Source organism: Bacteroides reticulotermitis JCM 10512, from assembly GCF_000517545.1.
Classification (GTDB): Bacteria; Bacteroidota; Bacteroidia; order Bacteroidales; family Bacteroidaceae; genus Bacteroides; species Bacteroides reticulotermitis.
Genome location: NZ_BAIV01000022.1, coordinates 1 through 57,671, shown reverse-complemented (window position 1 = coordinate 57,671; position 57,671 = coordinate 1). Strand labels below are relative to the sequence as shown.

The following is a 57,671-nucleotide window of genomic DNA, read 5'->3' as shown; positions in this document are numbered from 1 at the left end:
TTGTCTGCTTGAAGCGTAGAAAAATAACCATTAAACAATGTACCATGAGAAAACATTTTTTTGACAAATGTGCTTCGGCGCATTTATGCAGTATTGTGCTGGCTATCCTCCTAATCCTGCCGGCAATCAATCTTCGGGCAAACCCTTCTCAAAGTAAATCGCTATCAGCCTTGTGACCTCTGCCGCCGACAATGAACCGTTGGTGGGAGTTAGCATTAAGGTCAGAGGAACTACCAACGGAACCATCACCGATTTCGACGGGCGGTATACGCTGAACGTTTCCGGTGATGCGACCCTCGTATTCTCCTATATAGGATATGTAACCAAGGAAGTTAGGTACACCGGACAATCCACATTGAATGTCACCTTGTCAGAAGACGCCCAGTCGTTGGATGAGGTCGTTGTAGTGGGTTACGGCGTGCAGAAGAAGAAACTGAATACGGGCGCTACCGTGCAAGTGAAAGGCGATCAGCTGGCGAAGATGAATACCACCAGTGCGATGCAAGCTCTGCAAGGACAAACACCGGGCGTTAACATAACCACTACCTCCGGGCAACCGGGTAAGGGATTGAAGGTTACCGTCCGTGGGTTGGGTACTGTGAACAACGCTTCACCTCTTTATATTGTAGACGGTATTCAGACGGGCGACATTCAATACCTCAATAATGCCGATATCGAGAGTATCGACGTGTTGAAAGATGCAGCCTCAGCCGCTATTTACGGTGCTCAGGCAGCCAATGGCGTTGTACTGATTACCACGAAGACCGGTAAGGTTGGTAAGGCGCAAGTCTCTTTCGATGCCTACTACGGTGTGCAGCAGGCCTCCCATAAGATACGGACATTGAATGCCAAAGAGTACAGACTCATTATGGACGAACAAGCTCTGAATGAGAAGAAGAGCGTTTTCGACTGGGAATCGTTCAATCTGGGCAGTGTAGATACCAACTGGATCGATCAGATGCTGGTCAACGACGCCGTGACGCAAAACTATGCGTTGGGTGTGCAGGGTGGAACAGAAACCTCGATCTATTCGCTTTCTCTGTCGTATACAGGTCAAGAAGGTATTGTGGGTGGTTCGGATGTTTCCGACTACGAGCGTTACGGCTTCCGGGTTAACACGGAACATAAATTATATAAGGACGTGCTGAAAGTGGGGCAACACCTGACCTTCTCGTTTGTAAATAGTCACGGAGTAGCCGACGGCAACCAGTACGGTAACAGCTTACGAGGTGCTTATGGCATGAGTCCCTTTGTACCTGTGTACGATGAAAAAGGGAACTATTGGGATAACTCCAACTCTTTGTGGAACAATACGGAAGGTAATCCCTACGGAACCATGATGCTGAACAATATCAACCGCACCTCAACCCAAAAGTTGATTGCCGATATCTATGCCGAAGTGAATATCTGGAAAGGATTGAAGTTCAAGACCACCTTCGGACTCGACTTCTTCTCCACCGATTGGCGGGAGTACAAACCCATCTTCAAGTTCCATGTATCCGACAACAGTCACAATGTGACCGAAGCCAAACAGAACATGAGCAAAGGGTACGCGTATAGCATCGACAATATCCTGAGCTATCATACCGACATTCAGGAACATTCGATCGATGTCATGCTCGGCCAGTCGGCACGTAAATACCAGGGGTCAAGAATCTGGGGGAACAATACCAACCTTCGTACACCGGGATGGAAGTACGCCTGGCTGGACAATGCGGAGAATACCACGACCACCAACTCTATGTATGGAGGTAGTCCGGATGTCGATACCGCACTCGCTTCTTACTTCGGACGTATAGGCTACAACTATCGCGAAACCTATATGTTGAACGCTACACTGCGTGCCGACGGATCTTCCAAGTTCGCCAAAGGCAACCGTTGGGGATACTTCCCTTCAGTGTCCGCCGGATGGACGATCAGCAACGAAGCCTTTATGCAGCAAACACACAACTGGCTCGACTTCTTGAAACTTCGTCTCAGCTGGGGACAGGTAGGTAATCAGAATATCGGTGATTTCAGGTACCTCTCTCTGATCTCTTCGGGAGCGATCTATAACTTTGGAACAACCGAGGGCAATGAAGCTAACCAGATTGGCTATTACCCCAGTTCGCTGGCAAATCCGGACATCAAATGGGAGACCTCCGAACAGCTGAACTTCGGTTTCGACGCTCGCTTCTTCGACAGTCGCCTGGGTGTGAATTTCGACTGGTATAAGAAAACAACCAAAGACTGGTTGGTATCTATTCCGGTGCTGGCTACGTCGGGTATCACCACCAAAACCATTAACGGAGGTGACGTGAAAAATACCGGTGTGGAGTTGGCACTGAACTGGAATGATCAGGTACGCGACTTTACGTATGGCGTAGGGTTTAATATGGCTTACAATAAGAATGAGGTAGGCAACATCCCGACCGAAGACGGAATTATTCACGGGAAGACTAACATCCTCTACAACAACGCGCTTGAGTTCTACCGGGCGGAGAATGGACATCCGATCGGTTACTTCTGGGGATATAAAACAGCCGGAATCTTTCAGAACGAACAGGAAATAGCCGCTTGGAAAGCTGCCGGTAACGGTATTCTGCAAAGTGATGTGAAGCCGGGCGACGTGCGCTATGTCGATGTAGACCATAGCGGGACGATCGACGAGAAAGATAAAGTCGACTTGGGGCATCCCACGCCCGATTTTACATTCGGCTTCAATATCAACCTGGCGTATAAGAACTTCGACCTCTCGGTCAACGCGAATGGCGTGATAGGCAATAAGATCGTGCAATCTTACCGCAACCAGACCGATGCCAAACAGAACTATACCACTGCTATTCTGAGCAGATGGCACGGTGAAGGAACGTCCAACCGCATACCGCGTGTGACGGAAACCAACATCAACTGGCAGTTCTCCGATCTCTATATGCAGGACGGCGACTTCCTACGCATCACCAACATCACGTTGGGGTACGATTTCTCGAAACTGATCCGTTGCAAATACATCAGTCAGCTGAGGCTTTACGCACAAGTGCAGAATGCCTTCACTTTCACCAAATACGACGGTATGGACCCCGAAGTAGGATGGGGTGATAATGATTTCGGCTCGGGTATCGACCTGGGTATGTACCGCGTGCCCGAACTTTCTTGATGGGTGTTAACATTAAATTCTGATACGGTTATGAAAAGAAATATAGTTAAGAGGGCAGTTGTTGCCATGGGATTCTGCGGATTGCTTGCTTGCTCAGACAGCTTTCTGGATGTAAACCCAGTCACAGATTTGACAGAAGATAGTTTCTATTTGAATGCGAAAGATGCCGAACGGGCCTTGGTAGGATGCTATGACGGTTTCCGGACACTTTGGACGATGGCATTGCCTTCCCCACAGCTGCGGAGATCATGTCGGACAACTGTTTCGGAGGCACCGGTAAAGGTGATGGAAGCAGTTACAAGATGCTCAACAATTTAGATAAGGCCACTGATCCCGGGAACGATGATCAGTTCAACCAGACGTGGATCAATTACTATGAAGCGATCTACCGCTTGAATAAGTTCCTGAGTAAACTGGCCGGTACCGAGTTGACCGATGCCGACCGGACGCGTATTGAAGGAGAGGTTCGTTTCCTACGTGCCTACTGCTATTTCGATATGGTACGGTTGTGGGGTAATGTTCCGTTGAAACTGGAACCCACCGACACCAACGATAAGCAGGCTACTCCGCAAGAAGTGTTCCGTGCCATTGGAGATGATCTGAAATGGGCGTCCGACCACATGAACAGCGTTGCGTGGACCGCCCAATGGGCTGCAACCAATGACGGTCATGCCACCAGTTGGTCGGCAAAGGCACTCTTGGCCCGCGTGTTCCTATTCTATACCGGATATTACGAAACGGGTACGTTGCCGCTCACCGAAGGCGAGCTGACTAAAGAGCAAACTTTGGCTTATCTCGAAGATGTGATCGCGCATGGCGGATTCGAGCTGGTAGGTGAGTATAAGAACCTCTGGTTGTCTACCTCCCATAAGAGTGGCAAGGACGGCGAGAAGCCTATCCTGATACCCGACACCTATGCAGGCGAAGGCAATTCGGAAATCGTGTTTGCCATCAAGTACAACAACACAGCCAACTGGGATAATCAGGTAGGTACCAACAAATGGTTGGTCATGCTGGGTGTACGCGGTAGTGCTGCCGGTTATCCGTATGGTCAGGGATGGGGAGCTGCAACAGTCAACCCGAAGCTGGTTACAGCCTTCGGAGCCGATCCGCGTGGCGTCAACTCCATTATCAATGTAGAAACCGAACTTCCCGGTACAGGGGTCTTTAAGCTGAAAGACCACATCGCTGAGATGCAGGAATACACCGGCTATATGAATAAGAAATATACTCCGCTTAGCAATCCCGACGGATCGAGCTACGCCGAATATGTATGTCCGAACACCAATACCAGCTTCATGATCTGCCAGTTTCAGGACTATTTCGCCATCCGTTATGCCGATGTGCTGTTGATGGCTGCCGAGTTGGGTAGTCCGCAGGCACAGGCATATTTCAACAAGGTGCGCAACCGGGCGTATGCCCCCAACGCGGCTCCTGTTATCCAAGTGTCGAAAGACAATATTCTGGCGGAGCGTCGTTTGGAGTTTGCGTTTGAAGGTCTGCGCTACTGGGATTTACTCCGTCAGGGCGTGCAGAAAGCAGCTACCACGTTGGAGACAGCAGAGAACGGTACAACTACGTTGACAGCCGGTAGTGCCGACGTAGTCAAGCTATCTGCTGCGAAGATTATAGCCACGAAGGGCTTGCAGCAAATACCTAATACGCAAATAACACTCAGCAACGGTGTTTTGAAGCAGAACACCGGTTGGTAATGGTTAACCAGTAAACAATAAGAAGAATGAAAAAGAATCTATATACAATAGCAGTCCTGCTGATAGGCTTTATCGTAGGGCTAACCGCTTGCTCGCCCGATGATTATTCGTTAGGAGGAAGCATCTCGAAAGACGAACTGATATTCTCCGTAAAGCAGGATGCGCAAGATCCGAATACGGTCTACCTCGAAGCATTGAATAAAGGGGCTTCCGTTGCGTGGGTTACCCCACAGGGACGTTCGCTGCGTGCCAAAGATACGTTGCGCATCGCTTTCCCGGGCGATTATGAGTTTACCTACGGAGTAATGACGGATGCCGGTTATGTGAAAGCCGATCCGTACATCCTCAAGATTACCACCACCAACCTGAACTATGTGCAGGACGAGATGTGGAAACTGTTGACCGGTGGTGTCGGCAATGAGAAGGTATGGGTGCCCGATACGGGTAAGTACGGCATGAAGCAAGGCTTCTATTCCTGCTTCGATCCCACGTCGACGTATAAGGATATGGTGGCGGAAGCCAACACCCCTTACAACTGGTATGCCCGGGATAAAACTTGGTGGGAACCCGGTAATGCCGATGTCGGTATCACGGACGACGATCTGAACTCTACGATGATATTCTCTCTGAAAGGCAAGGCGGGCCTGACTGTACATCGCTTCACCGATGGTGTAGAAGCGGTATTGAATGGCGTGTTCGATATGAACACCACCGCGCATACTATCTCTGCCGTAGATGTCGACTTCCTGCACGGTGCCTGGACCAATGGCAAGGCGGTTGATTTCCGTAACGGATTTCAGGTATTAGTCTTGACCGAGAACCAGTTGATGATTGGGAATTACCGCGACGAAGCGCTTTCCGGTGAAGGGAAATGTGTGTATAGCTGGAACTTCGTGTCGAAGGAATGGGCGGATAGCTATGTGCCCGAACCGGAAGCACCCGAACCGACCGAACCTACTCTGCCTGATGGTTGGAAAGAGGATGTTTCGGAAAATGAAACGACCATCACGTCTACGACCATTCAATGGACCCTATCGACCAAAAGTCCCGTGAACTGGGCTTCGCAAAGCGGTAAACTGCTTAATACGTGGAATAGTCCCGCCGACTATCCCGAATGGCTCGGAACACCCAATCCGGCTACATACAGCGACTTCGCCATGACGCTCGATAGCAAGACACTGAAAGCTACATTCACCATCCCCGGCGGTTCTGCTGTGGAAACTAACTATACGCTCGACGAGAAAGGTATCTACACATTCGATGTCGAAATACCCGCCGTTACCATTGTGAATTGGCTGACATTCCGTCTGAGCAGTACGCATACATTGCGCATTCTCCAGATCATCAAAGACGCTACGGGCGCTGTGTCCGATATGTGGGTCGGCATCCCGAATCCCGACAATCCGGATAAAGAGTATATCGCCTATCGCATGAATCCGAAAGCAATCGGATTGGGTGGAGGCGAAACTGCCGAAGAGAAAGTAATGAAGACGTTGGCAACGCAGGCCTGGATGCTCGATATGGATGGAAAGGTATCGTATGCTCATCCCACCGAAGGAACGTTCGTCGGTCCGACAGCTTGTTATGGTTGGGGAGGTAACTGGGCACCGGGCAAAGGAACTCATTACACAACCGGACTCATAAGCGATGGCAAGACCGAGAACATGAACTACGGTACGATGAAGTTCACCAAAGACGGTAAGGTGACTGTCAATCAGCGCAGATTCAAATACGAGGCCGATGGCGAGGGCGGAGTACCCTACGAGCTCACCACGCAAATACCTGCAATGACGACCAATGCCCGGGTGACTTCCGAAGAGGTGGTGACGCTGCAAGGTACCTATACAGTGGATCTTAGCAATAACAAAATCCGGATGTCGGTGCCGATGCTTCATCCGTATTCAGCCACGAACATGTGTAACGATTGGGGCGATTTGGAGATTATCCATATCTCTTCCACCTCGCTGCTTCTGACGGTTTACCGAAAAGCGGAAGTGGAAAGCGTAGCTCCGTGGGTATATGTATTTACTCCTGAAAAAATAAACTGAACGTATGAGCTATATTCATAGACTTTTAGTAGTCTTATCAATCATATTCATTTCTTGCTCCGATGACTCGGAGCAAGAAACGGATTTGCTGCTTTCCACGACCGACTTAACATTCCCGCAGGTGGGGGCAGTCAGGTATTGTTAATTCAGGGAGGTACGGACTGGAGTCTGACCGGAGTGACGGATTGGTGCACGGCCTCGGAGGTGTCCGGAGTGGGTGGAAAGACATTCCGTGTCACCATCACAGCGACGGAGAACCAGACACCCGACCAACGCGCGGCAACGCTGACTGTCATATCGGGAACCGTTACCAAAACGGTGAAGGTGACACAGGCGTTGACTTTACTGGCTGCGAAGTCTTCCTATACAGCGTTACCGGCAGGTGGAACTATTACTGTGGAATTAAAATCTAAAGGCGAACCAAGTGTTCGAATTGGTGAAGGGTGGATTTCTCGTTCGGTTACTGACCAGACAAGGGCGGTCAGTAGCCGAGCGGAAGTCTTTAGCGTGGAGGCCAATTATACCGGTGTGAAACGTACGGGGACTCTCATCTTTACGTTGGATGATGTGGAGGAAGCTGTTACCATCGACCAAGAACCGATTGCCGTACCTGCCCCCGATCGTACAGGTGTAGAGAGCGATGCAACCGCACTGGCCGCTAAGATCAAGCTCGGCTGGAACCTCGGCAACTCGCTCGAAGCCGTAGGAGGTGAAACAGCTTGGGGCAATCCGCTCACGACACAGGCGATAATCAACCTGGTCAAAGATGCCGGTTTCGATGCCATACGCATTCCTTGTAATTGGAGTAGCGGCTATCTGTGGGATGATGTGAGTCATACCATCAAGGCGAGTTGGCTCAACCGGGTGAAAACGGTGGTGGACTATTGCGTAAACAACGGTATGGTTGCCATCCTCAATATCCATTACGATGGTGGTTGGTTGGAGGTGAACCCAACGTACGCCAAACAGAAAGAGGTGAACGAGAAGCAGCATGCGCTGTGGACGCAGATTGCAGCTTTCTTCCGTGATTACGACGAACATCTGCTGTTTGCCGGAACCAATGAGGTGCACGTTGAAGGTATCTACGATAATAAATTAGTGACGGAAGAGAACCACACGGTGCAGCAATCGTTCAACCAGACGTTTGTTAATGCGGTACGCGCCACAGGCGGGCGGAATGCTTACCGGAACCTGATTGTGCAGGCGTACAATACGAACATCGAGCTGACTGCCAAACTGAAGATGCCGACCGATCAACTCCCCAATCGGCTGATGATTGAGGTACACTATTATGATCCCTGGGAGTTTGCCGGGAGTACGACAAACGCTTATTGGGGCGAACCGTATAAAAACTTCGGTGTGACGGCATGGGGTGGACAGGAAAGTTATGCGGATGCTAAATTTGCTTCGTTGAAGAGCAATTTCGTAGACAAAGGCATTCCCGTCATCTTGGGCGAATATGGTGCGAACCGTCATTCTATGACTAACGAGAACATGATCAACTCACGGGCGTACTATTTGGAGTATATAACTCGCGTGGCGAAGAACAACGGTGCTGTTCCGTTCTATTGGGACAATGGCGGCATGGGCAATGGAGACACGGCCGATCAGTTTGGTATCTTCGACCGCAAGAATTTACGAATATTCGACCAACCGGCTGTGGATGCTTTAGTGAGAGGGGCTACTAAGGGTGCTTATCCGTTTATCAGATAAGATACAGTTTTCAATTAGGTAATGGGCGCATCCGGCTTCCGGGAGATTTGTCGAGCGACATATCAGCAGGGAGCGGATGCGCTTTTCTTTTCCAGTATTTGAACGCTAAAAGCTAGTACTAGGTTGGGGTGAACCTAGTACTAACTTGGGGTAAACCTAGTACTAACATGGGTCGAACCTAGTACTAGCTTTGGGTCAATGTAGTACTAGCTTTTGTCGATCTTAGTACTCCAACCATCTCTCATTTGCCGAATAATTGGTGTCGGTTTGTACACTTTTTGCACCGTTTTCAGTGAGCCGGGATGACTGCCAGCTGCCAACTGCCACCCTTTATGCCTATATTTTTGTGATTTATCGTATTTGAAATAAGTAAGTTGTTGTTTAATAGTGTTTTAGATTTAATTGGCTCTTGAAATGTTGTCGGGGACTTCTTTCGAATATTCCTGCTTTAAACACATCTTTTACGCCTTGGTTGTAAACTATATTCTTAGGTTGAGAGTTTGTAGAAAAGCGTATCTGAACCTAGGATTCCAGTCTCTTGCATCTTTGCTTCGTTTTTCCAATCTTCGACTCTCGGGATAGTTGTTACCGAATGTTTCGGTAGGTCTGGTAGATATATACCGGAAAAGGATTGTTTTCGGATATTCTATTTGTTTGGGAGGTCTTGATGTTCAGTATCAAATAGCTATTGATTTTCACGAACTGATTAGCTGTTTCTTCGGTTTGTTTGGAGTATTGCCAATAGGAGTCGAAAGAAATGGTGGGTATATATTGCTTTGAATGGGTACAAACTTCATCGAAGATGCAAGGTAGAACAGACTGTTTTCTTTCATTATATCTTAACAAATGCTTCCTGCATTTGGTAGAAATGCACAGAAATATAGGCATAAAGGGTGGCAGTTGGCAGTCGCGTCAGTAAATGGTCTCTAAAATAAAAACAAAAGTGAGTTAATGTGTTGTTTATCAGTGAATAGTGCCTTTTTTGCTTTTGCATTTTAAAAATGTCTTTGGCGGTGATTGCTGCCGAAATAGATGCATATATTTGAAGTTCTAATATTGAAAATACGTTACTAAACAGGGGTTATCCGACTTCTTGGATAGCCCCTGTTTATTTCTTTGTTTCGACTCAAAAAGTGAAACCGATAACTCGATCAAGTTGTAAAGAGACGGATTATTCTTTAGCGGAAATCACTTTGTCGATCAACTCAAACCCAACCTTTCCTTTGATGTCGGCCGAAGAAGCACCGATCAGCACTTCAAAGTCGCCCGGTTCCGCTACCCATGTTGCCGCCTTATCATCGTAAAACTTCAGATCTTCGGGAGTAAGCGTGAAGCTAACCGTCTGTTCTTCACCCGGAGCCAGGGAAATCTTTTGGAAATGTTTCAATTCCTTAGCCGGACGGAGAACGCTACATTTCACATCGCTCACGTAAAGCTGAACAACCTCTTTGCCGGCACGGTTGCCTGTATTGCGCACGGCAACGCTAACCGAAACCGTACCGTCAGCACGCATTGTTTGGGCAGATATCGAGGGCTTTCCGTAGGCGAAAGTCGTATAGCTCAATCCGTATCCGAAGGGGAAGAGGGCAGGGATCTTCTTGGTGTCGTGCCAGCGATAACCGACCAACACATCTTCTTTATAAACCTGTTTGATGCTGTCGCCCGGATAGCTCAACGCGTCGAATGCATGCGCACCGCAGTCGGTCAGCTTAGCGGGGAACGAGAACGGTAGCTTGCCGCTCGGATTCACTTCGCCACTCAGTACATCGGCCAACGAACGTCCGCCCATACTGCCCAGATACCATCCTTGCAGAATGGCTGGAACCTGTCCGACCCAAGGCATTTCAACCGCATTGCCGCTTAGTAAAACCAGTACCATGTTTTTATTAACACCCAGAATGCCTTCGATCAACTCGTCCTGTCCGAAAGGAAGGCCGTATTCCAGGCGGTCGCTCGCTTCGCAATCCTGACCGTGGTTCTTGTTCAGTCCACCGAATAGAATAACCAGATCCGCTTCTTTGGCCATCTTCACCGCTTCTGTGCGCAGCGAGTCGATAACCGCTTTCCGAATAGCTTCCGCTCGTCCATAGAACGGTCTGCCGGCCGCATAGCCTTTCGTATAGCTCACTTTGTCGCCGTACGCTTCACGCATACCGTCTAAGGGCGAAACCATGTCCTTCACTTTGAGTTCGGACGACCCGCCGCCCTGATTCAACAGGCGCACGGCATTGTCGCCTACCACCAGAATGCGGTTGTATTTCGTTGCATCAATCGGCAGCAGAGGAGCCGCCTTTTTACGGATCGGATCATTTTTCAATAGCACGATTCCTTCGTTGCCGATCTCCCGGGCAGCGGCATAATGCGCATCGTTGGTCAAAGCTCCGTAAGGTTTCTCCCGATTCATCGCTGTGCGGAAGATCAACCGGAGAATGCGGGATGCTTTATCGTCTATGGTGCTAAGAGGAACTTCACCATCTTTCAACATTTTCAGATACGGATTGGCCAGATAATAGGCGTCGTACGTGAAAGCCGACTCCGTGGTCAGCCCGTTGGTGTATGTTCCCATCTCGATGTCCAGTCCGTTGAGAGCGGCTTCGCGTGTGTCGTGTGCGCCTCCCCAGTCGGTCACCACAACCCCGTCGAACTTCCAGTCGTTCTTGAGTATCTTCTGCAAGATCAGTTCGTTGTGGCAGGCATGCTGACCGCGAATCTTGTTGTAAGCACCCATCACTGTCCAGGCACCCCCTTGTTGCACAGCCGCTTTGAAGGCAGGCAGGTAGATCTCGTGCAAGGCGCGGTCGGAGAGTTGCACGTCGATGTGTCCGCGCCACTTCTCTTGGTTGTTCAGTGCGTAATGTTTCACGCTCACAGCCACTCCGTTCTTCTGCACCTCCTGAATGTAAGGCACCGACAACGCACCCGCCAGATAAGGGTCTTCGCCCATATATTCAAAGTTACGTCCGTTCAGTGGCGTGCGGTAGATGTTGACACCGGGGCCTAGCAGCACATCCTTTTCCCGGTAGCGGGCCTCTTCGCCGATGGCTTTCCCGTATTTGGCCGACATCTCCGGATTCCATGTCGCAGCCAGGCAAGTTAGTGCGGGAAAGGCGGTGATGCTATCGTTTGTCCATTTAGCATATCCCCAATCGTTCCAGTTGATTTCGGCGCGTACTCCGTGCGGGCCATCGCTCATCCAGATTTCCGGTATGCCCAGACGGGGAACTCCGTGACTGGAGAATTTGCTTTGCGCATAGCAGAGTTTGACTTTCTCTTCCAGCGTCATTCGGCTGAGCGCATCCTGCACCCGCGACTCAATGGGTTGCGAGTCGTCCAGATAGACGGGTGTTTGTGCCGATATGAAAGCAGCCGGACAAAGGGATAGTAAACTGATAATAAGTCTTTTCTTCATGTGGTTTTTTGATATAGATGTGTTAATTGTTTCCGTTGATGGTAATGCTCTCTTTGAGGTTGTCCGATGTGGCAGTCAGACGGGCACTGCCTTTTGTTCCGTTGTTTTGCAGCACAACCAGACACTTCCCGTTGAAGGCTTGACGTTGCGGTGCTTTGAAACTCTCCATCGAGGTTTGGCAGCCGTTGTCTACTCCGGCAATGAAAGCGGAGCCTTCCACGGCAAACTGTATCAGGTTATCGGCATGCGGACATAAATTTCCGTTGGCATCGGTCACCTCTACGGTGATAAAGCTCAGGTCGAGTCCGTCAGCCTTCACCTCCTTGCGGTCGGCAGTCAGGCGGATGTGTGCCGGAACTCCGGCGGTGTGAATCTCTTTGGTAAGCACCTCTTTCCCTGCGTTGCGGGAAACGATGCGGACTGTGCCCGGCTCAAAACGAACACGCCAAGAGACGTGTAACTCTTTGTCTCCTTTCCGACGGATACCCTGCGACGTCCCGTTGATGTACAGTTCGACCTCGTCCGCCTGATTGTAGTATGCCCACATATCCAACGTCTGCCCCGGCTCCCAGTTCCAATGCGGAAAGAGGTGGAGCACGGGTTTCTCCGTCCATTCACTTTGATACATATAGTAAACATCCTTCGGGAAACCTGCCAGATCGATGATGCCGAAGTACGAACTACGAGCCGGGAAACCATAAGGAGTCGGTTCGCCCAAGTAGTCGAAGCCTGTCCATACGTACAGCCCGGAGACGAACGGATTCTGCTTAGTCAGCAACCAAGCCACCTCGTGCGTACTTCCCCAAGGGACGTGGCAATTGTCGTATGACGAACAACTGAAAGAGGGATCGGTAAAAGGCTTGTCCCACCGTTCGGGCCAGATGTACATCGAGTCGCTCGGCATCCGGTAATAGCCACGTGTCATCAGTCCCGAAGTGCTTTCGGCAAAGATGAAAGGCTTACCGGGGAAGTTCCGGGGAACATCTTTGATGTATTTCTCATGGTAGTTGTAACCGATGATATCCAATGCGTTGGCACGGAAGAGGTGGTTCGATGCACGCGGTTCGTTGCATCCGGCTGTGATGGGGCGCGTTGGGTCTAGCCCTCTGGCGATGTTTGCCAACTTCTGGGTAAGCAGTTCGTTGATGCTGCGACTGTCGCTAACAGCTGCAAGCGTGTGCTGCTCGTGTCCGAAGTTCAGCACCAGATTGGCTTCTTCCAAGCTGAGGGTATCGGCATCCGCCTGATCCCATTGCTCCAACACCTCGTTGCCGATGCTCCACATGAAGACGGACGGATGGTTCCGGTCGCGTAAGATGTGGTCGGTAAGGTCTCGTTCATGCCATTCGTTGAAGTAACGGGCATAGTCGTGCGCTGTTTTCTTCTTGCGCCACATATCGAAGGTCTCGTCCATGACGATGAAGCCCATGCGGTCGCAGAGGTCGAGCAGTTCCGGAGCCGGTGGATTGTGCGAGCAGCGAATGCCGTTGCAACCCATCTCACGGAGAATCTCCAGTTGCCGTTCGATGGCACGGGTGTTGACAGCAGCACCCAGACAACCGAGGTCGTGATGCTGACAGACTCCCTTGATCTTTACCTCGCGTCCGTTGAGGATGAATCCACGTTCGGCATCAAAGCGGAAACTGCGTACTCCCAGCGGGGTGTCGTAGGTATCGACCAACTGTCCATCCAGTCTTATTTCCGTGCGTACCGTATAGAGATAAGGAGACTCTACATCCCAAAGATGCGGTTTGTCCAAGATCATTTGCTGTTGCACACGGGCAGTGTCTCCGGCCGCCATACGGACTGTGGACGAGTTGCTTTGCGCCACTTTCTTTCCTTCGGCATTGTAGATAAGCGTTTGTACTTCCGCCTCTTCGATAGCCGAATGATCGTTTTTGACGATGGTCGTAGCGGCAACAGTCGCCTGTTTCGCCGATACTTCGGGCGTTGTGAGATACGTGCCCCACTGATCAATGTGCACCGGATGCGTTACCGTGAGCCACGTATTGCGATAGATCCCACATCCCGAATACCAACGTGAGTTGGGTTGGTCGGAATTGTCTACGCGTACCGCCATAACGTTCGGTTCTCCGTACTTCAAATACGGAGTCAGGTCGTAGCGGAAGGAGATATAGCCAAAGGGACGTATGCCCAGCGACTGTCCGTTGATGAAGACTTCGGAGTTCATATAGACCCCGTCGAAGTCGATAAATACCCGTTTGCCGTCGATCTCTTTGCCGGGCGTGAATACCTTCCGGTACCAGCCGATACCTCCGGGCAAGGCTCCTCCACCTGCACCGGAGGGGTTCTCAGCACTGAATGCGCCTTCAATAGCCCAGTCGTGCGGGAGGTTTAGCTTCCGCCAGCCGGAATCATCGTAATCCGGCCGGATAGCTTCGGCAACATCTCCTAAGTGGAACGTCCAATCGTTGTTGAAAGACGTGTGTTGCCGTACTGATTCTTTTTGCGTGCCGCAAGCCATACAGAAGATGCTTGTCAGGCAACAAATAAGTATGCGGTTTATGTTCATGCGATTTGTTTATGATAGTTTCACGATCAGGCTTTTACCCGCATATTTCACCGTTTGTCCCGTAGCGTTGAGGTCGAACGGTTGGGCTTTGGTCTTGTCTACCGTTACAATGCGGAACGTGCGTTCTTTCAACATACCGTCGAACTCACCTGTACGATCGCCTATCACAAGTGAGCGCGTGGCTTCGTTGTAGGTGAAAGGTATTTGCGCATACTTTCCTTGTTCGTAGTCGTAGTTCGTTCCATCGTCCTCGTAGAGAGTGAACGCACCGTTTTGTCCCGTATAGACATAGAGTATAATCTCCGAAGCGGGCTTCTCATCTGTGTACTGTATGGCAGGGCCGTACGGAATGATCGCACCTTCGCGTACATAAAGCGGCATACGTTCGTACGGAGCGTCTACGGTCAGCTGTTGTCCGCCAATCCGATACTTACCGGTATAGAAGTCATACCAGCCGGTCGTTTCCGGGAAGTAGACATCCCGTTTGGTTGCTCCGTATTCGTAAACCGGACACGCCATGAGTGACGGGCCGAACATAAACTGATCGCCGATGTCCTGCGTCTTGGTATCTGCTCCGAAGTCCATAACCAAAGCGCGCATGATGGTATAATCGTTGAAGTAGGTCATGCCCGCCAACGAGTAGATATAAGGCATCAGGCGATAGCGCAGGTCGGTGTAATAGGCAATGCTTTGGTAAGCCGGATGCTTCGGGAGCGATGTGCCAGATTTCCCGGTAGGGGAATTGTCCGTGCGAACGGAAGAGCGGACAGAATGCCCCGAACTGATACCAACGGGTGTTCAACTCACGCCATTCTTTGGAGTCGGCACTCTCACGGCCACTGCGTGTCCATTCGCGGAACGCTTTCTCGTATCGACGTTCTACGCAGAATCCACCGATGTCCATCGTCCAATACGGTATTCCGCTCATGGCAAAGTTCAGTCCGGCGGATATTTGCGCCTTCATGTCTTCCCATCGGCTGGCAATGTCGCCACTCCAGGTAGCGGTGCTGTATCGTTGAAGTCCCGCAAATCCGGAACGGGTCAGTTGGAAAACACGCTGGTTCGGGTTCGCTTCACGCAAACCATCGTATATCGTTCCTGCATTCATCAAGGCGTACGCGTTGAAGTATTGTGTGGAAGGGCCGAGAGCCGTTGGACCGCAGAGCGCTTTGCGATAATCCATATCGGTGCAATCGCGCACGTTCGGTTCGCTGGCATCCATCCACCAGGCATCGATACCGAGCGGGTACAGATGATCTTTCAGTTGTTGCCAGAAGAGACGGCGTGCTCCCGCATCATACGCATCGTAGAACGAATAGGTGTAACCTTGAGCGATCCAGTCACGCAGACTGTCTTTGACGGCTTGTTGGTACATCCATCCTTTGCGGTCGAACTCTTTGAAATGTTCGGTTTCGGTATAGAACTTCGGCCATACACTGATCATCATTCGGGCGTGAAGGGCATGTATCGAGTCGAGCATACCTTTCGGATTGGGGAAGCGTGCCGTATCGAACTCGTGGCTACCCCAAGCGTTTTCCGGCCAGTAGTTCCAGTCGAGTACCATGTTGTCGATCGGTATACGGCGTTGGCGGAACTCGCGCAAGGTGTTCAGCAGTTCATCCTGCGTTTTGTACCGTTCGCGACTCTGCCAGAAACCCATAGCCCACTTCGGCATGACCTGTGCTTTTCCGGTCAGGGTACGATAGCCACTGATGATCTCGTCCATCGTGTCGCCATAGATAAAGTAATAATCTATTTCGTTCCCCATCTCGCTGAATAGGGAGAGTTTGCTTTGTTCTTCTTCGTTTACCGGACTGAGCACGCGGAGCCCGCAATAGGATTCGCCACCGTCCGGACGCCATTCAATGCGGATAGGGACCCGTTTGCCTGCTTCAAGGTTGGCAGTGAACTTATAGCTGTTTGGGTTCCAGGCGGTGCGCCAGCGTTCGGGAACCAGCAGTTCGTTATTGAGGTACACTTTGGTATAACCTGCGTAATAGAGGAGGAAGCGGTATAATCCGTCGGCGGGGACTTCTATCTCGCCTTCAAAGGTGACGTTGGCACCCATCAGCGGGAAACCTTTCGGCAGGAGTTCACGGTTGGCTTTTAAGTTCTCGAAATAGAGGAAAGGTTCTGTGCGGGTTAGGGTTTCCAGTCCGCTTTTCGGATCGGGTATATAGGTTCCGGTCAATCCTCCCTCTATACCGTCTTTGTTGTACAGGCGGAACACCTCATTCAGTTGGGCATAGTCGCGTGGATCTCCGAAACGGCTTAGGGAATAGTTGTCCCACAGAATACCGTAGTTCTTATTGGAAATAAAGAAAGGAACCGATACTTTGGTGTTGTATTGAAAGAGCTCTTCGTTGCGTCCTTTATAGTTAAACTCATCGGCCTGATGTTGTCCCAGTCCGTAGATTGCTTCATCCACCGGGCTTTCCCATACTTGTCTCATCTCATAGCCTTTGGTTCCTTCCACCTCGATGGCACGGAATGTTTTACCTCCTCCGGCATTCTCTCGTAGAATGGAGTTGCCTTGCAGATCGGTGAAGTAGACTTCACCGGTGGTCAGGTCGACATGGGCTTTGAGTGCGGCTGTGGTAACCAGAACGGTTCCTTCTTTCTCCTGCACCGTGAATTTGTTCTTCTTTTTACCGATGTCGGGTAGGATAATGAGGCTGGGATTGGATTTCAACGCTTTCTCGGGAGTTGCGGATACATGGATAATTTTGTCGTTAATAACTTGCAGACGGACTACGCGGGTGTCTTCCGGTGTCTTCTGCGCAAGACGTACGATAATGTCGTTGTTCGTTTCCTTGAAACCGGTGGATGCTGTACAGGAGGTAGACAGAATGGCTACTACCACGGCAAGGTATGTGCTTTTCATCTTCATTGCACTTTCTAGTTTTACGGGTTAATATTCAATGTCGTAAAAATACAGCTTTTAGGTGACGAGCGTAGCATAGATATGTATCTTAAACCGGTCTTTTTTGTTTGTACGGGGTTATGGTATGTTTCCTTGTACGGTATCATTTGTTATTTACCATGCTCTGTCTTATAGTCTGAGGGCAAAACACCGAACTCTTCCTTGAAATACTTGCTGAAGTATTTGGGGTTGTTGAAGCCCACCTCATAAGCTATCTCGGAGATATTCAATTGGCTTTCGCGTAAGAGTTGCGCAGCCCGTTTCAGGCGGATAACCCGGATAAACTCGACCGGTGATTTGCCGGTGATAGCCGTTAGCTTCTTATACAGATGCACCCGGCTCATGCCCAGTTCGCGGCTCAGCTCTTCAACGGATAGTTCACTGCGGTCGATATTCTTTTCGATGTATTCGATAGCCCGGGTGATAAGCTTTTCGTCGAGCGACGTGATGGTAATATCAGTCGGGCTGGGGTCAATCTGTTTGTTGAACGCCTCTTGTTTCTGATTACGCCTTTCAATCAGTTTGCTGATGCGCAGTTGCAGGATTTCCAGATTAAAGGGTTTGGTGATGTAATCATCGGCTCCGGTCTCCAACCCTTCGATCTTCTGTTCTTCGGTGGTATGTGCCGTGAGCAATATGAGTGGGATGTGGGAGGTGCGAAGGTCATTCTTAACTGCCCGGCAAAGCTCGTAACCATCCATTTGCGGCATCATGACATCACTGATGATGATGTCCGGCTGCAAGGTTGGAATCATTTGCCAGGCTTCCGCCCCGTCCCGGGCTTCTTCGAGCTGATACTTACTACGCAAACACTCTCGCATGAAGTGATGAAGTCCTCGTTATCATCTACCAGCAGAATCAGTGGAGCGTTGGCGGGAGGAGAGAGCCTTTGCCCACCGTCTTCTTCGCTTCGGTCAGCAGTTGTAAGAGCCGTGTCGATCTCTCTCCGTTGAAGTTCTTCGGTGTACGGGCTTTCCGTCTCTTCGCGAAGTGTCGGGGTGGCTGTGGGTAGTGTAAGTATAAACACGCTACCACCTCCCGGACGATCTTCAACATGTACTTGTCCTTGGTGAAGGGCGACGAACTCTTTCACAATATGTAGCCCGATACCACTTCCGCTGCTATGGTCGGGGTTGTCGGTCGTAGCCTCCACCTGATAGAAGCGTTCGAATATGAGCTTTTTATCCGCGTCGGCAATTCCGATGCCCGTATCGGCTACCCGGATCTCGATCTCCGCCGGATGTCCCTCTCGGGGAGGAAGTTCGCCGATCTGCACTTCTACAGAACCTCCTTCTTCGGTGAACTTGAAAGCGTTGGACAATAAGTTCATCAGAATCTTATCTAGCTTATCTTTGTCGAAAGAGTAGAAGAACTCGTGCAGATTGGTCGTGAAGCTGAGCCGGATGTTTCGGCGACTGGTTAGCTCCATGAACGACTGGCATACATTCCGCAGGCAGGCGATGAGGTCTTGATTGGTTAGGTTCAGCTTATGCCGGCTAACGTCCGAACGACGGAAGTCGAGTAGCTGGTTGACCAGTTGTAGCAACCGGATGGCATTGCGGTGAATCAAGACCAACCGTTGGCGGTTGCCTTCTTCGCCCGTCTGTTTGATGAGATTCTCTAAGGGAGAGATTATCAGTGTGAGCGGCGTTCGGAATTCATGGCTGATGTTGGTGAAGAAACGTAGCTTCATATCGTCCAACTCATGTTTCCGTTGAGCTTCCAGTTCTATTTGTTTCAACTTGAACTTCTCACGTTCATCTCGCAGCACAAGCCAATGGGCAAATAACAACGCGGTTGCCAACAAGAAAGCATAGAGTACATACGCCCATGTCGAACGCCAGAATGGTGGATTAATCACAATGGTGAGCGAGGCGGAGTTTTCACTCCAATAGCCATCGTTGTTCGCAGCCTTCACCCGGAATATATAGGTACCCGGGGGCAGACTGGTGTAGGTCACCCGGTGCGTCTGACCGTCAACTTCGATCCATTTCGAATTGAACCCCTCCAGTTGATAGGCATACCGGTTCTTCTCGGGCAGAATGTAATTCGTTCCTGAGAACGTAATGGAGAATATGTTTTGCCGGTAGTTCAATTCAATGTGATCGGTCCGGTCGAACGAGCTGGTTAATATCCGGTTGCCGTTGTACACCGAATCCACTTCTACCTCCTCATTGAACAAGAACAGCTTGGTGAAGACAACTTGCGGAGGAGTCTTGTTGTACTTGATCTCTTCGGGGCGGAAACTGTTGAATCCATTCACACCGCCCATCACGATTTCCCTTGCGGGGTCTTGGTGGTAGAACGCATGTTAAACTCTCGGCTTTGCAGTCCGTCGGTTTCGTCGTAGTTATAATAGGTAAACTGATATTCGCCCGTGCGGGGATGCGTACCGATAACGATATTTGTAACTCCGTTCAAGGTGGTTGCCCAGATGTTTTTGTCGTTATCTTCGATCACCGAGCATATGATGTCGTCGGCCAGCCCGTCGGCTTTGCGTAGAACCGTTAGTTGGTCATTCTTCAGATTCAGGATATTAAGCCCGTCGCGGGTAGCGATCCAGAGTAGTCCGCGGCTATCCTCCATAACCTGATTGATGTTCAGGTTGGAGAAGGTCGCTGTCTTGCGACGGTTGCCGAATATGCTCTCAAATTGTTTGGTTTTGGGATCGTAGAGAGTCAGCCCATAGGCGGTTCCGATTAGCAGCGTCCCATCTTTGCCAAAGGCTAGAGCCGAGACAAAAGGCGAAGAGAGTTGGGTGGTGTAAGTCGTGAACTTTTGGGTCTGCGGATCAAAACTCTGCAAGCCCGCCCCCAACGTACCGATCCAAAGCAAACCGTTCTTATCCTCCTGTATGGACCATACATCGTTGCTGACAAGCGAGTTCGCGTTGTCGGGCTGATGTCGGTAATGAATAAATTGTCGGCCGTCGAAGCAGTCCATTCCACCTAAGTAAGTCCCTATCCAGACACGTCCGTCGCGAGCGGCGCAGATGCTGACAATCACATTACCCGCCAGTGATGCCGGATTGTTGGGTTGGTGTTCATAGAGTTTCTGCTCGCCGGTGGTACGGTTTATGCTGATAAGGCCGCTTCCGTTAGTGCCTATCCACAAGCGGTTTTGGGAATCCGATTTGAGGAAAGTGACATCGCCGTCGAAGTTCTTAATGTGTTTGAATTGGGTCAAGTGTTCAACGCCAAACTTGAAGATGCTCTCGCTATAATACGAGACTCCTTTCTTATACGTACCAATCCATAAGATCCCCTGACCATCGCAATAGATGCAGTTACTGCTGTTGTTTGCCAGGCTACGCTCATCCAAGGGGTTGTTTTGCAAGTTTGTGAGTAGGCCGGTCTCTTTATCGATAATATCGATTCCTCCATGATCGGTGGCTATCCAGATGTTCTTATTCCGATCTTCGGTAACGGACAAGATCACGTTGCTCGACAACCGGTACGGATGACTGCTTGTGCTGTTGCTGAGCCAACTCCATGTTTGGGCTTTGTGATTGTAGTACCATAGTCCTGTGGCGCTTTTCGTGTAAACCCAATGATTGCCTTTGTGATCGATAAACAGCGAGTACTTCTCGGAGATTAGCGGTTGCTGGGTTGTCAGTTGGGTATCTGTGGCGATTACTTTCGAACTGTTCCGGTCCACTCGTTGCAGCGTACCGTCGGTAAACAGCAAGGTGGCTTCGGACCCGAAGGCACGGATGTCGGCAATTCTTTTGGTTTGCGGATAGTCGATGAGTTTACCGGTCTTAATCTGATACTGAACTGTTCCGACGCCGGTGGTATATATCCAGAAGTTCTTATCCGGATCGATGTAGATCAGCGCAGGTTGTCTGTCGATACCGAACTTCTGTTTCAGAATCGTTGCGAGTTGACAATTGAAGTTTCCTTTGATCGGGTCGTATACGGCATAGCCCGATGCTGTTTCGACCCATAGATTCCCTTCGGCATCTTCCTGTATGTTTTCGATAAAGTCGTCGGGAAGAGAGTGTGCGTTATTATCGTTGTGACGGAATACCTTGAAGTTGCATCCATCGAACCGGTTCAACCTCCGGCTGTGGCAATCCACATGAAACCTCTGCTGTCTTTAAAGATACAGTTTACCTGATTGTGCGATAGTCCGTCTTTGGTGGATAGATGCTTGAACATATATTGTTCGTGCACCTGAGCCATGCTGCCAACGAGAGGCATACAACTGAAGATGCAAAGCACAAGATAATGATAGAAACGTATTTTCATAAGGTTAGCATGCTAATGGTAACTGGGGTATAATGCCTACAAATTTACAAAATAAGTATTTGTATTGCATCTTTTGTTGCTATTAATTGCGAAATTACTAACTTTATGCGGACTTTTAAAACAAGATAACTATGGATATGATTAGTTTTCAGCTGTTTCTGGCCATCATGAGCCTGATCGCTTTTATTGTTTTTATCGCTCTTTATTTTGTAAAAGCCGGCTACGGTATCTTTCGAACCGCATCTTGGGGGATCTCTATCCCCAACAGGCTGGCATGGGTACTCATGGAAGCTCCGGTGTTTCTCGTCATGTGCTGGATGTGGATGCATTCGGAGCGACGTCTCGATCCGGTGATAGTTACCTTCTTTCTCTTTTTCCAGATTCACTATTTTCAGCGAGCCTTTGTCTTCCCCTTGTTGATAAGCGGGAAGAGTAAGATGCCGTTGGCTATTATGTCGATGGGCATCGTCTTTAATCTGCTGAATGGCTATATGCAGGGAAAATGGATATTCTATCTGGCTCCCGAAGAGATGTATCAGCCGTCTTGGTTTGCATCACCTTGGTTTTTAGTGGGCACCCTTCTTTTCTTTGGCGGAATGATAACGAACTGGCACTCCGATTATGTGATCCGTCACTTGCGCAAACCCGGAGATACCCGACACTACTTACCTGAAAAAGGCCTGTACCGTTATGTTACCTCGGCCAATTATTTCGGAGAGATAGTCGAATGGGCCGGATGGGCGTTGCTCACCTGTTCGCTTTCGGGATTGGTGTTCTTGTGGTGGACCTTGGCGAACCTTGTTCCGCGGGCCGATGCCATCTGGCGTCGTTACCGTGAGGAATTCGGTGAAGCTGTAGGCGACCGGAAAAGAGTATTCCCGTTCCTTTACTAATCATACGTTGCCAGTTTATGGAGCAGAAGTATGCCATTATAACCGGAGCCAGTGGCGGAATGGGCGTTGAGATTACCCGTGCCGTCGCTAAGGCCGGGTATTCGGTTATCATGGTATGCTATCGAGCGGAAAAAGCCGAAGCGGTGCGGAAACGTCTACTGGAGGAGGAAGGTGCGCTTTCGCTTGAGATTATGCTGGCCGACTTGTCATCCATGGAGTCAGTCCATGCTTTTGTCGGGAAGGTAGCCGAGCGTGGCATTACCGTCTCCTTATTGATGAACAACGCGGCGACCATGGAAACCGGATTACATCTGACTTCCGAAGGGTGGGAGCGTACGGTGGCGGTCAACTACCTGGCACCTTATTTGCTTACCCGAGAGCTTCTTCCGTTGATGAGGCCGGGAAGCCGGATCGTGAATATGGTCTCGTGCACCTATGTTGCGGGGCGCTTGGATTACCCTTCTTTCTTCTCTCGGGGAAGGAAAGGAAGCTTTCGGCGCCTTTCGGTTTACAGCAATACGAAATTGGCCTTACTCTTGTTCACGCTTCGGTTGGCGGATGAGTTGCAACCCCAAGGGATCACTGTCAATGCTGCCGATCCCGGGGTGGTTTCTACCGATATGATAACGATGCGTCGGTGGTTCGATCCGTTGACCGATCTTTTCTTCCGTCCCTTTATACGTACTCCCAAGCAAGGAGCAGCTACAGCGGTAGGCTTGTTGCTGGATGAAGACGTTAAGTCTGTTACCGGAAAACTGTATGCCGACTGTCGGCAGAAAGCGTTAGCTGCGAAGTATGGCGATCGTACCCGGCAAGACCGTCTCTGGGAGAAAACGGAACGCTTGTTGAAACGATGGCTTTCCTGAAAGGAGCTCTCTTATATTAATAAGGTGTAGCGGGTGGTTGTCTCTTGACTCAAGTTACACCGAAAGGTCGGCTTCTGTTATCAATCCTTTGCTACGTGTGACTATTCGATTTAATACTTCATTTCACGATTGATTTAAGATTGTATTAATGTTAATTATGTAACATTTACCCAGATGTAGGTATTGTATACCTCCTAGTTCTTCAGTCTTACCTATGCTTTTACCAATTGATTGCGATTGTGTCGCAGTATTTTTTGTGTGTACTTTGCACACGGTTTAAAAGCCAAAGACAATTAAAATTAAATTTAGGTAAGGGATGACATACAAATACTTTTTTGTTCTTCTTGCATTACTGTTTTCTGTATCAGCATTCTCTCAGCGGGGAGGGCGCCCTCAAACAATGATTTCGGGCCGAGTGATCTCCACCGAAAAAGAAGTGGTCGATTTTGCCACAGTCTATTTGAAAGGAACGAGTTACGGATGCTCTACCAATGAAAAAGGGCTTTATCACATTCAGGCTCCAGCCGGCGAATACACATTAGTTGTTACGGCTGTGGGATATAAGACTGTAGAAAGGAAAGTTCGGCTCATCGCCGACGACAGAGTGAAAGAAAATCTGGTCATTGCTCCTCTGGTTACCGAACTGGGGGAAGTAACTGTTACGACTTCAGGCGTTAGCGAGTCAATCAATCCGCATTCAATGCCGTAGCTATCGATGCGAAGAGTCTGCACAATAGTACGCAGAACCTATCGGATGCCCTGACGAAAGTACCGGGTATCAAGTTGCGTGAGTCGGGAGCGTCGGTTCGGATATGAATATCTCGATCGATGGTTTCACGGGTAAGCATGTTAAGTTATTCATCGACGGCGTACCTCAGGAAGGTGTCGGCAGTTCGTTCGGACTGAATAATATTCCGATTAATTTTGCCGATCGCATCGAGGTATACCGGGGTGTAGTTCCCGTGGGCTTTGGTACCGACGCGCTAGGTGGGGTAATCAACATTGTAACCAATAAAACTCCCCGGAAATGGTTCCTGGACGCTTCTTATTCGTACGGTTCGTTCAATACTCATAAATCGTATATCAACTTCGGACAGACTTTCGACAACGGACTGACATACGAAATCAATGCTTTCCAGAACTACTCGGACAACAGCTATCACATCGATACCTATGTGGAGCACTTCAACGAAGACGGAACTTCGCAAACAATTAAAGATAAGATCGAGCATGTAAAACGTTTCAACGATACCTATCACAATGAAGCGATCATAGGAAAAGTAGGCTTGGTGAATAAATCGTTTGCCGATCGTTTGATATTGGGCTTCACCTATTCCAAATCGTACAAAGAGATACAGAATGGAGTTATTCAAAGTATTGTTTTTGGTGAGAAGCATCGCAAGGGACACTCCCTGATGCCCTCGTTGGAATACCGCAAGCGTAACTTATTCGTAAGAGGATTGGATGTGACGCTGACCGGAAACTACAACGATAACCTGACGCAAAACATAGATACCGCTACGTACCGTTTCAACTGGAGAGGCGAGAGCAGATACAATGGCGGAACGGTAGGTGAACAATCCTACCAGATGTCGGAGTTTAAGAATATCAACTGGAATGGAACGTTTACAGCCGTTTACCACATTGGCGAGACACACTCGTTTATCCTCAATCATGTGTTAAGCTCACTTGAGCGGAAAAGCCGTTCGGACATCACGTCGAACATATCGGACTATACCATGCCGAAGGAGACTCGCAAGAATATCACCGGTTTGTCTTACCGCTATATGCCGTCCGACCGATGGAATGTGTCGGTGTTCGGTAAGTATTACAACCAATTTAACGCCGGTGCGGTGTCGACCAACTCAAGTGGTGTCGGAGATTATAAACGCAGCGAAACACGGGTGAGCACCATGGGTTATGGAGCTGCCGGAACGTACTTCATTCTGAAAGACCTGCAAGTGAAACTTTCGTATGAGAAGGCCTATCGCCTACCTACTACTGATGAGCTTTTCGGTGATGACGACTTGGAGTTGGGCGCTATCAACCTTAAACCGGAGAATAGCGATAACCTGAATTTGAATCTGAGCTATAGCCGTACATTCAACAAACACGGGATCTACGTAGAAGGAGGCTTGGTGTATCGTCATACGAAAGATTATATCCGCCGCATGGCCGGAGATAAGTACAGCGGCAACACATACTACGCCTCTTACGTGAATCACGGTAAGGTTGAAACGAAAGGATTCAATGTCTCTGCCCGTTACAACTATTCACACTGGGTGAGCCTGGGTGGTACGTTCAACTATATGGATGCTCGTAACAAAGAGAAGTACGCCACGGTAGGAAGTACGAACGAAAGTATGTATTACGATGTGCGGTTGCCCAATCAGCCTTATACGTACGCCAACTCTGATCTCACATTCTTCTGGCGTGATTTTCTGGTCAAAGGGAATGTGCTCAGCATGATGTACGATAACTTCTACGTACGTACATTCCCGCTTTATTGGGAAAATATGGGAGCTTCTTCTACGAAGAAACGTGTACCTACACAATTCTCTCACAACATCGGGCTGACCTACAGCATCAAGAAGGGGCAATATAATTTCTCATTCGAGTGCAAGAATCTGACCGATGAGAAGCTGTACGATAACTTCAGCTTGCAAAAAGCGGGAAGAGCCTTTTACGGCAAGGTGAGAGTATGTTTTGGTAAATAAGACAGAATCATTCTTTTATAAATAACAAATAAACAAAATAATCAAATTTAAGGTATGAAGAGAAAATCTTTATTGTGGGTATCAGCTTTTGCAGTTTCCATGGGGAGCTTCTTGGCTTCGTGTAGTGATGATGAGAACGGTACTGATGGGATAAAAACAGTCAACGGGTATGTACTGTCGGTTACAGCCAGTGAAGATAACGGTACTAGCGGCGCAACCTATTTGTTGGCTGCCGAGTCATTGGATGAGGGTAGCATTACGGCACTTAAGTCGGGTGTTGAAACAGCAGCAGGTACTGCATGGATCTATTTCAAAGATAAATATTTGTACAACTTGCAATACAATCAGGGCAGTGCAGGTGAAACCGAATCGTATATGTTGAATGCCAACGGAGAGATTACCACTCGTCCGGGTGTGTATTCTATCACACGCTTTGTGACCTACGGAATATGCGGTGACAACGTGGTTACTGTATCAGCTGTAGATACCAATGAAGAAGACGCCAACGGTAATAAGAAAAAAGGTTTGGGATTCAACTTCATGCATGCAGCGAATGAGGCTCTTTCCACTAAGACGATTACTGCTGAGAACTACCTGAACAACGGGGAGTTTGTAACTTTTGCCGGTTTCGTAGAAGCTAATGGCAAGGTTTATACATCTGTTGTACCGATGGGTATGAGCAAATGGGGTGTACAAAACTATACAGGTTCTTTTGATCAGACTAAAGTGGCACAGGAAGCTGGCGGATCGAGCAGCTCGGCTTATGAAGCAGGCGTTATTCCAATCACTCAGTATCCTGACAAGGCATTCATCGCTATCTATAACGACGGAACCTTCTCCGGAACACCTACTATTGTTCAAACAGATCAGATGGGTTTTGCCAGCGGACGTATGCGCTCGCAATATTATCAGACTATTTGGGCGGATGACAATGGCAACATTTACGCATTCTCTCCCGGTTATGGTAGAACGCACACGGCTAAGTACTATACGCCGGGCGTTAAGAAGGCAAGCGTAATGCGTATCGCCAAAGGAGCTACCACATTTGATTCCTCTTATGGAGTGGTTGATATTGAAGCGTTGGCCGATGGAAAATCATTCCTTCGTTGCTGGCACATCACAGGCGATTACTTCTTGTTGCAGATGTTTACAGGCAACGATGCTAATCCCGGCGGTTTGGAATCAAAAGGTTTAGGCGCAACTCGTCTTGCTATCTATAAAGGAAGCACCAAGAGCTTCAATTATGTAACCGGCTTACCGGCAGCAGACAAAATCACATCTTTCGGAAGTACACCGTATTGCGAGAATGGCGTGGCTTATATACCGGTATCGACCAGTGATGGAGGCGAATATCAGGCACTCTATAAGATCAATCCGACTACAAACTCGGCTACCAAGGGGCTGACTGTTAAGACAGCATCTATCAGCTCGGTTGGTAAACTGACCGCTCAGTAGTAGTACGATATACAAGAAAATTGCTTGATAATGAAAAGAGAAAGTCTGCATCGCATTCGTAGGTGCGGACTTTTTCCATCAAATAGAAATTGAATGAAGAAGTTATTTCGAAACATCCATCTATGGTTGTCTGTCCCTTTTGGACTCATCATCTCCATCATTTGTTTGTCGGGAGCGGCATTAGTGTTTGAAGATGAGATCACGGAACTTTGTTACCCGTCGCGTTATCGTGTAGAGAATGTGGGGGAGAAGCCTCTCTCAGTGGAGCAGCTGATGAATAAAGTGGCTGCGTCACTTCCCGATAGTGTGTCCGTGACGGGTGTGAGCATCTCTTCCGATCCGGAACGTGCTTATCAGGTTAGTCTTTCCAAACCTCGCCGTGCATCGGTTTTTGTCGATCAATATACCGGGGAAATTAAGGGAAAGAACGAACGAGCCTCTTTCTTTGGTTTTATGTTCAGAACGCACCGTTGGTTGCTCGATAGTATGAAGCCGGATGGCGGCATCTTCTGGGGCAAGATGATTGTAGGAACGAGTACGTTGCTGATGGTTATTGTGTTGATATCGGGCATTGTAATCTGGTGGCCCCGTACCCGCAAGGCTTTGAAGAACGGATTGAAGATAACGGTCAACAAGGGCTTGAAACGGTTCTGGTTCGACCTCCACGTTGCAGGCGGAATGTATGCGCTGATCTTTCTGCTGGCCATGGCACTGACGGGACTTACCTGGTCTTTCTCGTGGTATCGGACTGCTTTCTATAAGGTGTTCGGAGTGGAAATGCAACAGCAGGCTTCGCATGGTCCCGGAGGTGGAAACGCTCCGCAAGGAGGGGGACGCAAGGAAATAGCTAAAGCCGCAGGCTCTCGTGAAGGAACTGGCCGGGGGGAAAGATCGCACGGTCATGGCGGACGTGGTGAAGCTTCCGGTGAAGGTGGTAGTGCTCGTGAAGGTCACGGTGAAAGACCAACTGCTCCTTCTCAGGCAACTTTCGCTTATTGGCAAGCGGTATACGATCAGTTGAGCAGTCGGAATGCTAACTATGAACAAATAGGGGTTACAGACGGCAGTGCTACGGTCTCTTTCAACCGTTTGGGCAACCGTCGCGCAGCCGACCGCTATGCGTTTGATCCGGCAAATGGTCAGATAACCGAGACTAATCTTTATGATAATCAGGATAAATCCGGTAAGATACGTGGATGGATTTATTCCGTCCATGTGGGTAGTTGGGGAGGTTTGCCGACTCGCATACTGAGTTTCTTAGCTGCATTGATCGGTGCGTCTTTGCCGTTGACCGGGTATTATCTATGGATCAAGAAATTAGTGGGAAAAAGGAAGCGAGCTAAGAAGGCTGCTTCGTCTCCCGTCTGATAACCGCTTACTCGACTGACAGCAAACCGTATGGTTCAACAAACAAACAGCTGTACCAAGTCGGGCAGCATATAAGAGTTTACAGCAGTGTCATACCAATGGCACTGCTGTGTTTATATAATGTCGCTACACCGGCAACGCTCTGGCACAGCTAAGCGTGCGTGGAGCTTGCTTTTTACTCGAAGAAGCCTTCCAAAGCTCGCCGGAAGTTCGTTCAAATAAAAGGTTTATCTTAACTATCAGCCGCCTGTTTTTCTCTCTTTAGAATCTCTTCGATGGCATACTTTGCCGATGCCTTTACATCTCTCTTTCTGCTATTGGCATGCTTCTCCAAAGATGGAATAGCCTTCAATGTTCCTATTTTGTTTAATACCGAATTCGAATAAGTGATGTCATGCGAATCGCCGGACGTGTCGATCAGCTCAATCAAGGTTGATTCGGCAACAGCATCCGACGAGTTATTCAAGGCTTGAATGGCACTGTGACGTATGAGCACTTATCACTTTTCAGGGCTTGTAGCAAGGGGTGTAAGTCCGTTCCAGCGGGCTTGTTCAACGCGGCTATTCGATCCAGCAGGGATGAGATGATATATTTGTCCTTCTCTTTCTCCACCTGCTTGATCAGGAAGTTTAATGCCGCTACATCATTCGTGTTTTTAGCGAGATGCCCCAATGCGAAATAGGCTTTATCCCGTTTCTTCTTATCCTTCTCTTTATCAAGAAAGGAAATTAGCAGCGGTATAAAGGCTGCGTCTTTCAGGCTTTCCGCTTCCCGATGTGCTTTCCATGAAATTGTATCCGAACTTTGATAGCCTGCCTCCATGTTGCGGTCGTCAGTATAGTTCATCCGGTCAAGTAAATCCGTTACATAGTTTTCCATATAGTTCATTCAATAAAGACGTAAACGCTAAAGATACAAATCTTTTCTATCTCAGCGGTATCGGCCTGCTTTAAAACCGGTGAAACACGGTTCAAGTGAAAGGTGGAGCGTTTGTCTGCCATAAAAGAAAGACTATCTCTATGGCTGCAATGGATGGATAAAAGAGGTCTTTTGTCACTTTAGGTGGAATCAGCTTTTGCATTGTCTTATAGTTGTCTGTTCTCCAAATGATTGCAGGATGAAAATGTCTTTTCCTATTGAATCAGGACTCAGCCTGTTGTTGCTAACTTTCCAGGTCTTAATAGTTTGGGTTTGAAATGTTAATAGTCTATAGATCACGTATTAATAGATTGGAGATCGAGTAACCTGAAACAAGTTCTTTGGTTACTAAGACCAAGTATTCAAGCTACCTCAATTTACTTCTCGGCTGACCTCACTTAACTACTCAGCTTACTCAGAATGAGCACACAGCTTACTTCTAACGAGTGAATCATGTACTTGGTTTGCCCCAAAAGAATACTTGTTTTCAGGCAAAAGAGTAATTGTTTTAGATGAAAAGAATATTTGTTTCGGAAAGCTCGAGCGATTCGAATAATTCAGGAATGCCTGCCAAAGTATGGGGACTTATACCTAAATCTCTGTTAATCTACGAAAGCATAAGAGGCCGTTCATCGTTTCCCTGAACTGAAATCAGCCTGAAATTAAAGGATATAGCCTCCATCTATAAACTAACTAACCGATAAAGCACGCTATTGAAGCAGGTAATAGCATGTAAACAGATCTTTAGTCATAGTCACTTTTTACTGTAAACGATTGATTGATAGTTTGATATATTGCGTCTGCTTTTCTGGTACTGATCGATCCAATAGATAATACTGATCTCCAAAGGCTGTGTACTTGGCTAAAATCTCCCGACATATCGTAGTAAACAGCTTGTAAAAGACGTCTTTACTCATTCTATTTCCTGTTCCACATCTGTGGAACAGCTGACTCATATATTGTGGGACAAGCGTCGCACATGCTGTGAAGCACCTGTCCCACATTATGTGAAACAGGAAATGAAAGGAAATAAATATAGGAAAAGACTGCTTAAATCTACTACTAGTTGTGCACAATACGGTACAAAAAAGAGTTGTTTGGTGAATTGAAAGCGCTGTTTTTTGGAGAAGCAAACAATAGCTGTTGCCCATCGGAAAGAAGTGATGTGAAAAAGAAGACGCAATGCAAGCGGTTGATATGCTGAGTGATACGCATAAATGTGACTATGACATGAAAGCTATATATCATGGTGCACAGTGCTTCTGTCAAGCCCGGAAGATGGGAATATAGGCGCAGGCCGGATATTTACGCAAGACTAATCTCAATGAAGAAGATTGCAGAAACAAAAGGATAATGAGTCAAAAAAAGGAGCTGAATTCTAAGACTCAGCTCCTTTGATATACTTATAACTCCTAGCTAGGATTATATTAGATTGATAGCTCTTTCAGCACGTTAACCAACTCTTTCTTGATTGGTTTGTCGTTCTTGATCGCTTTGCTGAACGGAACATAAACAATTTCGTCATTCTCGATACCGATCATAACGTTGCGTTGATCCTCCATAATGGCGTCGATAGCTGCGGCTCCCAGTCGGCTGGCAAGAATACGGTCGTTGGCTGTTGGGCTTCCGCCACGTTGCAAGTGTCCCAGAATAGTTACACGCACATCATATTGCGGATACTCATTCTTCACACGTTCGGCATAATGCATGGCACCTCCTGTCAGTTCACTTTCCGCTACCAGTACGATGCTACTGTTTTTCGACTTGCGGAAACCGTTCTTGATAAACTCTTCCAGTTGGTCGACTTCGGTGCTGAACTCAGGGATAATTGCTGCTTCAGCTCCTGATGCGATAGCGCCGTTCAGAGCTAGGAAACCTGCGTCACGTCCCATCACTTCTACAAAGAAGAGACGTTCGTGCGAAGTAGCTGTATCGCGAATCTTATCCACAGCACCCAGAATTGTATTTAGTGCCGTATCGTATCCGATGGTTGTATCGGTACCGAAAAGGTCGTTGTCGATCGTACCCGGAAGTCCGATGCAAGGAATGTCGAATTCCTGAGCGAAGATGCGTGCGCCGGTTAACGAACCGTCACCGCCGATGATGACCAATGCGTCGATGCCTTCTCTCTTCATGTTGTCATACGCCATCTGGCGTCCTTCCGGAGTTGTGAACTCCTTGCAACGAGCCGTTTTCAGGATCGTACCACCCAATTGAATGATGTTGCTGACGTTCTGGCTTTTGAATTCTTTTATTTCACCAGTAACAAGTCCTTTGTAGCCTCTATATATACCTTTTACTTGTAATCCGTTGTAAATAGCCGAACGCGTCACAGCACGGATTGCTGCGTTCATGCCCGGAGCATCTCCTCCGGAAGTTAGAATACCTATACACTTAACTGTTCCCATAAACAATCTTAATTTGGTTTGACGGAACAAAAATACAATAAAAAAGCTAACAGTAGTCCTCGACTTCTGCTTTTTCCTGTGACATAATCATTAAAAATGCTCAAATACCCTTTCTTTCAGACAGAAAGGTGAGTTAGTGGGAGAGATGGAACAGCTATTTGTCAACGTGCGACCGGATGAAGTGAACGATTTGCTCCATCAACCATTTGGGCGTAGAAGTTGCTCCACAGACTCCGATCGATTCTACCCCTTCGAGCAACGAGGGATCTATCTCCTCTTCGCTGTCTATTAAGTGCGAATTGGCGTTCACCTTCAGACACTCTTCGAATAAGATCTTACCATTGGAGCTTTTTTTACCACTGACGAAGAAAACCAAGTCATGCGAAGCGGCAAACTCCCGAAGTTTAGGCATTCGGTTAGCTACCTGCCGACAGATCGTATCGTAATACTCGAAAGTAGCGTCCGGTGAGATCTGTTGTTTAATCTGCCCCACAATCTCTTGAAACCCATCGAGCGACTTCGTCGTTTGCGAAAAGAGACGGATACTTTTGCTAAAGTCGAGCTTTTGAGCCTCCTCAGCTCTCTCGATAACGATTGCTTTGCCGTCAGTTTGTCCCACCAGGCCCAGCACTTCGGCATGGCCCGGCTTCCCGTAAATAACTATTTGCTTCTCGGCAGTGCCTTCCGGCCGCGACTCTTGCTTGATGCGTTTCTGCAATTGCAGTACAACGGGGCAAGTGGCATCGATAATTTCGATGTTATTCTCACGAGCTATCTGATACGTTTCGGGTGGCTCGCCATGTGCCCGTAGGAGGACTTTGGCATTGTGTAGCTGTTTGAACTCTTCCCGGTTGATGGTGATGAGTCCCATCGACTTGAGTCGTTCCACTTCCCGATTGTTGTGTACGATGTCGCCCAGGCAGTAGAGAGTTTCTCCCTTAGCCAGTTCTTCTTCCGCTTTGTGAATGGCGGTTACCACTCCGAAGCAGAAACCGGATCTTTCATCTATTTCTATTTTCATGGGGTAGGGCGTGTTAGTCGGGGTTTACAACCGATTGAAACTTCTCGCGCAACCAATCTCTTTGCTCTTCGATGGTGAGGTGGCTGTTGTCTAGTAAAAGCGCGTCTTCAGCTTTGCGCAACGGACTTACTTCACGGTTCTGGTCGATGTCGTCACGTTGTTTGACGTTCGCCAGAATCTCCTCGTAACTAGCCTCTTGTCCCTTTGCTTTCAACTCGTCATAGCGTCGTTGCGCACGGATCTCGGCCGAAGCAGTCACGAATACTTTCAGTTCGGCATCGGGGAAAACAGTCGTTCCGATGTCGCGTCCGTCCATAACGATACCTTTCCGCTCTCCCATAGCCTGCTGTTGTTTCACCATCTCCTGACGTACAAAACCGAGCGTACTGATGGGGCTGACTTTGTTCGATACTTCCATCGAACGGATCTTATCTTCCACATTAACGCCGTTCAGGTAGGTGTCCGGACGTCCCGTAGCCGGGTTGAGTTGGAAGCTTATTTGGATGTCGTTAATCCGTTGTTTCAAGGTTTCGGTATCGATGGCAGTGCCTGTAAATATACCATTCTCAATACTATATAGGGTGACGGCACGATACATAGCACCACTGTCGATGTAAATGTATCCTATTTCACGGGCCAGGTCTTTGGCCATTGTGCTTTTCCCACAGGAAGAAAAACCGTCAATTGCTATTGTTATTTTTTTCATAATGGGGTGAACTCTATTGGTTTCTTTTTCGACGGTCAAAGATACATCTAATTTGAAAACTAGCCATAGGTTTGGATTAGATAATCAGAATTGGAATCAGCGTAAAGTAATTAAAAAAAGTTAAAAAGCGCTACTAAAAGGTACAGGGATGGGATAGGTTATCTGGAAATGTTCTATATTTGCTCGAAGACACATCAAAGAATACATTTTTCTTATCGCATGAATAAAATGATGAAGGTTGATAAAAGACCCGAGAGACAATTTAGAAGGGAAAATACGATTTGGTTATTACTTGGATATGCGATCGTGTTATCTCTTATGCTTGTAGCGTTTGAAGAAATAAAGCGCAACAAAATACTACTCAGTCAGATGATGGATGGTCAGGTGATCGAAGAGGATATCGATGTTATGCGATTAACCTCCGAACAACGTGAGTCCCTTTTGGCCGAATGCGGTGGGGTGAATATGCCTGTCTACGCCGGCGAACATCGAATTCCCGGTATAGCGTATGCGGGACAAGTGGGTCCGGTACGTGTTAAACGGGTACGTTGTACAACGACCGTGCGCGTAGCTAAAGAAGACCCCGAAGAAATCATTTACGAGATCGTGGACAATATGCCGGACTTTCCGGGCGGTCAAGCCGCTTTGATGAAGTTCCTGGCTAAAAATATTAAGTATCCCGTCATTGCGCAGGAGAATGATGTGCAGGGACGTGTCATCGTGCAATTTGTCGTGAACAAGAACGGACGGATTGTAGGAGCCAAGGTCGTACGCGGAGTCGACTCGGCTTTAGATGTCGAAGCTCTCCGCGTCATCAACTCCATGCCCGACTGGAAACCGGGTATGCAACATGGCAAACCGGTACGTGTCAGGCTCACAATTCCCGTTATATTCCGCTTGCGATAGCCCGACGAAACAACGGGAAGAACCCTGATCTCAGTAATCTCTAGTTTAGAAAATAAAAAAACAGTAAGAAAATAGCATGTTTACAGCCGCTCAACTACTTGATAAGATAAATAATCACATCCTCGATATTCGTATTAATCGTACCCCTAAAGGACTTTACGACCCCATCGAATACATCCTGTCGCTTGGAGGCAAACGCATACGCCCTGTCCTAATGCTTATGGCATACAACCTCTACAAACAAAATGTGAACGCGATCTACGGTCCGGCCACAGGCTTGGAGGTTTATCACAACTATACGCTTCTGCATGACGACTTGATGGACCGTGCGGATGTGCGTCGGGGTAAACCGACCGTGCATAAAGTATGGAACGATAATACCGCCATCCTTTCAGGGGATGCCATGTTGGTGTTGGCCTATCAATATATGACCGATTCCGCACCGGAACATCTCAAAGAAGTGATGGAACTCTTTAGCCTGACTGCGCTAGAGATCTGCGAAGGACAGCAGATGGACATGGAATTTGAGTCGCGCAACGATGTTGCCGAGGAAGAGTATGTTGAAATGATCCGTTTGAAGACGGCCGTTCTATTGGCAGCGGGACTAAAGATCGGAGCTATCCTTGCCGGAGCGTCCACCGAAGATGCAGACCATCTGTATCATTTCGGAATGAATATCGGTGTGGCTTTCCAATTGCAAGACGACTTGCTCGATGTATACGGTGATCCGGTATTGTTCGGCAAGAATACCGGTGGAGACATCCTTTGCAACAAGAAGACTTATATGCTTATCAAAGCCCTTCAACGTGCCGATAACGAACAACGTACCGCACTCGATCGTTGGCTGACAGCAGAAGCTTATCAGCCTGCAGAGAAAATCGAAGCGGTTACCGAACTCTATAATCAGCTCGATATACGTGCCGTCTGTGAGAATAAGATGCGCGAATACTATACGCTTGCCATGAATAGTCTGGATGCTGTTTCCGTGGTCGAAGAGAAGAAACAAGAGTTGAAGAACATGATGAAACAGCTGATGTACCGAAAAATATAACACGATGTAAAAGCTATGCCCTATAGACGATTGCCAAATACGGACCAAGCCAGAGTACGAGCGCTAAAAACAGCGGTCGGAAAGGGGGATGCGTCTAATGTGCGCGAACTGGCTATCTCGTTGAATGTACTTTCCGAAGCTCGCAGCTTCTTGGCTAAGTTTGAGGTAGCGCAATTGTACTATACCCGCTGTTATGAAATTCAATCCAAAGCAAGCCGCAAACATCAGGCGAATGTGAAGATGGCGCGCTTATATATATCCCATTTCATACAGGTGTTTAACTTATCGGTTCTTCGAGAAGAGATCAAGGAGAACCAGAAAGAACTGTATCAGCTGCCTGATGCCAATATCGTACCCGACCTAACAAGCGAATCGGCTCTGGTGGAGTGGGGTGCCAATATCATCAAAGGCGAGCAACTGCGCATAACACAAGGAGGAATCCCGATATATAACCCTACCATCGCAAGGGTGAAAGTGCATTACGATATATTCTTCGAAAGCCATGAGAGGCAAAAGAATTATCAGGTGCAAACCAACCGAAGCCTGGACGAACTGGCAGCCATGCGCGAACGTGCCGACGAACTGATACTGGATATCTGGAATCAGGTAGAAGCGCGCTTTCAGGACGTTACACCCAACGAAGCCCGCTTAGACAAATGCCGGGATTATGCTGGTGTATTACTACCGTGCCGGTGAAAAAGTTAAAGAAGAAAACGATTGAATATGTTGATAGATACCCACTCTCATCTTTTTTTGGAAGAATTTGTTGAAGATTTACCGGAAGTAATAGAACGCGCGCGTCAGGCGGGAGTTACTTCTGTCTTTATGCCCAACATCGATCGTACAACTATCGAACCGATGTTGACTGTCTGTGACGCTTATCCTAACTATTGTTACCCGATGATTGGCTTGCATCCGACTTCAGTCGGTGAATCGTACGAAGAGGAGCTTGCTGTTGTGCGTCAGTATCTCGACACGAATCCACATCGCTTCATCGCAATCGGAGAGATTGGGATCGATCTGTATTGGGATAAGACCTTCCTTAACGAACAACTCATTGCTTTTGAAAGGCAAATAGAGTGGGCACTTGAATTTCAATTACCCATCGTTATACATACGCGGGATGCTTTCGACTCCGTTTGTCAAGTGTTGGAGCCGTATAAAGGGACTTCGCTCACAGGAGTTTTCCACAGCTTCACGGGAACAGAAGAGGAAGCAGCTCGCTTGTTGGAGTTTGACGGCTTTGTGCTCGGCGTCAACGGGGTGGTTACGTTTAAAAAGTCTACCTTGCCTCAGGCACTGAAGTCTGTTCCGCTTCAACGAATTGTGTTGGAGACCGATTCTCCTTATCTAACTCCTGCACCCAATCGTGGGAAGAGGAATGAAAGTGCTCGTGTGAGTGATACGCTCAATAAAGTGGCGGAGATTTACGAGCTACCCCGCGGCCAAGTGTCTGCTATTACTTCCGAAAACGCGCTGAGAATATTTAAGATACCGCAATAGAGTTTGCTGGAATCCATTATTTACCCCATTTAAAATTTGTGTCTATGAAAATAAACTTATTAGTATGCGATTGGTTTGAAGGCACCCTGCCTGAGTTTTTGACCAGTTTCCCTGAATTGTTTTATAACTTGTTCGATTCGGTATCTGCTACCCCGTCGACTTATCAACTCTATGATGTGCAGAAAGGAGAGCTGCCCGATAAACTCGAAACCAATGAATTATACCTCATTTCCGGTAGTCGTGCGGGAGCGTATGAACAGGATGGCTGGATTGATAACCTGCGACACTTCATACGTAGAGCACATCGGTTGCAAATCAAAATGGTGGGAATCTGTTTCGGACACCAACTCATCGCTCAGGCGTTGGGTGGTAAAGTTGAACTCTCGCCCAAAGGATGGGGAGCCGGTATTCGCTCTTCCAAAGTGGTTCTGCCACGAGCTGAGACCTACTTTACAGGTGGCGAAATGAGACTGTTCTACAACCATAACGATCAAGTAGTGCAACTACCTGCGGAGGCAGAACGTATCGCTACCAGTGACTTCTGTGAGAATGAAGGTTTCGTTGTTGGCAGACATATCCTTTGTTTCCAGGGACACCCGGAATATACGGCTGCTTTTGCCCAACATCTGCTGGATTCAGCTCACGATGTATCTCCTGAAGTGTTGAAACGTGCCCATGACAGCATTCTGCGAGATGATGCCATGGGAAGAGAAGCGGCCCGATGGATGATGAATCTGGGGTGAGTTACTCCGTCACACCATAAACCTCGCTGTATATTTTAGCCTTAATCGTTTCGAAATCTTTCTCAGGCTCCAAGTTACCATATACCATCAGGTACATGGGTAGGAAGTTATCGCCCGGTTTATACGGAGGTTGTTTGTAGTCCTGTGTCCATAAACGGAAACCTTGGCGTTGGTAAAACTCGATACGTCGCTTAGCCATCTCATCGGTGGGGTGTTCTACTTCCAACACGACCGGGCGGTCAACTTGATTAAGCAGACATTCCAAAGTTCTCTTGCCATATCCGCCATTGCGTAGCGCGGGATTTATGGCGAAGTGTTCTACATAATAGAAACTGTCGAAGTCCCAGTAAGTTAGCAGTCCCAGCGGAGTATCACCGTCGAAGATAATGTTGTTGTGGAAGTTACCGGTACGATCTGTGTATTCGCGCAGGTTTTCCAATTGGCGATACTCTTCCGGTGGGAAAGCATCAACCAGCAACTCCTCCATAAATTTATAATGTTGTACGTCCGACGTACTGATTGGTTGAAATCTGATCATAATCTATATAGGTTTATATGGTTTAGTCTGTCCGAATCTAACGGCTCAAGGGATGTAGAACTCGATTACCCGACGGATGGCACGCTGGCAAACCGGACAGAACACCGGGCAGTCGTTTGTTTTCATGCGGCAGTCGTAAGCCGGACGGTATATCCCTTTGAAAGAATATCCACCGCCTTCGTACACACCAACCGGATATTTCTGTTTCTCGCTTACAGGCGTAGGTACGGGAGTTCCTTTAGCCAACATATCCTCCCATTTGGACGCAAAGTTGACACGGGTTGTTATATTCTGCTCCCAAGGTTCTACGTTAAGCGGATAAGTATCGCTCATCACATCTTCCTCGTAGTAATATTCGTCGGCCAGTCCGCCGAAGCTGTGTCCGAACTCATGAACCACTACCGGTTTGAACATCGGATGATGGGCTGTGGTGAGCGTATACGAATTGTAAATCCCTCCGCCACCGTATACATCCGTATTGGCCAGGATAATTATATGCTCGTAAGGTATTCCGGACAATGCATCGTGAATCGCTTTTACGTGACTGGTTGTCAGGTAGCGATCGGAATAGAAAGTGTCGAAATGCGAACTGAAAGCCGTGTGTTTCCATTGACTCTCCCGTGGCACACTGACGCCACTATCGGCCGAGGGACTTCCTACAGCTACAATGTTGAACTTACTTTTGAGTGACTTGAACGGTTCGTAAGAGAAGATGCTCTCGCACGCCTTTTGTGCATCCTGATAGAACAGATCCATCTCCTTCTCTGTATAACCTTCGGCCAGTATCGCTACGTCAATGCAGCTTTCAGCACTACCGCTTTGCAAAAGGTACCGGTGCGGAGTGACGTGTGTCGTTCCCCGTTGGTGGATTAGAATATCATCCGGACGAACAATGTGTTTCAGGCTCGTCGTAATCTTACCTTGCGGGTTCAGAAGGCTGACTTCTACTTCTACCGGTTGCTTGGGGTAGGGTATGAGAAACGTGTTCTCAAAACCTTTAGCGGTTGTCTTGGCTTCATCCGTCGACAGCCACTCCTGGAACAAAGAAGAAAATGAAGTTTTGTAAAGACATCTCTTACTGGTGAGATCGCGAACCGTAATTTGTCCGTTACCTTCCAACGGCAATTCGGACAAGTGATGGAGCCGTCCCGCCCAAGTGGGCAACTGAGATAATTCATCCAAATAAATGGACTGATGCTCAGCATTGCCAGTGAATATATAATCTACGCGGAGTGTTTTGTTCTGAAAGAAGTCCGCAAAATTCTGCGCATACACTCCGATTGTTATCCCTAAAAAGAGTACAATACAGCTAAAATGTTTCATATATATTGTATATTTATGTTTGTCGGCAAAGGTACAAACAATTGGTGAAAACTCCGCTTTTTGCAAATAAAAGTAATAATTCATAGTATTTGTTCTTGGAAAATAGCTAACTTTGCATAAAACATTCATTGATTAAAACAATTTGATTACAAATGGGACATCATCAATTAGATGCCTTAGATGAGCAAATTCTGAGATTAATAGCAGATAATGCGCGTATTCCTTTTCTGGAAGTGGCACGGTCATGTAACGTGTCGGGCGCGGCTATTCACCAACGTATTCAGAAATTGACCAACTTGGGAATTTTAAAGGGATCGGAATATGTTATTGATCCTGAGAAAATAGGATACGAGACTTGTGCATATATCGGTATATATTTAAAAGATCCGGAATCATTTGATTCCGTAACGAAAGCATTGAAAGCTATTCCGGAAGTAGTGGAGTGTCATTTTACTACCGGGAAGTATGATATGTTTATCAAGATTTATGCGAAGAACAACCACCATTTGCTTAGCATTATTCATGGGAAGCTACAGCCTTTGGGCTTAGCGCGTACAGAGACATTGATCTCTTTCCACGAAGCTATCAAACGGCAAATGCCAATTATGGTGGATTTAGACGAGGGATAATTCCTTGTTTGTTTGCTTATTTATCGGCGCACATAGTCGACAAATGCATAGGAGCAGAGATGTTTCTCATCCGTAGGATGGGCTTCTCTGCTTTTTTCATGCCAGATCGTTGGGTCTACCGCCGGAAAGAATACATCCACTTCGGCAGCTGTGTCGTCAATCTCTGTCAGGCAGAGTTCGTCGGCTAAAGGTAATGCCTGCCGATATATACTGGCTCCACCGATGATGTAAACATGTTCGTTCTCCGCACAGCTCTGCAAAGCGGCTTCCAGTGATGAGAACACTTCAGCACCGGGACATTCGATTGCCGGATTGGAAGAGAGTACCACATTTCTTCGGTTGGGTAAAGCCCCTTTGGGAAGCGATTCGAAAGTCTTACGCCCCATGATGATGGTGTTGCCTGTCGTCAACGCTTTGAAGCGTTTCAGATCGTTAGGCAACCAGAAGAGAAGTTTGTTTTGAAAGCCAATTCCCATACGGCGGTCTACAGCAGCAATAATAGATATCATATTAGTCACTTTGGGGTTGTTAGTACTTGGGGTAAACTCAATAAATGAAATGCGGAGGATGCGGGTTAATACCTTACGATCCTCCTTCTTCTTTTGAATAAGGCCGGTTGAGGCTTATATAGCTACTGCCCCGGCAATATGAGGATGCGGATCATAATTGACTAATTCGAAGTCCTCAAACTTAAAGTCAAAGATGCTTTTCACATCCGGATTTATTTTCATTTGCGGTAACGGACGAGGTTCACGAGCGAGCTGAAGTTTCACCTGTTCCATATGATTGAGGTAGATATGAGCATCTCCCAGTGTATGTACGAAATCACCGGCTTTCAATCCGGTTACCTGAGCCATCATTTGTAATAGCAAAGCATAAGAAGCGATGTTAAATGGCACTCCGAGGAAAATATCGGCACTGCGCTGATAAAGTTGAAGGCTCAACCGTCCGTCAGCCACATAGAACTGAAAGAAAGCGTGGCACGGAGGAAGATTCATCTGATCCAAGTCCGCAACATTCCAGGCACTGACTATAATCCGACGTGAGTCCGGGTTGTTTTTGATTGTTTCCACCGCTTCGCTGATCTGGTCGATGAAGCCACCGTCATAGCGTGGCCATGAGCGCCATTGATAGCCATAGATATGGCCTAAGTCGCCATTCTCGTCCGCCCATTCGTTCCAGATACGCACTCCGTGCTCTTGCAGGTATTTCGCGTTGGTGTCTCCCTGAAGGAACCATAAGAGTTCGTAGATGATCGACTTCAGATGCAACTTCTTGGTCGTTAGACAAGGGAAACCGTCCTCTAAATTAAAACGCATCTGATGACCGAATATGCTGACTGTACCTGTTCCTGTACGGTCACTCTTTTCTGTACCCTCACTCAGTACCCGGTTGAGTAAATCTAAATATTGTTTCATTGTCTACGGAAATATCATGTTAAGATTGCTCGCAAAGATAGTCAAAAAAACTCTGATCAGGATATGGAATCCCCGGCGATTTATAAGAACGGTGTGAATAAATTGGCAAACCACCCCGCGAATTTCTTCCAAGGTGAACGCTTCTTCCAGAACTCCGGAGTCATTTGCGTGCAGTGTTCAATGTCCGTGTAGAACATCTTATTTAGCTCGGCAGTAGTCCGTTGGTCGAATATAAACGCGTTTGTTTCATAATCGTAACGCAGGCTTCGGCTGTTCAGGTTAGCCGTGCCTACTGTGCAGAACAGATCGTCCACCATCATGATCTTGGAGTGATGGAATCCGCCGTTATACATATAAACCGTAGCACCCCGTTTCATCAGTTTATGCAGTTTGTAGAGCGCGGCATCCGGTGTAAAGGGAATGTCGGAGGCTGAAGAAACCATGATCGTAACTTTCACTCCCCGGTCGATCGTTCGGCGAAGTGCTTTGTTGATCGAGGAGGTCGGTACGAAGTACGGATTCACTATGTGCACATTCTTTTGAGCCGAGTAGATCGACATAGCATACGCATGGCTCAGCATACGGCTGTTTCGCTTGGGCGTACGGTCGACGATAGCTACCACAGTATTTGTGCTGTCGGTTTGTTCTTTATGGCCGGGGAAATAAACATCTCCGCCAATATGTTGTTTGGTCTCCTGATTCCAGATCGTGAGGAAAATCTTTTGCAGTTCGTCTACGGCATCCCCTTTCAGCCGGATGTGCATGTCACGCCAAGTACCGATTTTGGGTAGTCCGTTGATGTAGTAGTCGGCAATATTCATTCCGCCTGTATACGCCACCTTACCGTCTATCACGGCTATCTTCCGATGATCCCGGTGCGCTGCATGATTGATGTAGGGAAACGTAAACGGGTCGAATTTAACAATCTCAATCCCTCGCTCGCGTATCTTCTTGAGATGTTTCTTTTTAAGTGGCTTATTGTTCGACCAATTGCCGAAGGCATCGAATATCGTACGTACCTCTACACCCTCCTGTGCTTTAATTGCCAACAGATCGAACAACGCATTGGCGATGGAGTCATTCCGGAAATTGAAATATTCCAGATGCACATGATGTTTGGCACGACGGATGGATTCAAACAGATCGATAAATTTCTCACGTCCGCTTTTAAGGAGTTTCACTTCATTGTTGTCGGAGATAGGGATTCCTGATTCGGAAAGGAAATGGAGAACAAGCGAATCGCTTGTTAGTTCAATGGAGTCTCTGGGCTGTGTCATTAAGCTGTCGAGGATGTCCGCATGAACTCGGAATACTGACAACAAAAGGCATAAAATGAATATAGGTAGCTTCAAAACTCTTCTCTCTTTTATAGTTTATTAAATGAACAAAGATATAACATCTATGTTGGGAGCTACCGGCTGTAAGAACTATATTTATTGTATTTTAACAGAAAGGACTGTATATAAGGACTTCTTAGCCCTTATTCCTGCACTTTCCGTCGAGTTTGTCCGTTGAGTTGGCCAGTTGATCGTAAAGATAGCAAGCGGTTGCTTGTTACCTCACTACTTCTTTGCGATAGATAATCTTCTTGTTTGGGATGTCATAGATTTCCGTAATCGGACTCTCTTTGATTCCCTCCTTTTGGCAATACTTGGTTAATGCCGGATAGGCCTTTATCACGCCGATGATGAAAGACAAACTGCCTTTTATCGGGAATTCGGTCGTGATGAAACTGTTGCCCGGGAGAGTCTTTACCAGGTAGTTGGCGGAGAGTTTGGCAAGCGTAGCATGATCGGGATTGTTTAAGATACACCCAACATCCGAACGCAGTTTGCTTTTATCTGTTTGCCGGGGATTATCATAGAAGATGGCGATGCTCGAGTGGTTTCAATCTTCTCCTTCTCCAATAATTCGTAGTAGATCTTATTGGTGTACTTGGATGTCTTTTTATAATCTCCGATTATAGGTTCGTAGACAATAACTTCTTCTTTCTGGTTCTCGACCCTACAAATCACAGTATTAAGTCCACCGTAGTAGACATAACATACTATGACCAGCAGAATCAGAACACAGATGAGAATTAAAACAATAATCATTGCTAAAAACGTCTTTTTAAGTAGCCACCTAGCTAAGGAACATATTTTGCGTGTAGCCAGGAACAACAATACCACAGCAGCTATGATGGCTGACTTCGGATCGAGATTGGCTATTACATGCACGAATACATCGGCGCACACATCTTGCAGTGTCACCAGCGTTGCGTCGATACCGCCCAAGAGTACAAAGAGTACAATTGCGATCAACATTACAAAGACAGACCAGACCTGTGCCAGTCTATTCTTACGGTCGGGTAGTTGGCGCATCACCCGGTGCGTGAATCCCTTGTCTGCTACCTCTTTCTTTTCGGCAGCAAAGAAGTCTCGCAAGAGTTTATCATTATCTATTTCCATCATAACCGTTTTGTTTTAAATATATTGCTAATTTATCCTTCCCACGCGCCAGGTGGCTTTTCACCGTTCCTGTCGGTAATCCAGTAATACCTGCGATCTTATCTATACCGAGATCCTCCATGTAGAATAAGGTAAGGCAAGTTCGTTCCGTTTCTTTCAGCATTTTGAGCGACTGATAGATATCCATTTGTTGCCCGATATTTTCCTGTTCGGTTTGCAAGATGACATCTACTTCTCTGGCATCCAGATCGGCCGTCTCTTTCCGGCTGCGAATATAATCATAAAATACATTATAGGCAATACGATACAGCCAAGTTGAGAAACTAGATAAGTTTTTAAAGCTGCTGATATTCGTATACGCTTTTATAAATGCATCTTGTGCCAGATCGTCGCTCAATTCGCTGTCGCCACAGGTCAGGTTCAAGAAGAAACGCCGGATAGGCGATTGATACTTCTTGACCAACTGGTCGAAGGCCCTGGTGTTGTGAAACACCACGACCTGTGCGACTAACGAGATGTCATTGAACTGACTCATTTTTGTTCGTCTTCTTTTTCAGTATTGTTTATTTCGATACCTCCGAACTTGATTTTGCTTTTACCCGTCTTTTCATCGTTGTCAATGTGAATGAAAGGCGCATTGTTCGAGTCACCATCTTTACGCATGCCTATCAACCATTGACCGATTCCCATAAACATCACCAGCAGTCCGATACATCCTACCCCAAACTCACCCGTGATGGCCCAAAGGAAGATGAATAATCCGATTCCGGTGAACGTATTTTGTATTCCTTTAGAGCGTGAATCTACAATCTTCTCCCCTTTGAACAGGCCTTCAGGCAGCGGTTGTCCGGCAGCCAGTGCCTGTTCGGCAAGGCGATAGCGAGCTTTCCGGTTCTTGTAGCGGAAGAAGAACACAACGAATAAGATGAATACCGGCATACCGAATACAGCGATTATCGCCACGATGGGTATCAGAACTTGTCCACTCCAGATGGGGAATGGGAAACCGTCAGAATCGTCGTTGTCCAGATCAAAGCTGAAGCTTGCTTTACCATGCCCTTTGCTTGTAGAAGTGCTATCATCGACTTCCTCATCTGAATTGATCGTATCGGCTAGCGCATCAATATCCGCATCCGCATCTGCTGGATCTACTCCTACAACGGTAACGGCTGTGTTTTTAGTTGTTGTTTTACCTGAGTTCGTTTTCGATACGGTTATTTTGACCTTCCCTACGGAATCCTGTATAACGGTGGTCTTTTGGGCATTTGCCGGTAAGCAAAGCGCCAAGATTACTGCGAGTGCTAATAGAATTTGTTTCATATGCTTTTAATTTATTTTATTTCTTTGTCTTTTAGACGTAGTTAGTGTCTATGAAAGTTGCAAAGAGACGAAATTATTTTGATATTTGCGGAAAATTTCAGCGTTTTTTCTTTGCATATAAATCAAATATGAAGCTACCCGCATCGTTTATAGAGTATACGCGTGGTCTTTTGGGCGACGAGAATTATGATAGTTTGGCAAAGGCTTTGGATCAGGAGTCGCCTGTTAGTATTCGGTTGAATAAACTGAAGATACAACATGAAGAGTGGAACAACCGCGTTCCATGGGCTACCGACGGATACTATTTGGACAAACGGCTCACATTTACATTCGACCCCTTGTTTCATGCCGGTTGCTATTATGTGCAAGAAGCATCATCCATGTTTGTGGAGCAGATCTTGAGACGTTATGTATCCGAAAAGTCGGTTGTAATGCTTGATCTCTGTGCCGCTCCCGGTGGTAAGTCCACCCATGCCCGAAGCGTATTACCACAGGGCAGCTTGCTGGTTGCCAACGAAGTAATCCGTAACCGTTCACAGGTGTTGGCGGAGAACCTCACCAAATGGGGCAATCCCGATGTGGTAGTGACCAATAACGACCCGTCCGATTTCCCCCGGTTGGGTACTTTCTTCGATGTCATCCTGACCGATGTTCCCTGTTCCGGTGAAGGAATGTTTCGCAAAGATCCCGTAGCCGTAGAAGAGTGGAGCCCCAAGAATGTAGAGATATGCTGGCAACGGCAACGGAGAATACTGACCGATATATGGTCCTGTCTCAAACCCGGTGGAATACTGATTTACAGCACTTGTACTTATAATACGAAAGAAGACGAAGAGAATGTAGCCTGGATGCAGCAAGAGTTCGATGCCGAACCTCTGACGCTCGACATCCCGGCCGAATGGAATATAGCCGGAAACCTACTCGAAAACAATGAGTTGCCGGTCTATCGTTTCCTGCCCCATCGCACCAAAGGAGAAGGTTTTTTCCTGGCCGCTCTACGAAAACCCGTTACTGCCGAAGAGATTGCTTATGAACCTGTGAAGACTTCCGGTAAAAAGAATAAGAAGGACGAAAAGCCGAGCGCTACCCTTGTGCCTAAAGAAGCCGTGGCAACTGTCAGAAACTGGTTGGATGAGTCCGCCGATGTGGATGGTTATAAAATGATTGTAGAGGGCAGCACAGTCTCTGCCTTTCCGAAGTCTTATGCCGAAGAGCTAGCTATGCTCAAACAAGTGTTGCGAGTTATTCAGGCGGGAGTGACCGTAGCGGAAGTCAAAGGAAAACTGCTCGTACCTGCTCATGCGTTGGCCATGAGCCGGCTATTGAAGAAGGACGCCTTCCCGACAGAGGAAATAGACTATAAACAAGCCATTGCGTATTTGCACAAAGAGGCCATCTCCTTGCCGGAGACAGCCCCTCGTGGTACTGTATTGTTGACTTATAAGCAGACCCCTCTCGGATTTGTGAAGAACATAGGCAACCATGCTAACAACCTTTACCCACCCGAGTGGCGTATCCGTAGCGGTCACCTGCCGGAGGAAGTCCGTACCTTATAGCCTGCTTTTATAAATTTGCGCCATGGCCTTCTGATACTGGTTCTCCAGTTGCAGATAATTCTGTTTGCTTTGGTAGATCACCGAAACCTCAACGAAGTACTCAATCATACTGATCTGCCCTCCGGAGAGTGCCTCTTTCAGCAGTTTGAGATCCTGTTGTGCCTGGAATGTCTTCTGATACTCCGTCATTGAGTTGTGCAACGTGGTCGCCTCCTGATACAGCTGAGTCAATTCAAGCTCAGCTTGCAGCGTAGCGCTTTCCTTTTGCAGGTCTACATTGAGTGCCTGTGCTCGTGCCACCTTCACCTTGTTGCGGTTCTCGAACAATGGGAAAGAGAATCCTACCACCACCCCGTTGAAAGGAGTGCCCGATTCCGTATTCCGTCGATACCCCAATTCCAGTTTGGGCAACCATTGCGATTTGTTCACACTGATTTGCTTGTGAGCGGCAACGCTTTCGTTGTTTAGTGCCAGTATGGCCCGATCGGCCGGTAGCACCTCCACCTTCAACATCTGCAAGTCCGCCGGGAAAGGAGATGCCGGATAACTGTTCTCTTCAAATACCACCGGCACATTGCCGTTTAGCATCGTCAGTTCCTGCAATTTATTGCGCAGAGCCGTTTCATTCAACGAAGCTTCCGTGCGTACATTCAGCAGCTCCAGGTTGATCTTATTTGTTTCCAGCACATTGGCATCACCCGTTTGCAGGCGCTTGGCATACATCTTGGCTAGTTCTTCGGCATTGCGCAAACGCTCGTCCAATACATCTTTCTGCTGCCGGAGCATGATGATGTCCAGACAAACCTCTTTGGCTTGTAGCAGAATGGTTTGACGTGTAATATCCGCCTGGCTGTCATACGTATTGGCTTTCAGTCGGTTCAGCTTGTTGCGTGTGCCATACAGCGTTGGAAAGTCAAAGCTCTGCGAAACAACCAGCTCACCGATTGTCTCATTCTTATCCTTCGCTCCCCAGAGGTGAGAATATGAAAGCGACGGATCGGGCAGGTTGTTGTCCGTACGTGCTTCCAGCTTCTGCGAGGTAACCAGTTGCGCGTTGGCTTTCAGGTCTTTGTTGTTCGATTCGATCGTGTGCAACACCCGGTCGATAGTACCCTCCCTGCCTTCTCCTAAAGCGTAGGAGAAGGGTAGGGCACCAATGGCTATAATTGCAATATATTTCCTATACATTATCTTATTTGTTTAAACGTTAAACTGATTGTGTAGCGGGAGCCAGATTCGTACCTTCCTCTTGCGAAGGTGATTCCGGTTTGGCTTTCGTTAGCATCAGATAAACAATCGGGATGATGAATCCGTTCAGGAATGTCGACGTTAAAAGGCCACCCAGAATAACTTTAGCCATCGGACTCTGTATCTCGTTGCCCGGTAAGTCACCTCCCAGCGCAAGCGGTATGAGCGCAAGTGCCGAGCAGAGCGCTGTCATCAGAATCGGATTCAAACGATCGAGCGAACCTTGGATCACACTTTCGTAGATACCCTTACCTTCCTCCTGTTGCAAGTGGTTGTAATGGCTCAGCAATAGCATACCGTTACGGGTCGCGATTCCGAATAGCGAGATGAAACCGATAATGGCGGGAATACTGATCTCACCCGTTGTAAACAGCAGGGTGAACACACCACCGATCAGAGCCAACGGCAAGTTGAGCAGAATCACACCCGCTTCCTTGGCATCCCGGAACTCATGATACAGAATCAGGAAGATAACGATGATACTCATAAAAGAAGTCAGCACCAGTACCCGACTGGCAGCCTGTTCGCTTTCAAACTGTCCGCCATATTCGATGTGATACCCTTCCGGAAGTTTTATCGAGTTGTTGATCTTATCCTGCATCTCGTTTACCACACTACGCAAGTCACGGTCGGTCACGTTGGCGGAGATCACAATCTTCCGTTTCACATTCTCCCGGTTGATCGTATTCGGTCCCATGGCCGAGATAACTTCCGCTACATGACTCAGCGGGACTTTCTTACCATCCGATGTGTCCACCATCAGGTTGCGTATTTTTTCCATCTCGTCACGCGAGTTGTCCTTTACTTTAATGGTCAGGTCAAAGCTTTTACCGCTTTCGTACACCTGCGAAATAACCTCTCCCGCCAGGGCGATGTTGATGAACTTCGAGAACTCCGGCAGCGTAATGCCATAACGTGCAAGCATTTCGCGTTTGGGCTGTATCTTCAGCTGTGGACGTTCGATTTGCTGCTCCACGTTTAAGTCGGCAACCCCGGCAATATCCCCGATGGTACTTTTGATCTCATTACCCAGCGAGAACATTTTGTTTAGATCATCTCCAAACAGTTTGATGGCGATGTTAGCCTGCGTACCCGATAGCATGGCGTCGATACGGTGGCTGATAGGCTGTCCGATCTCGATGCTGGCTCCGGTTATTGTGTTCAGCTTCTCGCGTACGTCAGCTATCAGTTCGCTTCTAGAGCGGTCCTTCAATTCAAAAGGTGCTTCAATTTCCGAAACGTTCACCCCCAACGCATGTTCATCCAGTTCGGCACGTCCGGTCTTGCGGGCAACGGTTTGTATCTCCGGCACAGAAAGTAAAAGTTCCTCGGCCCGAAGTCCCATTTTGTTACTCTCTTCGAGCGAGATACCCGGCAGTGAGCTGATGTTGATGGTGAACGAACCCTCATTGAATCCGGGTAAGAAGCTGCGTCCCAGCGTGAAGAAACAGACCAAGGCAACCACAAATAAACCAATGGTTGTGCCCAGTGTGACCCGTTTGTGGTCCAGTACCCAAGTCAGTGCCTTGCCGTAGATTTTCTTCAACCAGACCGCTACGAACGACTCCTTGAGATGCTTATCCGACTTCTTGCGGTCCAACAGGTACGAGCAAAGAACAGGTGTCAGCGTTAACGCCACTACCGTAGAGGCAAAGAGCGCAACGATAAACGCGATACCCAGCGGAACAAGCATACGGCCTTCCATACCACTTAGGAAGAAAAGCGGAACGAAGCTCACCACGATGATAAGTGTAGAGTTTAGAATCGGCATACGCACCTCTTTCGAGGCGTTGAACACGATGTCCAGCGTACCCAATCGTTCCTCTAACGGCTTTAATCGATTCTCTCGCAGTCGTTTGAAGACGTTCTCCACGTCTACAATGGCGTCATCCACCAACGATCCGATGGAAATAGCATACCTCCAAGGCTCATCGTGTTGATGGTCAGCCCATGTAGTGCAGTACCAGAATGGATACCAGTAAAGAAAGCGGCAGCGTGACGAGTGAGATCAGCGTGGTTCGTACATTGGCCAGAAAGAGGAAGAGGATGATTACAACAAATATACCCCCTTCGAAAAGAGCCTTCTGTACGTTACCGATCGAACTTTCGATGAAACGGCTCTGACGGAATATATCGGTAGACACCTTCACATCCGGAGGCAGATTCTTTTGCAGGTCTTGCAAAGAAGCTTCCAGTTTATCGGTCAACTCCAGCGTACTGGTGGCCGGTTGCTTGGTTACGGTTAGCAGTACAGCGTCCTTGCCACGTTCCGAGGCTGTTCCCAACTTCGGTGCTTTGGAGCCGACTTTAACATCCGAGATATCCTCCAATAAGATCGGAGAACCGTCGATGTTCTTCACCACCGCCTTGCCTAGTTGCTCCACCTGATCGGTCGACAACACACCGCGAACGATGTACTCATTGCCGAATTCGTAGAGCACTCCACCATTCGCGTTCAGGTTCATCTCCTGCGTAGCGGTTTCGATATCGTCCATCGAGATGCCGTAATGACGCATCCGGTCCGGGTCCAGCAGAATCTGGTATTCTTTGATGTCACCTCCCAACACAGCTACCTGTGCCACTCCTCCGGTAGAAAGCAGACGGGGACGTATGGTCCAGTCGGCTATTGTACGCAGATCGAGCATGGAAGTCGAGTCGGCAGTCAGTCCGATAATAAGCATTTCACCTAAGATCGAGGACTGAGGGCCCAGCGTGGGTTTGCCTACATTGGCAGGCAGCGATTCGCCAACAACAGCCAGCTTCTCGCTAACAATCTGACGAGCCAGATAAATATCGGTGTCCCAGTCGAACTCCACCCATACTACGGAGAATCCGTTGGTGGAAGAGGAGCGAACCCGGCGTACACCGGTGGCTCCATTGACGGAGGTTTCGACAGGGAAGGTGACGAGCTGTTCCACTTCCTCGGTTGCCATACCATTGGCTTCGGTCATGATGACTACCGTGGGGGCGTTTAAGTCGGGGAACACGTCTACCTCTGTATGTGTGGCGGTGTATGTTCCCCAGATCATCAGGAGAATGGCCGCGCAGAGCACAACCAACCGGTTATGCAAAGAGTAGTGTATGATTTTGTTTAGCATAAACTTACTTGTTAAAGTTGGGTCCGTTTGCGTCTCTATTTGGATCGGCTACGGACGAAACTTGTGGGTATTTATAACTTGATGCCACGTTTTACAGCGGACTTTAGCTGTTTTAATGTTCGTGGCTGTGAGCCGGGATAGCGTTGCTTGCGCTGGCTAGGCGAATCTGGTAAGCTCCTTGAGTCACAATCCGGTCACCGGAACTGATACCGCTCAGGATCTGTACGCTCTTGCCATTGTCGGCTCCCAGAGTTACTTCTACCTTTTTATATCCCTCCTCATCGAGCTGTTGATAAGCGAAGAAGTGTCCCTGCTCTTCGGTCAACGCGGCACGTGGAACTGAAATCACCTGCTCCATCGCCGATGAGAGTAGATAGATCTCGACATACGATCCGGGAAGTATATCCCCTTTGTTGTCGAATTCGAAAGTTACCGGTATATAATAGGAGTTGTCTCCGGCGGCTTTGCCGAATGAGAGCAAACGGCCGTTCAATTCTTTAAGCTCATACACCTTGTTGTCGTAAGGAGTCCGGAAGTTGGCCGACCCGATACTGCGCAAAGACGCGTAGTATTTCTCGGAAACCTCCGCACGCAAGAATAGGCGACGGTTTTGTGTAATACTCATCAGCGGTTGTCCGATGGTCACGTAGTCTCCCTCTTTGACAAGGATGCTTTTCACATAACCGCCAATTGGCGACGTGATGGTTTGTCCGGCAGCCGAATGGTTCTGGGCAAGTGCTTCGTAACTGATGCGTGCGTTTTGAAACGTCTGCTCGGCTTGTGCGAACTCTTTATCCGACACGATTTTACTTTTGAGTAGCTCCTTCATACGTTCGTATTCTTTCTTCGAAACGTCGTAGGCAATTCGGGCACGTTGCACCGGGTCTCCTTCGGCAATGTTGCTCGAAGAGATGCTAACCAGCGGGCTTCCTTTGCTACATTCATCCCTTCGGTAACCTTACCGCGGAACTTCACCACACCGGCTACGGTGGCTACAGCTACCGACTCATCGCCTTGTGCCGCCAATACCTTACCGCTTGTCTTGATCACCTGTTGGAAAGATCCGGGTTTGATTTCGCTTACTTTTATGCCCGCAGCATCGGCCTTTTCTTTGGGAAAGATTATTTCGTCGCTATGGCTGTTGGCAGCCGCTTCGTTTCCGTGGTCATGTCCTTCGTGCCCTTCGGCGCCGTGGTCATGCCCTTCGTGATCGTGTCCTTCGGAACCATGGTCGTGTCCTTCGTGATTGTCTCCTTCGTGATCGTGTGTTCCGGTGCAGTTGGCATGTCCTTCCGAACTGTTTGCGCTTCCGGATTTACTGTTGCAGGAGCCTAGGAGGAATAGTCCTAAGACTCCCAGAAAGATAATTTTCTTCATAATGAATATGTTGCTCTTTTTTGTTATTTATTCTGTTGCAAAGATAGGTTCGATCGAGTGCAACAAATTTGCAAAGTGAGGCGATGGACTGAAACACAGTCTCCAACGCCCGATTTTAGAATGGGGAGAGATTAAAGAGCAGGAGGTGCCCGAAGGCTGAAGGCACGGGATATATTTGTGCCATGTAAAGACTCTCGATACGAAGCGTACCGGAGGTTCAACCCCTTATCTTGCGGATGAAGAAGGGTCTCAATGATATCGTATGTAAACAGAACCGCGATCAGTATGAACTGCGGTCCGTGATCCATTTGTGCGGAAGGCCGTGGAGAATCAAAACGAGTCATGCACTCATTCTTGCAGCAGGAATCGTTTGAGTCATGGTTGTGATGATGTTCCGGACAGTTGTTTGCTGCCGGAGCGTCGTGCTTCATGCAGATCATGCCATCCGGATGGTGGTGATGAGGCAAAACAGGCATGGCCAACATGATGATGTTGACAAACAAAAGCAAAGCTAGCATGCACTGTTTCTTCTTTCTTTTCATAGACTTTCGCTACTGACCGACAAAGATATAAATACTTTTCTTTCTGTCTAGCGCAATAATAAATGATTTTATATTTTATAACTACTTGACTCTCTTTTCTAATTCCTGCAACGAATCCATTTTCTTCTTTTCAAGGAATTCGTAAATGCCGCAGAGATGTTCGGTCACCTTCTTGTTGCCGAACTCATAGACTTTCGTCACCAGTCCGTCGAGGAAGTCACGGTCGTGCGACACCAGAATGAGTGTGCCGTCGAAATCCGCCAATGCCTGTTTGAGGATATCTTTGGTTTTCAGGTCGAGATGATTGGTCGGCTCATCCAGAATGAGCAGGTTGACCGGTTCGAGCAGCAGCTTGATCATGGCCAAACGTGTACGTTCCCCTCCCGAAAGTACTTTTACCTTTTTCATCGACTCTTCGGGGCCGCCAAACATGAAGGCTCCCAGCAGATCGCGTATTTTATTGCGTATTTCCCCTTTAGCCACATCGTCGATGGTCTGGAAAACGGTCAGGTTCTCGTCCAGTAAGGAAGCCTGGTTTTGGGCGAAGTAGCCAATCTGTATGTTATGTCCCAACGTTAGCGTACCGTCGTGTTCAATCTCATTCATGATGCACTTCACCAGCGTTGATTTACCCTCGCCGTTCTTGCCCACAAAGGCTACTTTATCGCCACGTTCGATTGTCAGTGTGGAGTTACGGAACACCACATGTTCGCCGTAGCTCTTGCCCACATCTTCCATCGTTACCGGATAACTGCCGGAGCGGGGAGAGGGTGGGAACTTCAATCTCAGTGCCGAAGTATCTTCATCATCTACCTCCAGAATGGCTAGCTTTTCCAACATCTTCACCCGGCTTTGTACTTGCAGGGTTTTGGAGTACGTGCCTTTGAAACGTTCGATGAACTCTCTGGTCTCAGCAATGAACTTCTGTTGTTCGTCGTACGCCTTTTGCTGCTGCACGCGTCGATCTTTGCGTAGTTCGAGGTATTGCGAGTAGTTTACCTTATAATCGTAGATGCGGCCCATGGTTACTTCGATGGTGCGTGTGGTTATGTTATCCACAAACTTCCGGTCGTGACTGATCAGGACAACGGCTTTGCCATTGGTGATCAGGAAGTCTTCCAACCACTGAATCGATTCGATGTCGAGGTGATTGGTCGGCTCATCGAGCAGCAGTACGTCCGGCTTTTTCAGCAGTAGCTTAGCCAGCTCGATACGCATACGCCATCCTCCGCTGAAGTCGCTCGTGGGACGGTGAAAGTCTTCCCGCAGAAACCCGAGTCCCAGCAGAGCTTTTTCTACATCTTCTTCGTAGTTGGTAGCGTCTATGGCGTAGAACTTTTCACTCATAGCGGACACCTCTTCGATCAGCAGCATATAGCTATCGCTCTCGTAATCAGTGCGAGTTTCCAGTTCTTTGTTTAGTCGTTCGATCTCCGCTTCCATTTCGTGCAGATGGGCAAAAGCCTGTGCGGTTTCTTCGAAAACCGTTCGTCCGTCTTCGGTCATCAGATGTTGTGGCAGATAGGCTACCACGCACTCTTTGGGGGCCGATACATTGCCACGTGTCGGTGGGCGGATGCCAGCCAGTATCTTGAGCAGGGTGCTTTTGCCTGCCCCGTTTTTACCCATCAGTGCGATGCGGTCTTTCTCGTTTATTACAAAAGAAATGTCACTAAATAGAGTTGTTCCGCCAAACTCTACGGCCAGTCCGTCTACAGAAATCATACTAATTTTTTAATTTGAGGGGCAAAGATAGTAAATATATTATTTTATTTTATACCTTGCGACCTGAAATGAATCATAATTGTAAAGTCATTGTCTTTTTATGAAAGAGGGAAGTGATATGGAAAACAGACAAAAGGAGGAGTTCAGGCCCCTTATTCTAGTAGCTGAGGATGACGATAGTAACTTCAAGCTAATCAAAGCTATTATCGGAAAAAAATGTGATATCGAATGGGCCAGGAGCGGGGAAGATATTATTGAGTTATTTAAGCAATATCGGCAGGATACGAATGCGATCTTAATGGATATTAAAATGCCTGTCATGAATGGGCTGGACGCTACCAAGATTATACGTGAATACAGTAAGGATGTTCCCATCATCATGCAAACAGCCTATGCTTTCAATTCCGATAAAGAAAATGCCATAAAAGCCGGTGCGAACGAGGTTTTGGTGAAGCCGATAACGCTCCATGTCCTCCGTGGTACACTGAGCCGGTACTTCCCAAAGATTGTCTGGTAACTATATAATAAAAACTAGGATATAGCCTATCTTATTATTATGAAATAATAATAAATTAGACTAACCTCAACACCTGTACGCCGCCCTATTTTAGGATGTTTGTAGCGGTTCCCGACGATTTAAATTCTTGTCTTTTAAGGGAAACTTTGCGGTTGCCCTCCAAAAACTTGCGTTTATACCTATCTATTAGCTAATATATTCAACATCGACTACCCCGCTAAACAGGTGGCCAGTCCGCTATGGAAGCCTCAAACAGAGTCGTACCGCAAACTCAAGAACCGCCCCGATCGGGAAAATGAAGCGGGAATGGCCAAGGATTCGCTTCCGGTGGTTATGTCGAAGCTTTCATCCGTACTTTTGCCAGTTATCACCCTTGGCAAAAAGGCAATCGTCATGAGTCGATGCTTGCGCTGGGAAGGAGTGTTAGATGTAAGGTGTTTTCGAAATAGGAGCTAAATAAATTAACATTAATTATGGCAGTTGGAATTGTAGAAAGCGGTTATACGCAGAAATAGCTCGAAAAAGACCTACTCGCTGGATATCAATATGTTAACCTATCATATATACCCCCAAAAGAGGAAAAGTTACTGCCACTACTGCCAACTGCCACCTTTATGCCTATCTCAGGTGGTTTTTCGAGTGAAGACCCCGAAAGCTTGTCAATTAATAATGAAGAAATAAGAGCTTCTTCTCCCACCATTCCCGATGAGGTTTATACCCACCTACCCGACTTTCTGAAAGAAGCCCTGAAGCCGGCACGCAATAACCGCGAACGAGATATACTCCTATTGGGTATACTCATCAACCTGAGTGGTTGTATGCCCAACGTTCGTATCTACTACAGTCGTTTCGTGATATACACCTGCGAAGCACGTTGGAAATTCCGGTCGGCAGCACCTATCGGGGGAGGCGAAGATTATGTCACGCTCTACAAACGACTCAGCCGGCAGGTGTTGGATATGTATCTCCTGCGCATGAAGGGTTTATTTGTTCCGACGAAGATTTCCATTCGGCTATGGAAATTGTGAAAGCTACAATCAATCACAGTCTGCTGCTTATCTCCTCTTTACCGGGAGACGAAGTGAACCCCAAAGCATTAAAGTCGTACTTCCGCATACGCTTCGTTATTGAGTGACTCTTTAAGAATATTACTTACAGATTATCTAAAAGTAAAGCTGTCGAAATGGGACTATCTGAGAGATACCTGCCGATGTTTTAAAAAACTAGCAGAGCTGAAATGTCTTGATAAACAAGAAGATACATATCTAAAACTTAAAAAAGTTACTGCCAGATACGCATAAAGGTGGCAGTTGGCAGTTGTGGCAGTAACTCGCTGGCTTCAAATAGTATTAAAAGCGTACATAAGATTATCTTTTCACCCTGGTTTTCCGAAAAGCTAGTACTAGGTTAGGGTGAAGTTAGTACTAGGTTAAGGTCAAGCTAGTACTAGGTTAGGGTCAAGTTAGTACTAGGTTTGGGTCGAGTTAGTACTAGGTTTTGAACAGCAAGGGTACTGCCTCTTTGAGTCGTGCGTAAAGCTTAGGGTAACACCGCCATGATTGGTTGAAGTCGAACAACAAAGAACCGCACACTATCATTTAGGGTTCCCCCAAGTGGCGAACAATCTGCTCCACCTCCCGGCGTAGAAACC

Annotated in this window: 40 protein-coding genes and 6 pseudogenes; 19 read left to right on the top strand and 27 right to left on the bottom strand. The window is 47.8% G+C overall.

Features of this window, described 5'->3' with window-relative positions; all coding sequences use genetic code 11:
• Positions 1-44 precede the first annotated feature (44 nt).
• From JCM10512_RS13580 to JCM10512_RS13565, 5 genes and pseudogenes are all read left to right on the top strand, one after another.
• Positions 45-3,159 (top strand): annotated as a pseudogene (locus JCM10512_RS13580) (SusC/RagA family TonB-linked outer membrane protein).
• Positions 3,160-3,166: 7 nt separating this feature from the next.
• Positions 3,167-3,454 carry a hypothetical protein gene (locus JCM10512_RS24080; protein ID WP_244437206.1) on the top strand — a complete coding sequence of 96 codons (288 nt, stop codon included), beginning with the start codon at positions 3,167-3,169 and terminating at the stop codon, positions 3,452-3,454.
• Positions 3,439-4,848 (top strand): RagB/SusD family nutrient uptake outer membrane protein, encoded by a 1,410-nt coding sequence (locus JCM10512_RS13575; protein ID WP_052517218.1) that lies wholly within the window; start codon positions 3,439-3,441, stop codon positions 4,846-4,848. Before JCM10512_RS24080 ends, JCM10512_RS13575 begins: the two co-directional genes overlap by 16 nt.
• A gap of 26 nt (positions 4,849-4,874) precedes the next feature.
• On the top strand, positions 4,875-6,896 hold the full coding sequence (locus JCM10512_RS13570; RefSeq protein ID WP_044163847.1) for a hypothetical protein: 2,022 nt from the start codon (positions 4,875-4,877) through the stop codon (positions 6,894-6,896).
• Positions 6,897-7,034: 138 nt separating this feature from the next.
• On the top strand, positions 7,035-8,609 hold the full coding sequence (locus tag JCM10512_RS13565; RefSeq protein ID WP_052517217.1) for a cellulase family glycosylhydrolase: 1,575 nt from the start codon (positions 7,035-7,037) through the stop codon (positions 8,607-8,609).
• A gap of 585 nt (positions 8,610-9,194) precedes the next feature.
• Here the strand turns inward: JCM10512_RS13565 and JCM10512_RS13560 are convergent.
• The 8 genes and pseudogenes from JCM10512_RS13560 to JCM10512_RS21410 form a co-directional block, all read right to left on the bottom strand.
• Entirely contained in the window at positions 9,195-9,455 is a 261-nt protein-coding gene (locus JCM10512_RS13560; RefSeq protein ID WP_044163845.1) for a hypothetical protein, read from the bottom strand.
• A 325-nt stretch (positions 9,456-9,780) separates the two neighbouring features.
• Positions 9,781-12,018, bottom strand: coding sequence for a glycoside hydrolase family 3 C-terminal domain-containing protein (locus JCM10512_RS13555; RefSeq protein ID WP_044163842.1), 2,238 nt, complete (start codon positions 12,016-12,018; stop codon positions 9,781-9,783).
• A 22-nt stretch (positions 12,019-12,040) separates the two neighbouring features.
• Positions 12,041-14,551 carry a glycoside hydrolase family 2 TIM barrel-domain containing protein gene (locus JCM10512_RS13550; RefSeq protein ID WP_081741318.1) on the bottom strand — a complete coding sequence of 837 codons (2,511 nt, stop codon included), beginning with the start codon at positions 14,549-14,551 and terminating at the stop codon, positions 12,041-12,043.
• 9 nt (positions 14,552-14,560) lie between these two features.
• A pseudogene (locus tag JCM10512_RS13545) lies at positions 14,561-17,441 on the bottom strand (TIM-barrel domain-containing protein).
• Between the two features lie 143 nt (positions 17,442-17,584).
• On the bottom strand, positions 17,585-18,283 hold the full coding sequence (locus JCM10512_RS13540) for a response regulator transcription factor (protein WP_244437205.1): 699 nt from the start codon (positions 18,281-18,283) through the stop codon (positions 17,585-17,587).
• On the bottom strand, positions 18,226-19,746 hold the full coding sequence (locus JCM10512_RS21420; RefSeq protein ID WP_052517216.1) for an ATP-binding protein: 1,521 nt from the start codon (positions 19,744-19,746) through the stop codon (positions 18,226-18,228). The genes JCM10512_RS13540 and JCM10512_RS21420 overlap by 58 nt, the downstream gene beginning before the upstream one ends.
• Complete coding sequence (locus JCM10512_RS21415; protein WP_081741314.1) at positions 19,746-21,554, bottom strand: ligand-binding sensor domain-containing protein; 1,809 nt, start codon at positions 21,552-21,554, stop codon at positions 19,746-19,748. Before JCM10512_RS21415 ends, JCM10512_RS21420 begins: the two co-directional genes overlap by 1 nt.
• Positions 21,530-21,724, bottom strand: a complete 195-nt coding sequence (locus JCM10512_RS21410) for a two-component regulator propeller domain-containing protein (protein WP_052517214.1) — start codon at positions 21,722-21,724, stop codon at positions 21,530-21,532. The genes JCM10512_RS21415 and JCM10512_RS21410 overlap by 25 nt, the downstream gene beginning before the upstream one ends.
• 131 nt (positions 21,725-21,855) lie before the next feature.
• On the opposite strand from JCM10512_RS21410, the gene JCM10512_RS13530 reads away from it, so the two are divergent.
• The 5 genes and pseudogenes from JCM10512_RS13530 to JCM10512_RS13505 all read left to right on the top strand — a co-directional run bounded on the left by JCM10512_RS13530 (position 21,856) and on the right by JCM10512_RS13505 (position 29,023).
• Complete coding sequence (locus JCM10512_RS13530) at positions 21,856-22,617, top strand: DUF1295 domain-containing protein (RefSeq protein ID WP_044163836.1); 762 nt, start codon at positions 21,856-21,858, stop codon at positions 22,615-22,617.
• Between the two features lie 17 nt (positions 22,618-22,634).
• Positions 22,635-23,483, top strand: coding sequence for an SDR family NAD(P)-dependent oxidoreductase (locus JCM10512_RS13525; protein WP_044163834.1), 849 nt, complete (start codon positions 22,635-22,637; stop codon positions 23,481-23,483).
• A gap of 316 nt (positions 23,484-23,799) precedes the next feature.
• Positions 23,800-26,200, top strand: a pseudogene (locus JCM10512_RS13515) (TonB-dependent receptor).
• A 54-nt stretch (positions 26,201-26,254) separates the two neighbouring features.
• The gene (locus JCM10512_RS13510; protein WP_044163830.1) at positions 26,255-27,655 is read left to right on the top strand and encodes a DUF4374 domain-containing protein; all 1,401 of its coding nucleotides are present in this window, start codon (positions 26,255-26,257) and stop codon (positions 27,653-27,655) included.
• Positions 27,656-27,748: 93 nt separating this feature from the next.
• Complete coding sequence (locus JCM10512_RS13505) at positions 27,749-29,023, top strand: PepSY-associated TM helix domain-containing protein (RefSeq protein ID WP_044163828.1); 1,275 nt, start codon at positions 27,749-27,751, stop codon at positions 29,021-29,023.
• 232 nt (positions 29,024-29,255) lie between these two features.
• Here JCM10512_RS13505 and JCM10512_RS13500 read toward each other — a convergent pair whose 3' ends face one another.
• The 5 genes from JCM10512_RS13500 to cmk all read right to left on the bottom strand — a co-directional run bounded on the left by JCM10512_RS13500 (position 29,256) and on the right by cmk (position 34,076).
• On the bottom strand, positions 29,256-29,519 hold the full coding sequence (locus JCM10512_RS13500; RefSeq protein ID WP_158332223.1) for a hypothetical protein: 264 nt from the start codon (positions 29,517-29,519) through the stop codon (positions 29,256-29,258).
• Positions 29,486-29,902: a hypothetical protein gene (locus tag JCM10512_RS13495; protein WP_148298401.1), complete on the bottom strand. Its 417-nt coding sequence runs from the start codon at positions 29,900-29,902 to the stop codon at positions 29,486-29,488. Before JCM10512_RS13495 ends, JCM10512_RS13500 begins: the two co-directional genes overlap by 34 nt.
• Before the next feature lie 1,466 nt (positions 29,903-31,368).
• Positions 31,369-32,349, bottom strand: coding sequence for a 6-phosphofructokinase (gene pfkA / locus JCM10512_RS13490; protein WP_044163901.1), 981 nt, complete (start codon positions 32,347-32,349; stop codon positions 31,369-31,371).
• A gap of 154 nt (positions 32,350-32,503) precedes the next feature.
• Positions 32,504-33,370, bottom strand: coding sequence for a 4-hydroxy-3-methylbut-2-enyl diphosphate reductase (locus JCM10512_RS13485; RefSeq protein WP_044163822.1), 867 nt, complete (start codon positions 33,368-33,370; stop codon positions 32,504-32,506).
• 13 nt (positions 33,371-33,383) lie between these two features.
• The gene (cmk, locus tag JCM10512_RS13480; protein ID WP_044163820.1) at positions 33,384-34,076 is read right to left on the bottom strand and encodes a (d)CMP kinase; all 693 of its coding nucleotides are present in this window, start codon (positions 34,074-34,076) and stop codon (positions 33,384-33,386) included.
• Positions 34,077-34,307: 231 nt separating this feature from the next.
• Here cmk and JCM10512_RS13475 point away from each other — a divergent pair, with 231 nt between their 5' ends.
• The 5 genes and pseudogenes from JCM10512_RS13475 to JCM10512_RS13455 all read left to right on the top strand — a co-directional run bounded on the left by JCM10512_RS13475 (position 34,308) and on the right by JCM10512_RS13455 (position 38,279).
• Entirely contained in the window at positions 34,308-34,982 is a 675-nt protein-coding gene (locus JCM10512_RS13475; RefSeq protein ID WP_044163898.1) for an energy transducer TonB, read from the top strand.
• A 76-nt stretch (positions 34,983-35,058) separates the two neighbouring features.
• On the top strand, positions 35,059-36,033 hold the full coding sequence (locus tag JCM10512_RS13470) for a polyprenyl synthetase family protein (protein ID WP_044163819.1): 975 nt from the start codon (positions 35,059-35,061) through the stop codon (positions 36,031-36,033).
• A 15-nt stretch (positions 36,034-36,048) separates the two neighbouring features.
• Positions 36,049-36,754, top strand: a pseudogene (locus JCM10512_RS13465) (hypothetical protein).
• Positions 36,755-36,756: 2 nt separating this feature from the next.
• Complete coding sequence (locus tag JCM10512_RS13460; RefSeq protein ID WP_044163817.1) at positions 36,757-37,536, top strand: TatD family hydrolase; 780 nt, start codon at positions 36,757-36,759, stop codon at positions 37,534-37,536.
• Between the two features lie 44 nt (positions 37,537-37,580).
• Complete coding sequence (locus tag JCM10512_RS13455; protein WP_052517213.1) at positions 37,581-38,279, top strand: glutamine amidotransferase-related protein; 699 nt, start codon at positions 37,581-37,583, stop codon at positions 38,277-38,279.
• A gap of 1 nt (position 38,280) precedes the next feature.
• Here JCM10512_RS13455 and JCM10512_RS13450 read toward each other — a convergent pair whose 3' ends face one another.
• The gene (locus tag JCM10512_RS13450) at positions 38,281-38,817 is read right to left on the bottom strand and encodes a GNAT family N-acetyltransferase (RefSeq protein WP_044163815.1); all 537 of its coding nucleotides are present in this window, start codon (positions 38,815-38,817) and stop codon (positions 38,281-38,283) included.
• Positions 38,818-38,862: 45 nt separating this feature from the next.
• Complete coding sequence (locus JCM10512_RS13445; protein ID WP_044163894.1) at positions 38,863-40,140, bottom strand: IgA Peptidase M64; 1,278 nt, start codon at positions 40,138-40,140, stop codon at positions 38,863-38,865.
• Between the two features lie 152 nt (positions 40,141-40,292).
• Here JCM10512_RS13445 and JCM10512_RS13440 point away from each other — a divergent pair, with 152 nt between their 5' ends.
• Positions 40,293-40,769 carry an Lrp/AsnC family transcriptional regulator gene (locus tag JCM10512_RS13440; RefSeq protein WP_044163813.1) on the top strand — a complete coding sequence of 159 codons (477 nt, stop codon included), beginning with the start codon at positions 40,293-40,295 and terminating at the stop codon, positions 40,767-40,769.
• A gap of 20 nt (positions 40,770-40,789) precedes the next feature.
• On the opposite strand, the gene JCM10512_RS13435 is transcribed toward JCM10512_RS13440, so the two are convergent.
• The 7 genes from JCM10512_RS13435 to JCM10512_RS13405 form a co-directional block, all read right to left on the bottom strand.
• Positions 40,790-41,278, bottom strand: coding sequence for a dihydrofolate reductase (locus tag JCM10512_RS13435; RefSeq protein WP_044163812.1), 489 nt, complete (start codon positions 41,276-41,278; stop codon positions 40,790-40,792).
• Between the two features lie 114 nt (positions 41,279-41,392).
• A complete protein-coding gene (locus JCM10512_RS13430) occupies positions 41,393-42,187 on the bottom strand; it encodes a thymidylate synthase (protein ID WP_044163810.1) in 795 nt (264 codons plus the stop codon).
• Between the two features lie 80 nt (positions 42,188-42,267).
• Positions 42,268-43,539 carry a cardiolipin synthase gene (gene cls, locus JCM10512_RS13425; protein ID WP_044163808.1) on the bottom strand — a complete coding sequence of 424 codons (1,272 nt, stop codon included), beginning with the start codon at positions 43,537-43,539 and terminating at the stop codon, positions 42,268-42,270.
• Positions 43,540-43,741: 202 nt separating this feature from the next.
• A complete protein-coding gene (locus tag JCM10512_RS22790) occupies positions 43,742-43,885 on the bottom strand; it encodes a hypothetical protein (protein WP_158332222.1) in 144 nt (47 codons plus the stop codon).
• A gap of 104 nt (positions 43,886-43,989) precedes the next feature.
• A complete protein-coding gene (locus tag JCM10512_RS25115; protein ID WP_081741312.1) occupies positions 43,990-44,640 on the bottom strand; it encodes a DUF5056 domain-containing protein in 651 nt (216 codons plus the stop codon).
• Positions 44,624-45,172, bottom strand: coding sequence for an RNA polymerase sigma factor (locus JCM10512_RS13410; RefSeq protein ID WP_044163805.1), 549 nt, complete (start codon positions 45,170-45,172; stop codon positions 44,624-44,626). Before JCM10512_RS13410 ends, JCM10512_RS25115 begins: the two co-directional genes overlap by 17 nt.
• Complete coding sequence (locus JCM10512_RS13405; protein WP_044163803.1) at positions 45,169-45,957, bottom strand: DUF6249 domain-containing protein; 789 nt, start codon at positions 45,955-45,957, stop codon at positions 45,169-45,171. Before JCM10512_RS13405 ends, JCM10512_RS13410 begins: the two co-directional genes overlap by 4 nt.
• Before the next feature lie 128 nt (positions 45,958-46,085).
• Between JCM10512_RS13405 and JCM10512_RS13400 the strand changes: the two genes are divergently transcribed.
• Positions 46,086-47,513, top strand: a complete 1,428-nt coding sequence (locus tag JCM10512_RS13400; RefSeq protein ID WP_044163801.1) for a methyltransferase RsmF C-terminal domain-like protein — start codon at positions 46,086-46,088, stop codon at positions 47,511-47,513.
• Here JCM10512_RS13400 and JCM10512_RS13395 read toward each other — a convergent pair.
• The 5 genes and pseudogenes from JCM10512_RS13395 to JCM10512_RS13375 all read right to left on the bottom strand — a co-directional run bounded on the left by JCM10512_RS13395 (position 47,508) and on the right by JCM10512_RS13375 (position 55,503).
• Positions 47,508-48,701, bottom strand: coding sequence for a TolC family protein (locus JCM10512_RS13395; protein WP_081741311.1), 1,194 nt, complete (start codon positions 48,699-48,701; stop codon positions 47,508-47,510). The two genes, JCM10512_RS13400 and JCM10512_RS13395, sit on opposite strands and share 6 nt — an antisense overlap.
• Before the next feature lie 19 nt (positions 48,702-48,720).
• Positions 48,721-51,859: pseudogene (locus JCM10512_RS13390) on the bottom strand (efflux RND transporter permease subunit).
• Positions 51,860-51,971: 112 nt separating this feature from the next.
• A pseudogene (locus JCM10512_RS13385) lies at positions 51,972-53,236 on the bottom strand (efflux RND transporter periplasmic adaptor subunit).
• A 131-nt stretch (positions 53,237-53,367) separates the two neighbouring features.
• Positions 53,368-53,778 (bottom strand): DUF6769 family protein, encoded by a 411-nt coding sequence (locus tag JCM10512_RS13380; protein WP_148298400.1) that lies wholly within the window; start codon positions 53,776-53,778, stop codon positions 53,368-53,370.
• An 81-nt stretch (positions 53,779-53,859) separates the two neighbouring features.
• Positions 53,860-55,503: an ABC-F family ATP-binding cassette domain-containing protein gene (locus tag JCM10512_RS13375; RefSeq protein ID WP_044163799.1), complete on the bottom strand. Its 1,644-nt coding sequence runs from the start codon at positions 55,501-55,503 to the stop codon at positions 53,860-53,862.
• Positions 55,504-55,621: 118 nt separating this feature from the next.
• Here JCM10512_RS13375 and JCM10512_RS13370 point away from each other — a divergent pair, with 118 nt between their 5' ends.
• Positions 55,622-56,020, top strand: coding sequence for a response regulator (locus JCM10512_RS13370; RefSeq protein ID WP_044163886.1), 399 nt, complete (start codon positions 55,622-55,624; stop codon positions 56,018-56,020).
• Between the two features lie 614 nt (positions 56,021-56,634).
• On the top strand, positions 56,635-57,048 hold the full coding sequence (locus tag JCM10512_RS13365; protein WP_044163797.1) for a hypothetical protein: 414 nt from the start codon (positions 56,635-56,637) through the stop codon (positions 57,046-57,048).
• The last annotated feature ends 623 nt before the right edge of the window (positions 57,049-57,671 follow it).

Excerpts from the sequence above, each read along its gene's own strand:
- JCM10512_RS24080 (WP_244437206.1), top strand. The coding sequence starts at position 3,167 with ATGAAAAGAAATATAGTTAAGAGGGCAGTTGTTGCCATGGGATTCTGC.
- JCM10512_RS13575 (WP_052517218.1), top strand. The coding sequence starts at position 3,439 with ATGCTCAACAATTTAGATAAGGCCACTGATCCCGGGAACGATGATCAG.
- JCM10512_RS13570 (WP_044163847.1), top strand. The coding sequence starts at position 4,875 with ATGAAAAAGAATCTATATACAATAGCAGTCCTGCTGATAGGCTTTATC.
- JCM10512_RS13555 (WP_044163842.1), bottom strand. The coding sequence starts at position 12,018 with ATGAAGAAAAGACTTATTATCAGTTTACTATCCCTTTGTCCGGCTGCT.
- JCM10512_RS13550 (WP_081741318.1), bottom strand. The coding sequence starts at position 14,551 with ATGAACATAAACCGCATACTTATTTGTTGCCTGACAAGCATCTTCTGT.
- JCM10512_RS21420 (WP_052517216.1), bottom strand. The coding sequence starts at position 19,746 with ATGGGCGGTGTGAATGGATTCAACAGTTTCCGCCCCGAAGAGATCAAG.
- JCM10512_RS21410 (WP_052517214.1), bottom strand. The coding sequence starts at position 21,724 with ATGAAAATACGTTTCTATCATTATCTTGTGCTTTGCATCTTCAGTTGT.
- JCM10512_RS13530 (WP_044163836.1), top strand. The coding sequence starts at position 21,856 with ATGGATATGATTAGTTTTCAGCTGTTTCTGGCCATCATGAGCCTGATC.
- JCM10512_RS13525 (WP_044163834.1), top strand. The coding sequence starts at position 22,635 with ATGGAGCAGAAGTATGCCATTATAACCGGAGCCAGTGGCGGAATGGGC.
- JCM10512_RS13510 (WP_044163830.1), top strand. The coding sequence starts at position 26,255 with ATGAAGAGAAAATCTTTATTGTGGGTATCAGCTTTTGCAGTTTCCATG.
- JCM10512_RS13505 (WP_044163828.1), top strand. The coding sequence starts at position 27,749 with ATGAAGAAGTTATTTCGAAACATCCATCTATGGTTGTCTGTCCCTTTT.
- JCM10512_RS13495 (WP_148298401.1), bottom strand. The coding sequence starts at position 29,902 with ATGGAAAACTATGTAACGGATTTACTTGACCGGATGAACTATACTGAC.
- pfkA (WP_044163901.1), bottom strand. The coding sequence starts at position 32,349 with ATGGGAACAGTTAAGTGTATAGGTATTCTAACTTCCGGAGGAGATGCT.
- JCM10512_RS13485 (WP_044163822.1), bottom strand. The coding sequence starts at position 33,370 with ATGAAAATAGAAATAGATGAAAGATCCGGTTTCTGCTTCGGAGTGGTA.
- cmk (WP_044163820.1), bottom strand. The coding sequence starts at position 34,076 with ATGAAAAAAATAACAATAGCAATTGACGGTTTTTCTTCCTGTGGGAAA.
- JCM10512_RS13475 (WP_044163898.1), top strand. The coding sequence starts at position 34,308 with ATGAAGGTTGATAAAAGACCCGAGAGACAATTTAGAAGGGAAAATACG.
- JCM10512_RS13470 (WP_044163819.1), top strand. The coding sequence starts at position 35,059 with ATGTTTACAGCCGCTCAACTACTTGATAAGATAAATAATCACATCCTC.
- JCM10512_RS13460 (WP_044163817.1), top strand. The coding sequence starts at position 36,757 with ATGTTGATAGATACCCACTCTCATCTTTTTTTGGAAGAATTTGTTGAA.
- JCM10512_RS13455 (WP_052517213.1), top strand. The coding sequence starts at position 37,581 with ATGAAAATAAACTTATTAGTATGCGATTGGTTTGAAGGCACCCTGCCT.
- JCM10512_RS13450 (WP_044163815.1), bottom strand. The coding sequence starts at position 38,817 with ATGATCAGATTTCAACCAATCAGTACGTCGGACGTACAACATTATAAA.
- JCM10512_RS13445 (WP_044163894.1), bottom strand. The coding sequence starts at position 40,140 with ATGAAACATTTTAGCTGTATTGTACTCTTTTTAGGGATAACAATCGGA.
- JCM10512_RS13440 (WP_044163813.1), top strand. The coding sequence starts at position 40,293 with ATGGGACATCATCAATTAGATGCCTTAGATGAGCAAATTCTGAGATTA.
- JCM10512_RS13435 (WP_044163812.1), bottom strand. The coding sequence starts at position 41,278 with ATGATATCTATTATTGCTGCTGTAGACCGCCGTATGGGAATTGGCTTT.
- JCM10512_RS13430 (WP_044163810.1), bottom strand. The coding sequence starts at position 42,187 with ATGAAACAATATTTAGATTTACTCAACCGGGTACTGAGTGAGGGTACA.
- JCM10512_RS25115 (WP_081741312.1), bottom strand. The coding sequence starts at position 44,640 with ATGATGGAAATAGATAATGATAAACTCTTGCGAGACTTCTTTGCTGCC.
- JCM10512_RS13410 (WP_044163805.1), bottom strand. The coding sequence starts at position 45,172 with ATGAGTCAGTTCAATGACATCTCGTTAGTCGCACAGGTCGTGGTGTTT.
- JCM10512_RS13405 (WP_044163803.1), bottom strand. The coding sequence starts at position 45,957 with ATGAAACAAATTCTATTAGCACTCGCAGTAATCTTGGCGCTTTGCTTA.
- JCM10512_RS13400 (WP_044163801.1), top strand. The coding sequence starts at position 46,086 with ATGAAGCTACCCGCATCGTTTATAGAGTATACGCGTGGTCTTTTGGGC.
- JCM10512_RS13395 (WP_081741311.1), bottom strand. The coding sequence starts at position 48,701 with ATGTATAGGAAATATATTGCAATTATAGCCATTGGTGCCCTACCCTTC.
- JCM10512_RS13380 (WP_148298400.1), bottom strand. The coding sequence starts at position 53,778 with ATGAAAAGAAAGAAGAAACAGTGCATGCTAGCTTTGCTTTTGTTTGTC.
- JCM10512_RS13375 (WP_044163799.1), bottom strand. The coding sequence starts at position 55,503 with ATGATTTCTGTAGACGGACTGGCCGTAGAGTTTGGCGGAACAACTCTA.
- JCM10512_RS13370 (WP_044163886.1), top strand. The coding sequence starts at position 55,622 with ATGGAAAACAGACAAAAGGAGGAGTTCAGGCCCCTTATTCTAGTAGCT.
- JCM10512_RS13365 (WP_044163797.1), top strand. The coding sequence starts at position 56,635 with ATGCCTATCTCAGGTGGTTTTTCGAGTGAAGACCCCGAAAGCTTGTCA.